Here is a 56,715-nt window from a genome sequence, read left to right as displayed (position 1 = left end):
GACGCAGCGGTCGCGGCCCGGCTCCGCGGTGCCGGCGCGCGGGTCGGCTCCCACCTGAGCGCTGGTTTCGACAGCGGGTCCGTGTGTGCCACCGCGGCGCGGCTTATGTCCGCCAACGGCAGGGTCGTGGCGTTCACGGCGGTTCCGCGTCCGGGGTTCACCGGCGCGGCCGGCCCCTTCCGGATCAATGACGAAGGCGATCTGGCTGCAGCCACCGCGGCGAAATATCCGAATATCGAGCATGTGCGGGTGCATTCGAGCGGTGCGTCAGCGCTCACCGACCTCGATCGCGACTATTTCCTGTTCGAACGCCCGTTGGCGAATGCCGATGTCCAGCAACGCTGGAACCAGATCAATGCGGAGGCGCGAGACCGCGGGATCCGCGTGATGCTCACGGCACAGTCAGGAAACGCCACGATAAGCTTCAGCGGTTTGTCCTATCTGCCGGAACTGGTTCGCCGGGGAAGGCTCCCCGAGTTGCTGCGCGTGGCCGGCGCGCTCGTGCGCAACCGCGACCTGCGCTGGAGAGGCGCGCTGCTGCAGGCCCTGGGTCCCTGGATTCCGCAGTCGCTATGGGTTCTGTTACACGAAATCAGGTCTGGCTACCGACCCGCTTTGTCGACTTACAGCATGCTGAAACCGGGCCGGCTCGAGGCCGCCCTGCAGGCCGATGAGAGCGGCGACCATAGCGACTTCGACCCCTCCTATCGCCCGCGAAGCGACGCCACGGATCTCCAGCGGTGGATGTTGAGTCGCGTCGACTTCGGCAACAACCAGAAGGGGGTGCTCGCCGGCTGGGGCGTGGATTTGCGCGACCCGACCGCCGACCGTCGTCTGGCGGAATATTGCATGTCGATCCCGCTCGCAGCCATTCTCGATCAAGGGCGACTGCGGGGACTGGCCAGGACCGCGTTCGCCGACCTGCTTCCCCCCAGCGTGCTCGATGAGCGGCGCAAAGGACATCAGGCCGCTGATTGGTTCGAGAGCTTCGCGTCGCAGCGCGACCATGTCTGCGGCGAGATCGACAGGCTGGCCCAAGTTGGTGCTGCCACGGCGGCGCTCGATATGGAGCGGATGCGTAGACTCGCCGAAGACTGGCCCGTGGGCGGTTGGACGACGCCCGGAATCGAGGCTCGATACCGACACGCGCTGCTCCGAGGAATGGTCAGCGGACATTTTCTGCGCAAGTCATCGCGCAGCAATGTATGAATAAGGCCCTTCGCCATTTATTAATAATGTCTTCCCTGCAACCAGGAAGGATGATAACGCGTGGAGGATACCTCCATGACGTAACAAGGGGATGTTATGAGCCAGGGACAGACCAAGACCGTCAAGCACGAGCAACGCGCCGCATGGATACGTCCGCAAGTGCGCCGTATTAAAGCAGGCAGTGCCGAAGCTGCCTCCGGCACCGGTGGCGATGCATTTTTCTCCTGAAGTTACCATATCCCAGTCGGTTGCCGGGTAAACCTGCGAAGTAGGTTGCGACTTTGCGGGACAGCTGGGAGCCATTTTTTCAAGTGGCCCTGGCTTGGCTCGACTCATCTCTGACGCCAGAACGGGCACTCTTCGATCGTCTTGCAGCAGTCGATCTGAGTGCCTGATCTGACACTCGCAGCTCTGCGAGCGACACACATCGCGACGTTCTGATCTAGGCGCGTTCCATCAAACCTTTCCGGGCGTGGCGCGCATGGCGGAGCCGGCAAGGCGAGCCCGCGAGCAGCCAATCCGATGCACGCCCTGACAAACACCCCTCTCGGTTCACGACAACGCACGCTTTGCGTCCTGCCGCCCGCGACGTGGACCGCATGGAACTGCAATTCCGCCGTGGCGGAGCGGTAGACGAACTGCGCGGCGGGGGCCGCGCAGTTCGTCTTTGATTCTTCAGGTTTTGGGAACCGGGGGAGAAGTGAATGCCCCCTCGGGAAGATTCCCGAAGATGATATTGTCGCCATAAGTGTCGATGGTGCCGCCGCCGGCGGCGAACAGTCCGCCTTGCGCCACGCCACCCGCACCATTTCCCGTAACGGTGGTGCCGCTTAGCCGGACATGCGCGGCGCCCCCGTTGGAAACGATGCCGTTGGTGGTGTTGTATGCGACGGTCGAATTCAACAGCGTGACGATTCCGAATGTGGTTGACGCCGGCGTGACGACCACCACGCCCAACACATTTCCGCTGATGTCGCTATTGGTGACCGCCACCTGATTGCCCGCGCCGCTATTGCCCGATGTGTCGACGCGAATGCCTTGATTGAGGTTGTTGATGATCCGGCTGCTGATGACTTCCACCCGCGCCGAGCCCGAACCAGTCGGCTGAACGAGTATTCCTCCGCCTGACGAGGCCGCGCCGTTGTTGGAGATCGTGGAGTTGCTCACCACCAGCTTCGCGTTGCCGCTCGGCGCGAACAAGATACCGAAGCCGTTCGGCGCGGCACCGGTCGACCCGCGGATGACCGTGTTCTCCACCGTCAAGGAGGCGCCGGCAAGGAAGCGAATGCCGTTCAGTCCCGGCGAAGTGGGCGGCGCGCCGTTGATATCGAGCCCGCGGATAAAGATATTGTCGGTCGCCGCCGCGTTGATGACGATGCCGTTGGTCGATGAATGGAGCACGCCAGCGGTAACGCCCACGCATTGCAACGCGATCGACTTGGTGATGGTCACCGCGCCGTACGCACCTTGGTCGATGCAGTTGATTTCGCCGCCAGCGGCGGTCTTCGAAATTGCGCCTGCAAAGGTTTTGCACGGCGCCGTACGGCTGCATGGATTGGCGTCGTCGCCAACGCCCGAAACCCAGGTCCTCGTCGCCTGCGCAGCCGCCGGCGCGGCGTAGGCTAGAGTACCCGCCGCGATCAGGCACGCCGCGACAAGAGGTCGTTTTAAGGATGAAGCCATAGTGATTTCCCCGGTAGATTAAGCGCTTCTGCGCATGCCTTGAGACGCGCACAAAAGCAGATGTGCTCACGACGAGCCAACAATACGCATTACTATCGAGCAAGATGGCGGCCGGTACGACCGTCTGGAGAACGTCAGCGGCGACCACCACGACTCGATCCGACGCCCGGTGACAAGTTCTGCTCCGCTATTCCTGTCTTGGCAAGCAGCCCCGCTGCATCCAGCATCAGGCCATTAATTCCAATTTAACTTGAGATAATGCCCGGACGTTATGACATGCTCTGCGCTCTTTTGAAGTTTGTCCGACATGGCGTTGATCGGGCTCATCTTCGCTTGCCGATCTGCGTTTTCCGGGGGCCGGCGCCAGCTTCCGCCACACCTCCCTCTCGACACTGGCTCCGCCGTCCGTGTAGTCCCGCGCCTGCATGGCTCGTTTCGCCACTTTCTGGCTCGCCGCCCCCAGTCGTTTCGCCGGCTTGCGCAAATCGCGCGCGCGCCTCGCGATCGGGGCGCTCGTTCTGCTGCTGCTCGCCTGCCTGACAGCGCTCACCGTGCCCGATCCCGCCGCGGTCTCCACCAGCCCGGCGACCAGCCAGTCCGACCAGACCGACCTGATGGTCTATGAGAAGATCGTCGCCGGGGTGCGAGGCGGCGGCGACTATTACACCGTCGCGACCGACGCGCTGCGCGCCGGCGGCTATCCGCTGCGCCCCTTCCTGACAGTGCGAATGCCTTCGCTCGCGGTGGTGCAGGCGGCGTTGCCCGATTGGGGCCCCGCGGCGCTGCTCTATCTGCTCGCCGGCTATGTCGGGATGGTCTGGGGCCTCCGCCTCGGCGACGCGCTGCCGCGCGCGCTGCCGCGCATCGCCGCTTTGGTGTTGCTGATCGGCTCGATGCTGGCCTTCCTCCAGGCCGATCTCGCCGCCTTCCACGAGATCTGGGCCGGACTGCTGATCGCTGTCTCGCTCGGGCTGCGCCGCCCCGGCCGCTGGCTTGAGCCGGTGGCGTTCGCGCTGGTCGCGATGCTGATCCGCGAGACTGCCGCCCTATACGTGCTCGTCATGCTCGCCATGGCGTGGCTGGAGGGCGAGCGGCGCGAGACGGCCGGCTGGCTCGCCGCCCTGCTGCTCTTCGCCGTCGCGCTCGCCGCGCATGCCCATGCCGTCGCGGGCGTCACCGGCCCGCACGATCCGGCCTCACCCGGCTGGAGCGGACTCCTCGGCTTCGGTTTCTTCGTCAAATCGCTCAGCCTCGCCACTGCCCTTCAGTTGCTGCCGCTGGCGGCGGCGGCTTTGGTCGTCGGGCTCTGCCTGTTTGGCTGGGCCGCCTGGAACGATCCGCTTGGCCTGCGGATGCTGGTCATCCTCACCGCCTATGCGGCGCTGATCGGCATTTTTGCGCGAGTCGACACCTTTTACTGGGCGCTTTTGGTGGCGCCGATATTCCTCGCCGGCCTCGTCTTCGTGCCCGACGGGCTGAGGGACCTGTTGCGTCCGACTATCGACAGGCGCCGCATCACCGTGACAAGGGTGGCGCGATGAAGCGTATCCTGTTGATCGTCGGCGGCGGCATCGCCGCGTACAAGGCCTGCGAGCTGATCCGGCTGTGCCGCAAGGCCGGGATCGCCGTGAAGGTCGTGCTCACCGAGGGCGGCAGCCATTTCGTCACCCCGATGACGCTCGCCGCCTTGTCCGAGAACCAAGTCTATACCAATCTCTGGGACCTCACGGACGAGACCGAGATGGGCCATATCCAGCTGAGCCGCGAGGCCGATCTCGTGGTGGTCGCCCCCGCCACCGCCGATCTGCTGGCCAAAATGGCCGCAGGCCTCGCCGACGATCTCGCCACCACCTTGCTGCTCGCCACCGACAAGCCCGTCCTCGCCGCGCCCGCGATGAACGTCCGCATGTGGCAACACGCCGCCACTCGCCGCAACGTGACCCAGCTGCGCGCCGACGGCGTGACGGTGCTCGAGCCCGACGAGGGTGCGATGGCCTGCGGTGAATACGGCCCCGGCCGCCTGCCCGAGCCCGAGGCGATCTTGGCGGCGATCGAGCAGGCGCTCTCCTCTTCTCCAATTGGCCCCGAGTTCGTCGAAGGGCATTCCTTCCTTGCAACGCCTGCGGACCGTTTGAACGGCAAGCACATCCTCGTCACCGCCGGCCCCACCCACGAGCCGATCGATCCGGTGCGCTATATCGCCAATCGTTCCTCGGGCCGCCAGGGCTTCGCCATCGCCGAGGCGCTCGCCAGGCTCGGTGCGCGCGTAACGCTGGTGAGCGGCCCGGTCGCCCTTCCAACCCCCACCGGAGTCACCCGCCTCGATGTCGAGACCGCACGGGAAATGGCCGAGGCGGTCGCCGCCGCGCTCCCCGCCGACGCCGCGGTGATGGTCGCCGCAGTCGGCGACTGGCACGCCGCGGCGGCTCCGCAGAAGCTCAAAAAGGGCGAGACCCCGCCCACGCTGGTGCTTTCCGAGAACCCGGATATCCTCGCGACGCTCGCCCGCAGCCCGCAGCGCCCCAAGCTGGTGGTCGGCTTCGCTGCCGAGACCGAGCGCGTCATCGAGCACGCCACCGCCAAGCGCCTCCGCAAGGGCGCCGACTGGATCGTGGCGAACGACGTCTCGGGCGACGTGATGGGCGGCGAGGCGAACACCGTCCACCTCGTCACCGCCGACGGCGTCGAAGACTGGGAACGCCTGCCCAAGGCCGAAGTCGCCCGCCGGCTCGCCGCGCGCATTGCGGACGCGCTCTAATTTTTCGAAAGGCCGATATGTCCGCTCCGATTTCCATCCAGATCCAGCGCCTGCCGCATGGCGAGGGCCTCCCGCTCCCCGTTTACGCCACGACGGGCGCGGCAGGGATGGACGTGGTCGCCGCGGAAGACCTGATCCTGCCACCCGGCGGGCGTCGAGCCGTTGCGACCGGCTTCGCCATGGCGATTCCCGAGGGCTATGAAGTCCAGGTCCGCCCGCGCTCGGGCCTCGCGCTCAAGCACGGCGTCACTTGCCTCAACACTCCCGGCACGATCGACAGCGACTATCGCGGCGAGGTCAAGGTGATCCTCGCCAATCTCGGCGACGCATCCTTCCCGATCGCTCGCGGCGACCGAATCGCGCAGCTCGTCCCCGCCCCCGTCCAGCGCGCGACGCTGGCGGAAGTCGCCTCGCTCGACGAGACGGCGCGCGGCGCCGGCGGCTTCGGCTCCACCGGGACACGATGAGCCTCAGCGACGAAGAGCTGGAGCGTTATGCGCGCCATATCGTGTTGCGCGAGCTGGGCGGCGAGGGCCAGCGACGGCTGAAGGACAGTCGAGTGCTCGTGATCGGCGCGGGCGGCATCGGCTCGCCGGCGATCCAGTATCTCGCGGCCGCCGGCCTCGGTCAGATTGCCATCGTCGATGACGACCGCGTCGACCTCTCCAACCTCCAGCGCCAGACCTTGTTCGGCACCAACGATATCGGCCGGTCAAAAGCCGTTGCCGCCGCCGCGCGAGTCGAGGCGCTCAACCCCAATGTCGAGGTGCTCGCCTGGCAAGATCGCGTGGATGGCAGCAATATCGACGCCTATGTGCGCGGCACCCACGCCGTCCTCGACGGCTCGGACAATTTCGCCACGCGGTTGACGGTCGCCGACGCGGCGCTGCGCCATCGCGTGCCGTTGATCTCCGCAGCGGTCGCCGAGTTCGAGGGTCAGCTCGGCACCTTCCGCGGCTGGGAGGCCGACAAGCCGTGCTATCGCTGCTTCGTCGGGGCCGACCCCGATCGGCCCGAAGCGACGTGCGCCGAGCAGGGCGTGCTCGGCGCACTCACCGGACTGATGGGCAGCCTCGCCGCGCTCGAGGCGATCCGCGCCTGTACGGGCTTCGGCGAGGACAGCGCCGGCAAGCTGCTGCTGGTCGACGCGCTGTCGCTGCGCTTCCGGTCGCTGATACTGCCCAAGGATCCGGGATGCCCCGCCTGTTCAGGGCTTCAGACCGGGTCCAGTTCCAGCGGAACCATGCCCCAGCCGTCGAACGCATAAGCCTTCGGCTCGACCTCGGCCGCTATGGCCGGCGGCGCGAGGACGTGTTCCTCCCCTGCGCCTTCCTCTTTCCTCTCCGGCTCTTGCACGGCCGTAACTCCCTCATTTGATGGGGCTAGTTAACCTATCCTTCGCCTTGATGGTAGTCTTGAGCGCATGGCGCGTCCTTGACACGCCTCTGCTGAGCCGCTGGTAACCTTTGCCGGTTAGCTGGCTTTATGGCACAAGCAGGCAGGAGCGATATGACGAGCGAAGGCAAACGGGTTCTGGTCACCGGCTCGGCAGGATTCATCGGTTTCCACACTTGCAGCAAGTTGCTCCAGCAAGGCGCAACCGTGCTCGGCGTCGATAATTTCTCTGCATATTACGATGTCGCGCTCAAGGAGGCGCGCACCGACATTCTCGGCAACCATGCCGGATTCTCGCTCGCCCGCGTGTCGATCGAAGACACCGACGCGTTCGGCGCGGCCTGGACCGCCTTCAAGCCCGACACGGTGATCCACCTCGCCGCGCAGGCGGGCGTGCGCTATTCGATCGACGAGCCGCGCAGCTATATCGGTGCCAACATCATCGGCACGCACAATGTGCTCGAACTCGCCCGGCACAACCCGGTCAAGCATCTGCTCGCCGCCTCGACCAGCTCGGTCTACGGCGCCAACACCCGGATGCCGTTCGAGGAGACCCAGCGCACCCAGACGCCGCTCAGCCTCTATGCCGCCACCAAGGGCGCGACCGAGCTGATGGGCCACAGCTACAGCCATTTGTTCGGCACGCCGATGACCTTCTTCCGCTTCTTCACGGTCTATGGCCCGTGGGGCCGGCCCGATATGGCGCTGTTCAAATTCGCCAAGGCGATGCTCGCCGGCGAGCCGATCGACGTTTACAACAACGGCAACATGGTGCGCGACTTCACCTATATCGACGACCTCGCCGAATCGATCGTGCGCCTCACCGACGCGATCCCCGGCCGCGAGCCGGTCGAGGGCGACAGCCTCTCCCCCGCCGCCCCCTTCCGCAGCGTCAATATCGGCAACGGCCAGCCGACCCCACTGATGGACTATATCGGTGCGCTCGAGACCGCGCTCGGCCGCACTGCGATCAAGAATTATCTGCCGATGCAGCAGGGCGACGTTCCCGCCACCGAAGCTTCGTCCGAATTGCTCCGTCGCCTCACCGGCTACGCGCCGTCGACGCCGCCGAGCGAGGGAGTGGCGCGCTTCGTCGACTGGTATCTGGAGCATTATCAAGTCTGAAACCTCCGCCAGGCGATAGCGGGCCGCAAAGGCACCATCGCTTACGGGGATCCAGATGAGTATCGAATGGCCGGCGCACGGATTGAAGCTCCAGGCGCGTATCGAAGGCGGCACCGCGAAGATCGGGGTGATCGGCATGGGCTATGTCGGCCTGCCGCTCGCGGTCGCCTTTTGCGAAGCGAACTGCCCGGTGCTCGCCGTCGACCTCGATGACGCCAAGATCGACGCGCTCAAGTCGGGCCAAAGCTACATCAAACACATCGATGGCGCGCGCATCGCCCCGCAGGTCGAAGCGAAGCGGCTCGATGCCACGTCGGATCTGGACCGGCTCGGCGAGGCCGACGTGCTGCTGATCTGCGTCCCCACCCCCCTCTCCCGCCATCTCGAGCCCGACCTCAAATATGTCGAGGCGACCACTGCGGCGATCGCGAAGACGCTGCGCCGGGGTCAGCTCGTCATCCTCGAATCGACCACATATCCTGGCACCACCCGCGAAGTGATGCAGCCGATCCTCGAGGCCGGCGGGCTGATCGCGGGCAAGGACTTCTTCCTCGCTTACTCGCCCGAGCGCGAGGACCCCGGCAACCCGACCTATTCGACGACACAGATCCCGAAAGTCGTCGGCGCCGACGACAAGGTCTCGGCCGATCTCGCGCTCGCGCTCTACAAGCACGTCGTCCCGCAGACGATCGCAGTCTCTTCCGCTGCCACCGCCGAGGCGGTCAAGATCACCGAGAACGTCTTCCGCGCAGTCAACATCGCGCTGGTGAACGAACTCAAGCTGATCTTCACGGCAATGGACATCGACGTGTGGGAAGTGATCGACGCGGCCAAGACCAAGCCGTTCGGCTTCATGCCCTTCTATCCGGGCCCAGGCCTTGGCGGGCACTGCATCCCGATCGATCCCTTCTATCTCACGTGGAAGGCGCGCGAGTTCAACCAGCACACCAAGTTCATCGAGCTCGCCGGCCAGATCAACGCCGACATGCCGCAGCATGTGATCCGGGTGATGTCCGACACGCTCGACGCGCGCTTCGGCCGGGGCCTGCGCGGTTCGCGCATCCTCGTGCTCGGCGTCGCCTACAAGAAGAATGTCGACGATATCCGCGAGAGCCCGTCGCTCCGGCTGATGGAGATGATCGAGGCGCGCGGCGCCACCGCCGATTTCCACGATCCGCACGTGGCGCAGATCAACGGTACCCGCGAGCATCCGACGCTCAACTATCGCCACGGCGTGGCATGGGACCCGGCCGAGATCGCCAAATACGACGCCGTTCTGATCGCCACCGATCACGACGCGGTCGACTATGCCGCTTTGGTCGAGGCCGCCCCGCTGGTGATCGACACCCGCAACGCGTGCGGGAAAGCGGGGATCGTGAGCGAGAAGGTGGTCCGCGCCTGAGCGGCATATCCGTACGGCCCCAGGCCCGGTTGCCGGCGCGTCCTTCTTCGTCACCCCGGCCTTGGGCCGGGGTCCACTATGCCGGAAGCGAACAGCCGGAGGGGCGGAACGCATCGCCTGCTTCCCCGTAGACCCCGGCCCAAGGCCGGGGTGACGGAATCGGGCGATGTGGCAGCTAACGCCCCAATATCAGCCATAGTGGGAGTGTTCCAGCGACGCTGGAACCGGACATTTCCGATCCGCCGTGCGGACGTTATGGCAAGACGTCGAGCGGGAGGGGGGAACGAGTCGTGCCGGCTTCTTTTTGGTTTCTTGAGGACCCTCGCGAGGTCGGCGGAGTGCTTCAATGGTTTCGCGCGCTGCCTCAACCGCCGGAGGAAACCCTTACCGCAACGGGGTATGTGCTCTACTTCCGTCAAGCCGGTCCGCTGGCTTTGAACAATGACGACTCAATCGATGGATCACGCTCACCGGTCGTTACCGTGATCGTACCATCCGTTCGTCGTGGCGTTATGTGGACCACTGGATCAGTCCACTTCTTGCCAACTCCTGTCAGCCGGTTTCCCGACATCGTGAAGGTAAAGAAACTGTTCACTCGCTGGATTGAAGGGCATCCACTCGCTTACGATCCGCACACCAGCGCTGAGAAGCCCTTTGCATATTATTTGGAAGGTTCTGCTGCAAACCGGGGCCCCTTATACGGCCTGCCGAGCGGCATGACCGCCCTTTCGCGTGGGCAGGTCTTCGTTGATGATCTCGACAACGACTTCGTGCTGGATCGAGTGTGCCGAACCCTGAGGCTGCGCGGCATCGAATGTGAGCGTTAGGCTACCTCCTCACAACTGGTGTTAGCGTCTGCCATCGTAGCGAACGGTGGCTTTCCACGTCGGGCTCACCAACAGCCGCCTGACGGCTTTCCACCCATTTGCAGACATGCTTGCAATGTAGGATTTCGCCTGACAGCCTCATCTAGCTCTTTGACATCGTGACGCCCCTCTCATCCTCCTCGTGCGAAAGCAGGAGTATAGCGCTGCTTGGTCCACACCATCCTGGATTGCCTGCGCAGGAACGCGGCCGGCCAGAACGATGCAGACAGTGTAAACCTGGTGTCAACTTTCGCGGCTAGCCACTCAATTGCCGCCGTTCGCGATCGGCAAAGTGGACGCCAAAAGCAGACCGGCCGCTAACGCCCCACTTCCGGCCATTCCTTACTCCCCTTCCTTATAAAGAGGGGAGGTCCGAATGGCAGCAAACCACCCACTAGCCGCCATCCGTTTCGACCAGCTCGACGATCTCGAACTCGTACCGCTCCCACCCGCGCTGCTTCGCCGCGTCGGCGGTAGCGGCCTTCTTGCCGGTCGCCTCGCGCAGCGATTTGGCGTGCCCCCAGAACACTTCCGTCTTGCCACCGCCCAGATGCGCGACGATGCGCCAGTAATGCGTGAACGGCGCAGCGGTCGGCCCGATCGTCTTGACGTAACCGTCCGGCAAGGTGGCTGTGAGGTAGCGTTTCTTCTTCGCCATGCCGGGCGGATAGCCGATCGCGCCGCTCCGGTGGAAGCCAGAGTACCGAATTCCCATATAGCCGGCGACAACGGAGTTTCGCATGACCCAGTATCGCAAGACCGACGAAGCCGTCGCCGCCCTCACCCCCGAGGAATTTCGCGTGACCCAGCAAAGCGGCACCGAACGCCCCGGCACCGGCAAATATCTGAACAACAAGGAACCGGGCATCTATGTCGACATAGTCTCGGGCGAGCCGCTGTTCGCGTCGGCGGACAAATATGAATCCGGCTGCGGCTGGCCGAGCTTCACCAAGCCGATCGAACCCGCCAACGTCGCCGAACTGCGCGACGCCAGCCTCGGCATGGTGCGCACCGAAGTCCGCTCGGCGAACGGCGACAGCCATCTCGGCCATGTCTTCGACGACGGGCCACCGGACCGCGGCGGCCTGCGCTATTGCATCAATTCGGCATCGCTGCGCTTCGTGCCCCGCGATCGGATGGAGGCCGAGGGCTATGGCGCGTATCTCGATCAGGTCGAGCAGCCGGCCTGACCGGCCGCTTGCAATGTAGAATTTGGTCTGCTCGCCTTGAGCGGCCGGCGTTGCCGGCCGCTCTTTGCATCGTCAACTTGCCTTCGGAAAGCTCGGGGAACACGCCTGTCGCGAAGGCGCCGCGCATCCGTCGCGCCAGTGGGCGTTGGTGTCGCGTCACAGGCGCGATCCTGTCGCGTCGGAGACGCGGCCTTGGCGCGTCGAAGGCGCGAACCGGTCGCGAAGCCTCGAAAACACGCATATCGAGTCAAGCCGTCAACCGGCAGGTGCGAGCAACGGATAGCCAGGCTCTCCCTGCGCTCTATCGCGCGTCGAGGAACGCCTTCACCGCCGGCCCGATATCGGCACGCTCCAGCGCCACTGCGATATTCGCCTGGATGAACCCGGCCTTGTCGCCGCAATCGTAGCGGGTGCCCTGGAAGGTCACGCCGTGGAACGGCTGGTCGCCGATCATCCGCGCCATCGCATCGGTCAGCTGGATCTCGCCGCCCGCGCCGGCCTCCTGCCCCTCGAGCACGCGCATCACTTCGGGCTGGAGGATGTAACGCCCGATCACCGACAGGTTCGAAGGGGCAGTGCCCGGCGCGGGCTTTTCGACCAACCCCGTCACTTCGGTCAGCGATCCGTCGCGCGCACCGGGTGTGATGATCCCATAGCGATGGGTCTGGTCGTCGGGGACCTCCTCGGCGCAGATCAGATTGCCGCCGGTCTTGTTGTACGCCTCGACCATCTGCTTGAGGCAGCCGGGCTGGCCGACCATGAAATCGTCGGCGAGCAAAACCGCAAACGGCTCGTCGCCGACGATGTCGCGGGCACACCACACTGCATGGCCGAGCCCCATCGGCTCCTGCTGGCGGACATAGGCGACCGCGCCGGGCTTGAGCCGCGTCGCGTCAAGCATTTCGAGCGATTTGCCGCGTCCTGTCATCGTCGCCTCGAGTTCGAACGCGATGTCGAAATGGTCTTCGATCGCGCTCTTGCCGCGGCCGGTGACGAAGATCATTTGCTCGATGCCGGCTTCGATCGCTTCGTCGACTGCATATTGGATCAGCGGACGATCGACGATCGGCAGCATCTCCTTGGGCATCGCCTTGGTGACGGGAAGGAAACGAGTGCCAAGCCCCCCCACGGGGAATACGGCCTTGCGCAACGGCTTGATCATGCAGCTCTCTCCTGGACAAAGTCCTGCCCTGATGCTTCGCGGCCTTGCCTGTTCCGAGGGGGCCGATCAAGTTCGCCGCCTTATCCGGCTCTTAAGCATCGCGCATTAGGAAGGCGCCATGTCCACACCCAAGGTCCTCGTCGTGTTCGGCACCCGCCCCGAAGCGATCAAGCTCTTCCCCGTCGTCCAGGCACTCCACGCCCAAGGCGGGATGCACGTCCGCACCTGCGTCACCGCGCAGCATCGCGGGCTGCTCGATCAAGTGCTCGCAATCGCCGGAATCGTACCCGATGTGGATCTCGACGTGATGATTCCGGGCCAATCGCTCGACGAACTCACGGCGCGGCTGCTCACCGGACTAGGCAGGGTGCTCGATGCCGAGAATCCGGACCGTGTCCTCGTCCAGGGCGATACCGCCACTGCGATGGTCGGCGCGCTCGTCGCTTATTATCGCAAGGTGCCGGTGGGCCATGTCGAGGCGGGGCTGCGCTCGGGCGACATCTACCAGCCCTGGCCCGAGGAAGTGAACCGCCGGATCGTCGCGCCGATCGCCGACCAGCATTTCGCCCCCACCGAAACCGCCGCCGAGGCGCTGCGCCGCGAGAACATCGACTCGGCTTCGATCCACGTGACCGGCAACACGGTGATCGACGCGCTCCACGCCACGCGCGACCGGATCGCCGCCGATCCGTCGCTCGCGGCCGGCCTCGACGCGATCGCCGAACGCTTCGCCGGCAAACGCCTGATCCTCGTCACGACGCATCGCCGTGAGAATTTCGGCGACGGCATGGCGGGAATCGCCGATGCGATCGCCCGGATCGCCGCGCGGCCGGACACCGCGGTGCTCTTCCCGATGCATCCCAATCCCAACGTGGTCTCGGTGATGGACCGCGTGCTCGGCGACCGGCCGAATATCTGCCGGATCGATCCACTCGACTATCCGCACTTCATCCGCGCACTCGGCATGGCGGAAATCGTGCTGAGCGATTCGGGCGGGGTGCAGGAGGAAGCACCCGCGCTGGGCAAGCCCGTGCTCGTCATGCGCGAGACCACCGAGCGTCCCGAAGGCGTCGCCGCAGGCACCGCGAAGCTCGTCGGCACCGATCCCGAGCGGATCGTTTCCGAAATCTCAACCCTCCTCGACGTACCCCAGGCCTATTCTGCCATGGCACGCGCCCACAATCCGTTCGGCGACGGCCATGCCGCAGAGAGAATTGCGGGGATCGTCGCACATGGTTTCGGACTCTGAGCTCAAGGTCGCTGTTCTCGGCCTGGGCTATATCGGCCTTCCCACCGCCGCGGTGATCGCGCGCACCGGCGCGCAGGTGCTGGGCGTCGACGTCCATCAATCGGTGGTCGACACGGTCAATTCGGGCAAGGTGCACATCGAGGAGATCGACCTCGACGGCCTCGTCTCCGGTGTGGTCGCGCGTGGCAAACTGCGCGCCTCGCTGCAGATCGAACCCTCCGACGTGTTCGTCATCGCCGTTCCCACACCCTTCGACGATGACCATGCGCCCGATATCGGCTATGTCCTCAAGGCAGCGACGAATATTGCGATCGTGCTCAAGCCCGGCGACGTCGTCATCCTCGAATCGACCTCCCCGGTGGGCACCACCGAAAAGGTCGCCGAGCTGCTCGCACAGCTTAGAACCGATCTAAAGATTCCCGGCCATTGCACTGGTAGTGCCGATGTTGCGATCGCTTATTGCCCCGAACGCGTGCTGCCGGGGCGGATCCTCGTCGAGCTGATCGACAATGATCGCGTCATCGGCGGCGTGACGCCGCGATGCGCGCGGAAAGCGCTGCAATTCTATCGGCGTTTCGTCCGCGGCGCCTGTGTCACCACCACCGCCAAAGCGGCCGAGATGACCAAGCTCGCCGAGAACGCGTTCCGCGACGTCAACATCGCCTTCGCAAACGAATTGTCGCTTGTCGCCGATCGGATGGGCGTCGACGTCTGGGAAGTCATCCGTCTCGCCAATCGTCACCCGCGAGTGAATATCCTCTCGCCGGGGCCAGGCGTCGGTGGCCATTGCATCGCTGTGGATCCCTGGTTCCTCGTCAGCGCCGCCCCCGAGCAGACTCCGCTGATCCGCACCGCGCGCGAAGTGAACGACGGCAAGATCGAGCATGTGATCGCCCGCGCCTCGGCGATGATCGAGGCAGATCCTTCGATCCGCGTCGCCTGTCTCGGCCTCGCCTTCAAGGCCAATATCGACGATTTCCGCGAGAGCCCGGCGTTGAAAGTCGCGCTCGTGCTGGCACAGCGCTTCGGCGATCGCGTCGCGATTGTCGAGCCATATGCGTCCGCGTTGCCTGCCGCCTTCGCCGACACCGCGGCCAGGCTGATCGACGTCGATACGGCGATCGAGACCTGCGGCAGCTTCGTCGTGCTCGTCGATCACGACGTGTTCCGCTCGATCCCGCTCGACGAGCGAGCCGACAAGCAGGTCTATGATACGCGCGGCATCTGGCCCGACCAGCCCGTCACCAACCGTGGCGAAGCTCTTCGGCTGGCCAGCTGATCCGCCACCTCAACGGTGCCGAACGATTAGTGCCTGCCATTCACCGGTGAGCGGCTGGTCACGTTCACCGAGCCAGACGGGAATGACCGGCCGCACCGATAGCTTCTCCATGCGGGCAATCTCGCCTTCGAGCGTCGCGACCCGATCGCGCCAGTGCGGGTGTGAGCGACTGCGGAAGATGCCCCCGGCCTTGCTCGGTCCGAAGCTGCGCCAGAATGCGATCGACGCGCCCGGCGGATATCCGGCGTTCGCCAGCAGATAGACCGACAGGAGATCGGCGCGGAGCTCGGTCTCGCGAAAATATTTCACATTGGCGCCGAACCCCGAAAGCAGGCCGAAATCCACCCCGCGGGCTTCCAACCGCTCCCGGTGATGCAGGATGTTGTGGGAGAATTCGTGGGCAACCGCGGCAGCAACCTGCTCTTCGCTATAGGTATCGAGAAAGCGCGCGCTGATCTGGACCATCGTCCCGTCGGCCGAGGCATTATAGTCCCGCGCGATCCGGAGCTCGAACCGGCTCCGGCACGCCGGCAACGGTTGGACGACGACCTTCACCATCTCGCCTGCCCGGAGCGCCTGAATCTCGATGGGCTGACCCTGCGGGAGCGCGGCTATTGCCAGTTGCGTAGCAACGAGCCGCTGGGTCGTCCCGCTCTTTCCCGCAATCGCTGCGATGTCGACGTTTCCGACATGCAGGAGCGAATCGTCCACATGAAGACCCGCGCGCTCGGCTGGACTCCCCGGAAATATGCCTTCGACAGCAACCGCTGACGCAAATCCAAAGTGCTTTCGCGCCGCATCGCGAGACGAATCATCGAACTGGTCGAGCGTGTGGAGCTGAAAACCTAGCCCGGGCTCGAGGCGGTCGCAGAGCGCGGCGTTGGCAGTGGCCAGCTTCCAGCCGATTCGCCCCAGATCCAGATCTGCCTTTCTGACGGCCTCGAAGACATCCGCCGCCTGCTTCGCCTCTGCCGCCGCGGCTACGGCGCCAAAACACGACGCCGCCGCCATTGCCCAGACGAGGAACCTGCAAACATATCGAGCCGTGTAGCGGAGGAGGCATGCCATACCCCCTTTAGTCACGCTCCGTCGGTTCCCGCAATCGACAGGTCCGCCGCGTGCCCCGCCCGCGCAACAGCCGCTTGGGGCATTCAGAACATTCGGGTCATCCTACGTTAACCCCCTTGGCACTAATGCTGCAGCGCGTTATGAAAGTGCGTGTGCTCGCGACACGGGTCGTGCATCGTGAGCAGAGAGTTCGGGCCAACCGAACCAGTGTTGCGTTCGAGCAACGGCATCGCTAAGTTTGTCGTGAGCTTGGATTTTGAGGTGTTGCTGTCAGCGGGCTCCTATGTCATAGGGTCGGCTGACGAGAGCACCGGAGCTCGAAGAGGGAGTAGAATAATGTTGTCAAAGCTTCTTACGGCGGCTGCGGTCGTTACAATGGCCGCCACCCCGGTTGTGGCGGCTCCGGCCTCCAAGCTGTCGCTTTCGCGCGCCTCGACGGCGAGCGAAAAGGATAGCGATCTGGCCCCGGCCGTGATCATCGGCGTGCTCGCCACTGCCGCAATCATCGGCGGCGCTATTGCGCTCGCCAACAACGACGACGATCCCGACAGCCCCTAGTCTGTTCGGATTTTCCGGAATTAGAAGTGACGGCCCCTTCGGGCCGTCACTTTTTTATTGCGTCCGGTATTCAGCCGATCGAGCCTGCGCCGACGTCGAGGTTCTGCAAACGGAATCGTGGTGGCTTCATGTCGATTGAGGCACCCTTCGGGGTGCCTTGTATCTCGACCGGTCGCTAGCTACAGCGTCTGCGACAGGCGCTCGATTTGCCAAGGATAAGTGACACGATGACTTTGAAGAGTGCCGCGCGCAATTTCGCAGAGAAATTCGGTCTTCACGTTATCAGGCAATCGCAAAACCCGCTTCATCACTATCTTGGGCTCGGCGATTTCCCTTTCACGACGATCTTCGATATCGGCGCAAACGAAGGTCAATTCGCGCGAGAAGCTCGTCGTCGCTTCCCTTCGAGCAAACTATATTGTTTCGAGCCGGTGGACGCCGCTTATGCGAAGCTCAAAAGCTGGTGCGATGCCGACGGCAACGCCGTTCCGGTTCATATTGCCTTAGGTGATTCTGCTGGGTCGGTCGAGATGGCGGTTCATCCACATCATACACCATCCTCTTCGTTGCTTAAGACAACGGATATTTCGCACGATCTGTATCCGGTAACCAAGGATCAGTCTTCACAGTCTGTGGAGATTCAGCGCCTCGATGACTTCGTTTCAGGATTGAAGGACGATATCGGCGATAACCTGCTGTTGAAGCTGGACGTTCAGGGTTTCGAAGCCGCTGTGCTGCGCGGCGCTCCTGGCACGATCGCCCGTGCGAACGGCATCATCACCGAAATATGCCTCGAATCCCTCTACGAGGGTCAGAGCACCTTCGAGGAGGTCCTGGATTTGGCGCGCGCCGGTGGCATGAGCTACTCCGGAAACCTCAACCAGGTTTATGGCGAGGGTGGAAAAGTCTTGTACATTGACGCAGTCTTTCTTCGCCAATGACCCCTCGACAAGCGTCGACAGCCAATTGCCCTAGCTGCGATTCGGATCGTCGAAAACTGCTCGGACCGATACCCGCTGCTGTCGAATTTGCCGGCACCCCCGTCGATCCTATCCCCGGAGGCCAGTTGTGGCAGTGCCTCGGCTGCAGCCTCTGGTATCGCGCACCCAGCCTGTCGAAGGCGCAACTTGATAAGTTATATGATACCGGCACCGCCGAGGCGTGGGAAACGCCGCTCGAGGAACGCGTTGATTGGAGTCTAGCCAAGTCGGCTTTGCCAGAATCTGGAAAGATTCTCGACCTTGGATGCTATGACGGCCGGTTTCTGGAGAGCATTGGAGAGCGTTGGGATCGTTACGGCATCGAAGTGAATCGGGCCGCTGCCACGCGCGCGGGCGAGAGTGGCGTGAAAATAGTCGGCCACGATTTCACGGCGCTCGCGGACAATCCCGCGTCATTCGATGCGATCACCGCCTTCGACATCTTCGAACATGTTTCCGACCCCCTCGCGTTGCTCCACGCATGCAGCGAATCGCTGCGACCCGGGGGCAAACTCATCGTCGCCACCGGCAACACCGATTCGTTTCCGTTCCGCTTGCTCAAGTCGCGCAATGCCTACTGCATCTGCGCGGAGCACCTCGTATTCTTGAATCCGAGCTGGTGTGATGCCGCCGCCGGGAAGACGGGTCTGATAGTCGAGAGCATTGTCCGGTATCGCCGCGCCACTGGTGGCCCGGCCCGGCGCGCCCTCGATTCGTTGAAGAACGTTCTCTTCATCGCCGCGCCTTGGCTAATATCCTCGCTGCGGCGCATCCGTGGAAAGGTTTCTCACGAAGAGAAGCTGGGATATCCGGTCCTCTGGCCCACCGCGATGGACCATTTCCTGGTACAGTTTACCCGAGAGACCGAATGAGCCTCGGCATACTCGGCCGAAACGCAGCCTTTTCGGTTGCTCAGGTCGGCATATCAGCGGTTCTGCTGTTTGCACTGTATCGCGTACTTATCCATTTCATCACGATCGCGGACGTCGGTTTGTGGTCGCTGGTAATGGCCAGCACCTCGGTCGCCCGTCTTTCGGAAATGGGGCTTGGCGGCGGTGTCGTGCGCTTCGTGGCCGCCGATCTGGGCCGCGGAGATGGCCGCAAGGCTGCCGTGACTATCGGTATGTCGCTCGCGCTCGTCACCGGAATGATCTTGCTCGCGTCGGCACTCCTCTATCCTATTTTTCAGATTGGGCTCGAGAAAGCCCTTCCTCAGGAGATGCTACCCAACGGCCTGGTTCTGCTGCGCTACGCCGTCGCCTCCCTCGTGCTGACGACGATTGCGAACGTGTTCCTCAGCGCACTGGACGGGATGCAGCGCATGGACCTGCGCGCAACGACGCAATTGGGCGGTTCGATCGTCCAACTCGTTGCAGCGCTCGTCCTGGTGCCGGCGCATGGAGTGTTGGGTCTTGGTCCGGTTCAGATCATCACCGCTTGTTTTACGCTTGTCGTCGCCGCCGTGATCGCAATCCGCCAGATACGTCAACCGCTTGCCGCCTGGTGGACATGGGATCGGAAGCGGGCGCGCGAACTGGTCAAATACGGTGGCGGCTTGCAGGTAGCGGCGGTGGGCCAGTTGCTGTTCGATCCCACCGTGAAAGTGCTGCTCACCTATTTCGGTGGACTGGCCTTTACCGGCTATTATGAAATGGCGAACCGGATGATGCTGCAGTTCCGGTCCATGATCGTCTCGGCGTACAACGCGCTGGTTCCGTTCGTCGCCGGACGTCTCGAAACCTCTTCCGACCGGCACGGGGACGTGCGCCGCGTATATATCCAGTCGTTCAGGTTCCTGTTCGTGACGGCATTCGCTTATTACGGCGTGATCGGTGCAGCCCTGCCGTTTGTACTCACGCTCTGGCTCGGGCATTTCGAGCCTGCCTTCCTGGCGATCGCTACGCTTTGCTGGCTCGGCTGGTGGGCAAATACGATGGTGGGGCCCTCTTACTTTCTCTATCTGGCAGTCGGCCGCCTACGCTGGGCGGTCACGGCCCAGTTGACGATAGGCGTGCTCAACCTGATCTTCGCTTGGGCTCTAGGCCTGGCATTCGGCGGAGCGGGTGTCCTGATCGGCTCGGCGCTTGGCCTTGCGCTTGGAGGAGGCGTGACACTGATTGCGTTTCACCTCGAACATCACATTTCGCTGCGAGATTGCATCCCGTTCGAAGCGCTCCCGCTTGCTTCGGCCATGCTTGTCGGCGCTACGGCTTGCATCGCGTTTGCCATCCATCTCACGGCTCCCACGCTCATTCAGTTCGCCGCGGGCCCCGCCCTTGTCGGCATCGTCGCCGCTGCCATGCTTTGGCATCAACCGGTATATCGCGCGTTGTGGACACGCATGCGGGCGATCCTTCCCAGATCGGCGAGCTAGGTTGGGGACTCATTTGACCCACTCGGTAACGGCGGCGACGAGAGCGATGGCGGCGAGGTAATTTGCGGCGTGTCGATCGTATCGGGTGGCGATGCGTCGCCAGTTCTTGAGGCGGCAGAACAGGCGCTCGATGACGTTTCTGCGTCGATAGATGCGTTTGTCGAGGGGGTATGGCTTTCGGCGGGATGCGGTGGAGGGGATACCGGCCTTGATGCGGTGTCGTCTGAGCCAGTTGCGCAGACTGCCGGCATCATAGGCCTTGTCGGCGAGCAGTCTGGGGGCGGGTCTGGCGGCCTCCAGCAGCGGGATCGCCATCGAGATGTCGGCAATGTTGCCGGGTGTCAGCGCGAGGGCGACCGGTCTGCCGCGATCATCGGCCAGGCAGTGGATCTTGCAGGTCCTGCCACCGCGCGAGTGGCCGATCGCTTCTTGCCACTCCCCCTTTTTGAGCCTGCTGCCGAGCGGTGTGCCTTGACGTGACTGCTGTCGATCGACAGTTCGTCGGCACCGGCCCAGCCGCTGCGATCTTCTCGAACAATCTTTGCCAGATGCCCTGCCCGGCCCAGCAACTGTAGCTCGTCGTCGGCAGGCCATAGGCAGCCGGTCTTGAGTACATGCAAGATACCCGAGATCACCCAGCGATCATCCACGCGCGGCTTTCAGGAAGATGCGGCTCTATCTCCGCCCAGGCCTTCCTGCGGAGCGGATGCCACCAGCCCAAAACCGACGAGCGAAGCTGCGCCCGCCAAAATGCTGAATCTATCTGAGGTCGAAAAGCTGGAGCCTGGCGAGCAGATCCTCGACGCCGATGCCGACGATATCCTCCGTGGTGCCACCGTAGTCGAACACCACATTGTTCAGGCGGTAGACGAAATATCCCACGGCGAGCAGTGCGAGCACCGTACCTACGAGCGCATCCCGCTCGAGGCGCAACTGCCGCAGCAGCATGAGGAGCATGAACGGCCGAAAGAACTCGATCGCCACATAGGTCCGCAGGAACAGCAGGCTTTGGGAGGAAACGATGATGACCGCGCCCGCCAACCCAAGCGCGAAGCCGATGAAGCGCTGGAGATACGGGTCCGTTCCACGTGCAGTCGCCCAAAGGAAGGTCAGCATGACCAGCATCGCGCCGTCCAACGCGATCAGCCAGATCGGAATCGAGCCATCGTCCTTGGCGAACGCTGCCAGCCACCGCTCTGCATCGGTCGCGCCGCCGACTATAAGAATTTGCGTGCGGCTGAGATAAAAATATCCCAACAATGTGACCGCGGCGAGACCGAGCAGCGTTAGCCGCGGCCAGCGTTCGATCGCGAGTGCGGCAAGCACGGGAAGCAAGATGATCGCGTTGGCATTGTGCACGGTCGCACTCAGCAGCACGACGATCACCGCCCACCGGTCGCGGCCCTGAAAAATGAAGACAATGCTCACGCAAGCGATGGACATCGCGAGATACTGCCGCATTAGCTGGGCGGCACCGAACACGTTGATCGAGATGAGAAACGTTACCAGCAGCAGCGGTACGGCATTGGCATTCAGGATCTTGGCAACCGCGACCAAGCTGCGTGTCGCAAGATAATAAACGACGCCGATCAGCACCACGATGAAAATCAGCTTTCCGTATTCAAGCTTCGACACCACGAACACGAATAATTTGAACAGCGGCTCGGTGTCACGCACTGAGAAAATAGAGTCTTGGGTCAGCCACCCGGCGCCATATCCGCGAACGCGATCAATATAGAGCAGATAGTAATATTCGTCGCCCTCGGGCCGCTTGAACAGCGTAAATGCAACGACTGTCAGCGTTCCCAGGAGCGCGAGCATCTCGGCACGCCGCGATGGGGCGGCCAGCGCCGTTGCAATCAAAGTGAGCATGAGCATTCCGCCCAGCACCGACGCCCACAGCAGCGAGATGCATATCAACGCGAAACCCGCAAGCCACAGCGGGCGCGTCCTCAGCAGGATATCCGAGGGATTTGCGAGGGCCGGTGAATTCACGTCAAACTTTTCCATCGTGACAAGGCGTAGCGAGCGGCTAGCTTCACATAGGCGCCAAGGAAAGGAATCGGCCAAGAGGCCCCCGCGTGGCGCCGGTTATACAGCATCCACTCGCGCGACGGCAGCCCCTTCGGCGAGAGAACGCGCCGGACAAAGGCGCGCCAGCCGACCGGCACCGCTGGTATCAATGTTCCCGTATTGAGAGCGCAGGCACCGACATGGCCAGGTGCGAGCCACACAGGAATGCCCGCCGAACGTGCGCGAAGTCCGAGATCGATGTCGGCCAGCGCATGGGTAAATATTGGATCGAGTCCGTCGAGGCGCTCAACCGCCGCCGCGTCGAGGAGCACGCAATTGGCATTGAAGGTGGCAATCGGCACGCTGCTGTGAGCGTCTGGCTCGACGCGCGCCAGCCGCACGCCCAAGCCGGTCTCGCGCATGAACCCGCCATAGCTTGTCGCGCCATCTTCCCCGCGAACCGAACCGACCATGATGCAAGGTCGGGCCGGCGTCGCATCGGTCGCGGCGATCATGCGGTCAAGCATGTCGCGATCGAACACGACATCGTCGTTTACCAGCAAGTAGAGGGCGTGCCCGTCTTGCCGGGCGGCATCGAGGGCGAGGCGCATCCCGCCCGCCCAGAACAAGCTTCCATCCCCGGGCAAGATCTTGGCATTTGGGGTCACTGCGAGGACCGCTTCCGCCGACCCGTCGTTAGAACCGTCGTCCGTAATATAGAAGTGCAGCGGAAACGCGGAGTTCGGCTGCTCGATGAGCGTCCGGAGCATTGCCTCCGTCTTGTCACGGCGATTGTGGACAGTCAGCACAACCGCAATGGTGGACCTCACTCTCGCGCTCCCCGCAGCTTGTACGCGAGAGCAAGGAACCGCGGAGCGGAGCGGAACGTCCGGGCACCGAGCCGCCGGGGCTGCTGCATGAGCCGATAGGCCCATTCCAACCCGAGATTGCGAACGATCGAGGGAGCGCGTTTGACGCGCCCCGAGGAGAAATCGAAGGCCGCCCCCACTGCGCCCGCAACCCCGAAACTGGGACCATCCAGCATCGCCATCAACTTTTCCTGTTTGGGCGATCCGACCCCGACCCACAAGACATCCGGCTTGCAACGGTCTATCTCGTCCTGCATCGCGTTGATGTCTTCCGGCTCGAAGCGCGATTTGAACGGGGGCGCGTAGGCTGTCGCGCGAAGCCCCGGGTTCTGCTCGACCAGTTGGGCGAGCAACCGTTCGTTCCATTCGCCGACGCCACCCAAAAGCAGCACGGATCCGCCGCGACGGCCCAGTTCGGTATTTACGGCTGTGAAAAGAGCCGGACCGGTAAGCCGCTTCAGTCGCTGGCGCAAGAAGAGACCTGCTGCGACGACAATGCCGACGCCGTCGCAAAGCCGGACATCCGCATTACGCAGCGCGGAATCGAACTCGGCGTCGTTCTGGGCAGTCTCTATCGAATGCGGATTGATGCAGACGACCCGTGTCCCGCGACGCTCTTGCGCCTGGTCCAGCAATGCCCGGGCAAGCTCGTCTGCATCGGCCTGCACGATATCAAAGCCGAAGACCAATTTACGGGCAATCATCGGGAAACATACTCTAGCGAAATAGGAGATGAGGCGCCGTAGGCGAATTTCTGCGCCTGCGCCAGAGTCGGCTGCGGCCTTGTATCACATCCAACGGTCGGTTACTCACCCGCGCCTTCCGGGGATTTTTTGCAAACCGTGACCGCCGATATCATTCTGTTCGCTTTCAAACGGGCGGACCACCTGCAACGCACGCTCGCGTCACTTGCAAGTAATGCGGAGGCATCGGCATCGTCTCTGACGATTTATTGCGATGGTGCGCGGGGTTCCGAGGATGAAGCGGGTGTAGCCGCAGTGCGTGAGGCGGCAGCAAAGGCAACCGGGTTCCGCGAAGTCCGCACGGTTTCGCGAGACGCCAATATGGGGCTCGCCGGTTCGGTCGTCGCCGGGGTGGGAGAAGCGCTCGAGCGCTCAGATCGAGTGATCGTGGTAGAGGATGATCTTCAGGTTGCCCCACATTTCCTGCGGTACATGAACGACGCCCTCGATGAATATGCCGAGGAGGAACGGGTCGCGAGCATCCACGGCTGGCGCTTTCCGACCCGCCGCGCGCTGCCTGACACCTTTTTCATCCGCGGTGCCGATTGCTGGGGCTGGGCAACCTGGCGCCGCGCATGGCCACTTTATGAACCCGATGGCTCGAAGCTTCTGGCGCAGCTGGAGGAGCGTCGCCTGACGCGCGCATTCGACCTCGACGGCAGCTACCCTTTCACCGCCATGCTCCGTGACCAGATCGCCGGGCGGAACAATTCCTGGGCCGTGCGGTGGCACGCAGCCTGCTTCCTCGCCGACCGCCTGACCCTGCACCCGGGCCGGAGCCTCGTTCACAATATAGGCAATGACGGGTCCGGCACGCATAGCCTCAAGCAAAACCGGTATGACACCGCGCTTTTCGAGGGGATACTGCCTGTCGGCGGCATCGCCATCGAGGAATCCGATGTCGGGCGGCACGCCATGGCAGAGAGCCTGCGCTCCAGCCCGCTGCGGCGCGCCGCACGCTGGTTGCGGCGCAAGGCGCGACGATGAACATCCGCGATCTCCTGCCTCCGCTGGCGAGCGAATTCCTTCGGGTCCTGCATCCGGGAACGAACACTTATGTCGGCCCCTTTTCGGACTGGAACGCCGCGCGCCGACATGCGGGTCAGTATGACGACCCCGTCCTGATCGACAACGTCGCGCGCGCCGCCAGGGCGTCGCGCGACGACCCCGCTTTGATCGATCAGGACGCAGTGCTGCTCAGAGATATGCCTCCGCCGTTTCCGCTTGTCGCGATTTTACTTGATGCATGGCGCAGGCGTGGCCACCTGCACGTTCTCGACTTTGGCGGGGCGTTGGGCACCAGCTTCCGTCGCTGCCGACCCTTCCTGCCGGCAGGAGCGATATGGACGATCGTCGAGCAGCCCGTGCTCGCGCGAATAGGCGCCGCGGAATTTGCCGACGAGACGCTCCGTTTCGAGGAGACGATAGAGGCGGCCACCACGCAGTTGCAGCCCGACGTGATCCTGCTTTCCAGCGTGCTGCAATATATCGATGATCCCGATGCCTTGCTCGACCGGCTGGCCAGCCTTTCATCGGCCTACCTTCTGCTGGAACGTACGCCCGTGACCAAAGCCCCGGACCACCGGGCCGCGGTGCAAGTCGTGCCCCGCCGCATCTATCCGGCGAGCTATCCGCTGTGGCTGCTGAGCAGGCAGCGTATCCTTTCGCGCCTTTCAGGCTGGACGTTGGTTTCCGACACCTCGTCGCCAGAAGGCCGCACCTGGACCCGGCGTCTCTTCCGCTTCGAATTTCGCGACATCCTGCTGGGGCTAGCAGGAGGCGATCGCGGCGACACGGCACCTCTTGCCATCCCCATCGGGAACGGCATTACCTGAAACCAATCGCGTGGAGCGCGCATGACCATTCTCGTCACCGGCGGTGCCGGCTTCATTGGCAGCAACTTCGTCCTCGACTGGCTGACCCAGAGCGACGAGCGTATCGTCAACCTCGACAAACTTACCTATGCTGGCTCGCGAGCGTCGCTCCTGCCGATCGACGGAGATGATCGCCATCAACTGATCGTCGCCGACATCTGCGACGAGCGTGCGGTGTCTGACCTTCTCGTCGAGCATCGGCCGCGCGCGGTGGTCCATTTTGCCGCGGAGAGCCATGTCGATCGCAGTCTCGACGATCCCGGCGTCTTCCTGCGGACGAACATCGACGGGACTTTCAACCTGCTCCGTTGCGCTCTCACTTTCTTCAGGCAGCTACCGTCGAACGAGGCAGCCAGTTTCCGCTTTCTGCACGTCAGCACCGACGAGGTATATGGAAGCCTGTCAGCGGACGAACCTGCGTTCAGCGAAAGCAATGCCTATCGCCCGAACAGTCCCTATTCGGCGAGCAAGGCCGCGTCGGACCATTTCGTCCGGGCCTGGCACCATAGCTTCGGCCTGCCTACCCTCACCACGCAATGCTCCAATAACTACGGACCTCGCCAGTTTCCAGAGAAGCTGATTCCTCTGGTGATCACCAACGCGCTGGCCGAAAAGCCGCTTCCGATATACGGCGATGGCCGGAACGTACGTGATTGGCTCCACGTCTCCGACCATTGCGACGCGCTTCGTTGCGTTCTTGCCAGCGGTACGCTTGGCGAGACGTACAATGTGGGCGGCAATAACGAACGCGCGAATATCGATCTGGTGCGCGCGATCTGCACCGCGCTTGACGAACTGCAGCCCCGTGCAGCCGGCTCATATGCCGAACTGATCACCTTCGTGAAGGATCGGCCCGGACACGACCGACGCTACGCGATCGACAACCGCAAGATTACCAGCCAACTCGGCTGGTCGCCCCGGCACACGGTGGAAAGCGGCATCCGCGCCACCATCGAGTGGTATCTGGCCAATTCGCAATGGCTAAACGCGGTGCGGTCGGAAGCGCATGAGGCCTGGCTGGACCAGCAATATAGAGAGGGCGAGAATCCCGCATGAAAACGCGCAAGGGCATCATTCTTGCCGGTGGCACCGGCAGCAGGCTCCATCCTCTTACGCTGACGGTGTCGAAGCAACTGCTTCCCGTCTACGACAAGCCCATGATCTTCTATCCGCTCAGCGTGCTGATGCTGTCTGGCCTGAGCGAGATCTTGATCATCTCCACCCCGGATCAGCTCCCCAGCTTTCGTGCCCTGCTTGGAAATGGCTCCGCGCTGGGGATACGGATCGAGTATGTCGCGCAACCGCGCCCCGATGGATTGGCGCAGGCCTTCATTCTGGGACGTGAGTTCCTCAATGGCGCTCCCGCGGCGCTGATCCTTGGCGACAACATCTTCTATGGCGACAACCTTCAGGAGATGGGCCAGCGATCAGATGGAAGGCGCGACGCGGCATCGATATTTGCCTATCATGTCGCTGAGCCCAGCCAATATGGCGTGGTCGAGTTCGATGCCGATAACAAGGTCATCAGCATCGAAGAGAAGCCCACGGTCCCGAAGAGCAATTTCGCAGCGACGGGTCTGTATTTCTTCCCCTCCGACGTGCCCGACGTCGCCGCCGCGGTGAAGCCCTCTCCGCGCGGCGAGCTGGAGATCACATCCGTGATCGCGCATTATCTCGCTCAGGGCCGACTGCATGTCGAGACGTTGGGGCGGGGCTATGCGTGGCTCGACACCGGGACGCCTGAGAGCTTGCTCGCAGCGGGCCAGTTCATCGCCATGCTCGAGGCACGACAGGGGCTGCAGGTCGGCTGCCTGGAGGAGATTTCCTATCGGGCAGGATGGATCGATGCGGAACAAGTCGCGGCTGCCGCTGCGCGATACCGCAACAGCGGCTATGGGACCTATTTGCGGTCGCTGATCGACGGGTGACCGCCTACGATCGCCGCCGCGATCCATCGTCGAGGTGAGTAACGAATGTCCGATATCTCAGACGAATTGCGGCGGTTAATGGTCTCGCGCCGTGCCGGATTACTCGCTCTCGCCGGCATTGGCGCGCCGCTGGCCGCTATCGGCGCGTCCAGACCTCCGGAGCCGGCGCCGCCGGTCCAGATCATCGAAGGCCTGATCCCGACGCTGTCGACCTTTCCTCTGGGCCAAGAGGTTGCATTAGCGGCAGGCGTACAGGCTGTGCGCACCGCCGGCTTCGCGCGGGCCGGGCTGGGATCCGCGATGTACATTGCCGACCCCGCGCTGGATGACGATGCCCTCGCGACCCGCCCGGCGTCGGTGTTTCGCGCGGGCAAACGACTTTTTCGACTTGCGGAGGCCTTCCCCACGCCCGAGATGTTCGGTGCCGTCGCCGACGGTCAGACGGACACTTGGCCGGCCTTCAAGGCCGCGATAGCGCATTGCACCCGCCATGGGGCGGTGCTGATGATTACGAGTGGAAGCTTTCTGCTTCGCCCCGCCGGGCGTGGAAGCCTGACCCTGGATTGCGATATGCGTGGCGCAGGTTTGCTATCGTCGACGCTCCTTTGCGACGTTGTCGGCCATCACGGTCCGGTTTTCACGCTCGGCAGTTATCGCCTGATCGCCGACCTGACGCTCATGGCCCGCGGCACCGCGCCCACCGCCGGGCTCGCGCTGCGCGCCGACAAGCGCGCGACCTTCAGTGGCCATATGCGCGTCGAGGGCGTTCGCATTCACGGCTTCGAGACCAATATCCTGATTTCAAATTGCTATCAATGGTCGCTCCGCGACAGCATCCTGTCGGCAGGCGGCGAAGGCCTCCTCTACGACGGCGCAGACTTCACCGCCGATAGCGACAGCGGCTATTTCAACGACGGTAGCATCGAGGGCTGCATGATCGCGGACAATCGGCGCAATCTCTGCATCGATCCCCCGAAGAAGTCGGCAAACCTGTTCATCGGCCGCGGAACCGCGATCCAGAACGCCCGCGGTACAACCGAACAGGCTCTCCTCAAGAAAATCCGACCTTTGCGCATAGAGATGCTCTATGGCGAGGGGGCGCCGCAGATCCCGTTGCTCCGCATGTCGCAATGCGACGCCACGATAGACGGTTGTTTCATGTCGGGCACCGGCGGGATCGACGTCGGAGCGGACTGGTCGAGTACGACGCTCCGTCAGGTCACCGGCGCGTCCCCAAGCGACGCCTTCGTCGCAACCGGGGGCGTCGGCCAGAGTGTGGTTGTGGAAGATAGCGACATCGCGTCCCCGCGAACGCGCATCACCAGCCGCAAACAGAGATTTAGCCGATCGACCTTGGGCGCTGAGACGCATGGCGAGCGGATCGCAGGCATGTCCTTGGCACTCTCCCCGCCGGGAAATAAGACCGCGGCGCTCCACGCCATCGACGGCGCGCAAACCCTGATCGCTCGAGACATCGCGATTCCTGCGCGCGCCGCAGCCTCTGTCGCGACCGTATCGCTGACTGCCCCGAATGGGCCCTGTGTTGCGATCGCCACGCCCGACCACGCACTGGAGGCGCTGATCTTCAGCGCGTCTGTGGGCCGCGACGGGCATGTCGTGGTGCAGGCACACAATCCGACGGACCAGATGCGTCGTATCCCGCGCGGTCTGTCTGTTACCATCGCGCTCTTCGGCTTCGAGCCTTCCCCTGCCAAATAAGCGCGCGACGAACAGCGCAGATTAGCGCTTTGCCCTTATTGCGAGATCAACTATCGACTCGCGACACGCACCTGTCGGAATTCACGGACCTATTCCGGTCGCGCGAAATCCCCATGCGAAAACTGCTAACCGTCGCCAAGCCATGATCGGCTGCGCGGCGGATTGCGACTGTCAGGTGGGAAGAGGAACCATGTCGAAATCCGCCGATACAAAATCCGGACTTGAATTCGGACCCATTGCCGGAGGGCTGCTCGCCGTAGCCCTCATCCTTGGTGGCGCTGCGCGCCTCGAGGTTCTGTCCACGCTTCTCGTCCGCCTCGTAGCGATCGGGGTTTTGGTCGTGCTGGTCGCGCGGCAGGACTCATTCAGATCCCTCGGGCGGCATTGGCCCGCTTTCATCCTCGTGGCTCTGGTGGCGCTCCAGCTCGTACCTTTGCCGTTCGGCGTCTGGAGTTCCTTGCCCGGCAGACAGCTCGAAGTCGACATCTTCAGCCAGCTTCCCAATCCACACCCATGGATGCCGCTGTCGATGCACCCGCCTGGCACATTCAACACGTTGCTGTCTCTGCTTCCCCCGCTGGCCTTGCTGATGTCCTTGCCGCTGGTCGGTTTGACCTGGCGCCGCCGGCTGATCTATCTACTGATTGCGATCGCCTTGATAAACGGCGTCTTCGGGATGCTGCAGCTAGCGATGGGCGAAGAGAGTCCGCTGCGCCTTTATGCTGTCACCAATCGCGATTCGGCGGTGGGCCTGTTTGCCAATCGAAATCACAGTGCCAGCCTGATGGCCTGCGCGATCCCTTTCCTATTATGGTGGGCCGCCACCCCGTCCGCCAAGTTGCCGGGATCGAGTCGAGGTCTTTTGGCCGCCGGCGCGGTTTGCATATTGTTCATCAGCATCGCGGCAACCGCCTCACGCTCGGGCATCGTGCTTGCACTGGGAGCGACGCTGGTTTCGATCCTTGCCTATCACGGTGGCCGGCTGCGACGTTTGAGCTGGCGCGTGCGTGTCGGGGTAATTGTCGGGGCCGTGCTGCTCACCGTCATTGCGCTCGGCCTCTTCCCGCTCGTGCTCTCGCGTTTCGCAGAAGCGTCGCCTGCGGAAGACCTGCGCTTTCTCGTGCTGAACGACCTCGCCGGCATGGCGCGCGCCGTTTTCCCCGCCGGTTCGGGTTTCGGCACTTTCGACGTCGTGTATCGCGGTTACGAGAACGTCGACATCCTTCGCCCCACCTATCTGAACCATGCGCACAACGACCTGATAGAGTTGATCATCGAGGGAGGACTTCCCGCATTCCTGCTCCTCCTCGCTGCCCTGATCTGGTATGCGCGCACGGCCGTTCGAGCGGCGGCGGCGCGCCGTCAGAAGCGCCCCGAGGCGGAGCTGGCCGTCGCCGCGCTTCTCGCCGTCGCAATCCTGTTCGCGCACTCGATCTTCGACTATCCGCTGCGGACGCCGGCACTCGCATGCGTGCTGGCACTCGCAACCGGATTGCTGCTTCCCCCGGTGGCTCGCAGAGCCCGCCGCGGGGCCCTATCGGATTGACTTGGGAGATAGAGGCGCTTACGCGAAAAAGGGGCCTGCGGCAGCTATGTCAGGCAATTGGAATATGAAATATCCATGGGCGTTAATATGATCTCTCGCCGCTGCGCGCTGTTCGTGACCCCTTTGTTTGCGTTGCTTTCGGGTTGCTATTCCGGCGCCAGCATTCCGGCGCAGAGCTCGCCCGCGAACTTCCCCGCGCCCGATTCCATCGCGAGCCAGCCGAGCCGCGCTTATGTGATCGGCCCATTCGACAAGCTCCAGGTCATCGTGCTGGGCGTCAAGGATCTCGGCCGCGAGAGCGAAGTGAATGCCAATGGCGACTTCTCGATGCCCTTGATCGGTTTCGTGCGCGCCGCGGGAAAGACGCCTGATCAAGTCGCCTCCGACATCACCCTTCAGCTTGGCACCCGATATCTGCGCAATCCGCAGGTTACCGTGAACGTGCTCGAAACCAAGAGCCAGCTCGTCACGGTGGACGGCGCGGTGCGCGAACCGGGGGTTTTCCCGGTCACCGGCCGAATGACCCTGATGGGCGCCGTGGCCTTGGCCAAGGGAACCAACGAGGACGCTCAGCTGGACGAGATCGCCGTCTTCCGGACGATCAACAGCCAGCGCCAGGCCGCCGTATTCAGTCTCAAGAAGATATATCGTGGTGCGCAGCCGGATCCCGAGATATTCGGTAGCGATATCATCATAGTTGGTTCGGCGAACAACCGCAGGTTGTTCCGCGACCTCATCACCACTCTGCCGCTCGTGGCGATTTTCCGTCCCTTCGGCTAACAGGATATCGCCGTGAACTTCAATTCGCGCGAACTCGTGCCGGTCGCGCCGGCCGCGAGCGGCCAAACTGGTGCACGTTTCGACACCGAGACCGTGCTCAATTATTGGCGCACCGTGCTCAAGTGGCGCTGGCTCGTAATGGGCACCATCGTCGCCTGCGTCGCGATCGCCGTGCTCGTAACGCTGCTGTCCACTCCGATCTATCGCAGCACCACCACGGTCGAGATTTCACGCAACAACACCAATCCCCTTGGCATCGCGGGTGTCGAGCAGAACAGCTTCGCGCTCGATCAGGAATTTTATCAGACCCAATATGGCCTGCTGGGAAGTCGCGGCCTCGCGGAGCGCGTGGTGCGCACGCTAGGCCTTGCCCGGAACGACAAATTTCTTGACGAGACTGCCGTGCCGGAAACCGCGCAACGGGATGCGCGATCGAGGCAGCGCGAGAATCAGGCGCGAGAGGATGCCGCCATCGGGCGGGTGCAGGCCAACCTGACGATCGAGCCAATTCGCGGTTCGAGCCTTGTTCGCATTCACTTCAACAACCCTGATCCAGATCTCGCCGCCCGGGTTGCCAACACCATCGGCGAAGCCTTCATCCAGTCCAATCTGGACCGCCGTTTCCAGGCATCGGCCTATGCTCGCGATTTTCTTGAATCGCGTCTCCAGCAAGTCCGCGCCAAGCTCGAAAAGTCCGAGCGCGACCTTGTCGCCTATGCAAGCCAGCAGGGCATCATCACCATTGACGACAAGGGTACCGGCAGCGCGAGTTCGGCCAGTGGCACCAGCGATCGCTCGATCGTTGCCGCGGACCTGACCGCATTGAACAGCGAGCTCGCTGTGGCGACCGGCAACCGGATCGCCGCGGAAAGCAAATTAACCTCGGTCCGCAGCGCACCCCTCACCCGGCCCGAGGTTCTGGCCAACACCGCGATCTCTGAACTGATGCGCAATCGGGCCAATCTCAGCGCCGAGTATTCGCGCGGCCTGGAGACGTTCAAGCCAGACTATCCGGAAATGATGTCGCTGCGCTCGCAGATCGGCGAGCTCGACAAGCAGCTTCGCGCGACTGCCGAGCAGCTCACCCGTTCGGTGTCCGTCGAATATCAATCTGCGCTCAAGCGCGAGAACCTGCTCAAGGCCCGAGTGGAGATGCTCAAAGCGTCGGTCCTCGACCTGCGTAGCCGAAGCATCCAATACGCGATCTACCAGCGCGAGATCGATACCAACCGCGCGCTCTACGATGGCCTTCTTCAGCGTTACAAGGAGATCGGCGTCGCCGGCGGCATTGGCACGAACAACGTATCGGTTGTCGACCAAGCCCAGATCACCAAGTCACCTTATCGTCCGCGGCCCATTTTCAATGTGCTCGTCGGACTGCTTGTCGGCACTGCGCTGGGCATCGGCCTCGCCTTCGGCCTCGACCAGCTCGACAGTTCGGTCATCGCCCCGCAAGAATATGAGCAGAAGATAGGGATTCCGCTGCTCGGCAGCGTCCCGCTCGCTTCGGGTAGCGTGCTCGATGAACTCGCGGACAAGAAGTCAGCGGTTTCCGAAGCCTATTACTCGCTGCTCACGAATCTTCAGTTCACGACGAATGGCGGGGCTCCGAAAACACTTCTGGTCACCAGTTCGCGCGCATCGGAAGGCAAGTCGACGACGGCGCTGTCGATCGCACGGAACCTTGCCCACCTCGGCGCAGCGACCATTCTCGTCGATGCCGATATGCGCAAACCGTCGGTGCACCGCTCGCTGCAGCTTCCGAACAATGCCGGGCTGAGCAACCTGCTCTCCAACGACAAGGAAGTCGCCGACGTCATTCAGGACAGCGGCGTGCCTGGTCTGATGGTAGTGACGTCGGGCCCGCTGCCCCCTAGCCCCGCAGAATTGCTCTACGGCGACCATATGAAACAGGTGCTGCAGAAGCTCCTCGAGCGTGCGACCTATGTCGTGATCGACGGTCCGCCGGTACTGGGCCTGGCCGATGCGCCGCTGATCGCCAACTCGACCGAAGGCACGGTATTCGTGATCGAGGCCGGTTCTACCCGTGTGGCGATGGCCCGCCAGGCCCTTCGCCGCCTGCAGGATGCCAACGGCCACGTCGTTGGCGGCGCTCTCACCAAGTTCAACGTCAAGAAGGCTGGCTATGGCTATGGCTACAGCTATGAGCAGGCCTACACCTATGGCGGTGATACTGACCGCGCAGAGAAAGCATGACTGGCCGATCCCTCGGCGACTTCGCACGCTATGTCGCCGCGGGCGCCGCGGGCCTAGGCTTGGCCGGGCTCGCGATCGTGACGAGCATGGGCTTCGCACGGGCTGACCAGCAACGCGACGAACTGCCCGGCTGGGGCCCGGCAAGGCCCCTCGGCGAGGCCGTGTACGCGGAGCAGACGCTGTTGGTCCGCGGCATCGGTGTGGCCGGCTCCACCAATGTCGACCCTGCGATCCTCAATGAAGCGAAGCGGACGGCGATACGCTCGCTTCAGGGCGCCCCGCTACTCGTGCGTGCGCTGCGTACGCTGGCAATGGCCACGGCCCTCTCAGGGGATTATAGTCGTAGCGAGGATTTGATCGTGCTCGCCGGCCGGGCATCGCGGCGTGACCGTGGCACCGAAGCATGGTTGATCGAGCGCGCCTACCGTCTCAATCGACCGCAAGAAGCCGCGCTGCATTTCGACTCTCTCCTTCGCGTGACGCGCGGTGCGCGGGACGCTGCGTTCAAGACGACGGTGCCGATGATGAGCCGGCCTCCCTTGTTCGAAGCAGTGTCGCGGCGAATGGTGCTTCGCCCGGAGTGGCGGACACCTTTCCTGTATGAGGTCGGCACAACGGCGGATCCGAACGTCGCCATAGCCGCATTGCGGCGTCAGGCGGCGCTCGGCGCCTCCCCCACCGATGAGGAACTGCGCCCCTTCTTCGTCCGCTCCGCCAACTTGCCCGACGTGCCGAGATGGCGAGCGGCCTGGCTGGACTTCCTTCCCGCCTCTGCGCCCAAGAGAACTTTGGTTTATGATGGCGGCTTTGGCGGCGCGCCCGGTGTGGTGCCATTCAACTGGGAGCTGACCGAAGAACCCAACGTCAACGTGGTGCGTATCCCGCGCGACGACAGCAAGGGAAATGCCGTTCGCGCCGAACTCTATACCACTGGCGCCGCCTTGGCCGCGCGACAGCTGCTTGCATTGAAGCCGGGCCGCTATCGCTTCCGCGCTGCTTCGTCGATGGAAGTCGGAAACTCGCAAGGTGTTGCCTGGCTGGTTCGCTGCAATGGACAAGCTGGAACCGAGCTAATGCGCTCCGGAATCCAGGCCGGGAAGGCCTTCCAGTGGCAAGCGCAACGCTCGACATTCGAAGTGCCAGCAACGAACTGCGAGAGCCAGTGGTTGTTGCTGGCCATCGACGCCAACGGCGAGTCCAGCCAGCGAGCATTTTGGGTAGACGACGTGCAGATCGCCGCCGAGAGGTAAACGCGTCATCCGCGATTGAAAGCCCGAGACGGCGTGCTACACGACAGCGCCGTGTTCAAGGGGAATAGTGGCCCGCCGCCGTTCTCATCTGCATCCCATTGCGAAATCGTCGAAGGAAGCGAGATTGGTTCAGGAACGCATTGCACTCATTACTGGCGTCACCGGACAGGATGGTGCCTATCTGGCGAAGCTCCTTCTCGAGAAGGGGTATCGGGTACATGGCGTAAAGCGCCGGTCTTCCTCCTTCAACACCGGCCGTATTGAAGGGATCTACGAGGATCCGCACATCGAAAATCCGCAGTTCACGCTGCATTACGGCGACATGACCGACAGCACGAATATCATCCGGATCGTGCAAGAAACCCGGCCCACCGAGATTTACAATCTCGCCGCGCAAAGCCATGTACAAGTCAGCTTCGAAACACCAGAATATACAGCCAATGCTGACGCGATCGGCACGCTGCGGTTGTTGGAGGCGATGCGCATCCTCGGCATGGAGAAGACCTGCCGCTTCTACCAGGCATCCACCTCCGAACTCTATGGGCTCGTCCAGGAGGTTCCGCAGCGCGAGACCACTCCGTTCTATCCGCGATCGCCCTATGCAGCAGCGAAACTCTACGCATATTGGATCGTGGTCAATTACCGCGAGGCCTATGGCATCCACGCGTCGAACGGCATCCTTTTCAACCATGAGAGCCCGCTGCGCGGTGAAACCTTCGTGACCCGCAAGATCACGCGCGCTGCCGCAGCGATCAGCCTGGGACGTCAGGAAAAGCTATATCTGGGCAATCTCGGCGCCAAGCGGGATTGGGGACACGCGCGTGAATATGTCCGCGGCATGTGGCTGATGATGCAGCAGGACACGCCGGACGATTACGTCCTCGCCACCGGCAAGACGACCGAGGTCAGAACCTTTGTCGAATGGGCCTTCGCTGACGCGGGCATCGAGCTCGAATGGCGAGGAAGCGGAGAGGAAGAGAAGGGCTATTGCCGGCAGACCGGGAAATGTCTCGTCGAGGTCGACCCACGTTACTTCCGCCCCACCGAGGTCGAACTCCTGATCGGTGATGCTTCGAAAGCCGCAGAGAAACTCGGCTGGACGCATGAAACCAGCGCGCGCGAACTCGCCAGCGAAATGGTTCGCGAGGATTTGAAGATCATGCGCGACGCGCCGATCGCCAAGGGGAACTGATGTACGCGCTGGAAGGGCGCCGCGTCTTCGTCGCCGGCCATCGCGGGATGGTCGGCGGCGGGCTCGTACGCAGGCTGCAGAACGAGGGCTGTGAGGTCATCACGGCCTCGCGTGCGGAGATGGATCTGCGCGATCAGGCAGCTGTCCGCGAGTGGATGGCGCAATGCCGCCCGGATACCGTGCTGGTCGCCGCCGCCAAGGTTGGCGGCATCCTCGCGAACGACAGCCTGCCCGCCGATTTCCTCTACGACAATCTAATGATCGAGGCGAACCTAATCGAGGCCTCGCATCGGATCGGCGTGAACAAGCTGCTATTCCTCGGCTCGAGCTGTATCTATCCCAAGTTCGCGCCGCAGCCGATCACCGAGGATGCCCTGCTGACGGGCCCGCTGGAGCCCACCAACGAATGGTACGCGATCGCCAAGATCGCGGGTATCAAACTTGCGCAAGCGTACAGGCGTCAACACGGCAGCGACTTCATCGCAGCCATGCCGACGAACCTCTACGGTCCTGGCGACAATTTCGATCTCCAGTCCAGCCACGTTCTGCCCGCGCTGATGCGCAAGGCGCACGAGGCCAAACTGGCTGGCGAGACGAGCATGACGATCTGGGGGTCTGGAACGCCCTATCGGGAATTCCTGCACGTTGACGATTGCGCCGACGCGTGCGTCCACCTCCTCAAAACCTATTCCGGCGCCGAGCAGGTCAATGTCGGCTTTGGATCCGACGTCACCATTCTCGAGCTCGCCCGCTTGATTGCCGAAGTCGTCGGCTTCGAAGGCGATATCATCTGCGATGCCAGCAAGCCCGACGGAACCCCGCGCAAGCTGATGGACTCCTCCAAATTGCGTGCAACCTGCTGGGCGCCACGGATCGAACTCCGCGAGGGTGTGCAGTCAACCTATGGATGGTTCCTCGAACATCACGCCTAGCAGGCGCCGAATGTGCCACATCTGACGACGTCCGGGCCCCGCGGCGCAAAGCGCGAGCGTCGCCAGACGACGACTTCGCTGCAATCCTGTTTCGGCACCCGTGCAACTGCGCGGCGCGCCGGAGCGGGTCGAAGCCAGCAACGGGCCCGCCGTCCGCCCGTCCGTTACTTCGAGCCGAACCCCGACAAGATGGTCTGAACGGTCCGCAGCACGATGAGGATATCCAGACCCGCCGATAGGTTCTTGATATAGTAGAAGTCGTACTTGAGCTTGTCGTTGACATCTTCCAGCGATGTCACGTGGCCCAGATTCACCTGGGCCCAGCCCGTGATGCCAGGACGCACGATGTGCCGATATAGATAGAATGGCAGTTCCCCGTCATACCATTGCGAAAGGGAAACAGCCTCGGGCCGTGGGCCAATCCAGCTCATCTCACCCCGCAATACGTTCCACACTTGCGGCAGCTCGTCGAGACGGCTCCTGCGCAAGAAGCGACCGACCTGGGTGACGCGATCGTCATCGGTCCGCGTCATCGCGTCGGCCCGGGCATCCTCTTCATCCTCGATTGGAGGGCGCGGCCGCATTGTCCGAAACTTGAACATGCGGAATGGTTGGCCGCGATACCCCATCCGCTCCTGCAAGAAGAGCACCGGCCCGGCGGAGTCGAGACGGATTATCAGCGCGATCCCGAGCAGCACGGGTATCAATATCGGGATCGCGACGATGCAGCCGACGACATCCGCCACGCGCTTGACCTTGCGATATGCGAGGTTCGGCACGAGCGACCCGAAGCTGTTTTCCGACAAATGATCGATGGACGACTTGCCCGTAAGCGATTCGCCGAGCAACTTGGTATGATAGACCGGATGCCCACGCACCGCAGCTTCGGCCAAGGTCCTTTCCCATTCGCCGTCATGGTCGTGGTGCAGGTCGGCGACAATTGGTGCAAATCGCTCGGCCGGCACCTCGGGGGTGCGCATTATCACCCAGTCAACGCCCTCATTGGCGAGGAGCGTCTCGACGTTGCCCGCGGGAACGACATAAAAGCGCCGGACGCCGTAGCGGTCGAGCCAATAGCCGATGATGAACGAGGTCACGATGGCCATTCCGAAACTGCTCGCCATATAGATGCGAGCATATTCGAACCGTGAGGCGAACAGGAACGCCAATACCAAGCCGTAGGATGTCGCATAAGACGGCAAAATCAGGTCGTAGGCACGCGTCCCTGGAAATTCGGTCACTCTACGAAGCAGAAAGAGGCCGAATACAACGCCCACCACTGCGGCGATGATGCTGTTGCGCGAGGCGGCGTTGCCCAGCCCGTCCTGCACCAGATCCTGGTACCGCACGACCGCCGGCAACACCACGGCCAGCACAAGACTCACCAACGCTTGCACGCGCAGCGAGACCAGCAGAGAGCCGCCCGCTCGAACCGAACGCCCTGCAACCATCAACACCCTCGGCTCCCTGTTACACCGCGAATGCAGTCGCACCGATCTTACTGTGCGGCAATCACTCAATCACGTTTTGCTACGCTGCGGCGCCCCCGTCTTCACAGGAAGCAAGAACACTTTCGATGGCGATCGATTTTCCGGCAGGGCCTGAGGTTCCCGGGGTCGAGGCGCGTCGAGCCTTTGCGCACGACGACAGATATTCCATCGGCGCGAATCGCAACGGCACTGGACGGAACTGACAAAGCGCGGCACGTGGGCCGGATGTCGGCAACCACCGACATGACCGCTCAATCTGTCGCACGGTATTTGAATGATCGCTCAGAACGCCCGGACATGGATTCGAAGCCAGCAGTTCGACCCCGGTCCGCTGGGCGCGCTGGTGAATCCCTTCTTCCTCGCCAGGCGCGCGCTGCGCCGCGAGATTGCGACACTGGCTGCGCAATGCTCGGGTCGCCTGCTCGACGTCGGCTGCGGCAGCAAGCCGTATCGCAGCCTGTTCTCGACACCAGACTATATCGGCCTGGAAATCGACTCCCCGATGACGCGCACACGGGGCTTTGCCGACGCCTTTTATGATGGCCATCGCTTCCCGTTCGACGACGCCAGCTTCGAAACCGTGCTCTGCAATCAGGTGCTGGAACATGTGTTCAATCCAGAAGAATTCGTCCGGGAGATCGCACGCGTGCTCAAGCCCGGCGGAAAGTTGCTGCTCACGGTACCTTTCGTGTGGGACGAGCATGAACAGCCCTATGATTTCGCGCGCTATTCCTCGTTCGGCCTGCGCGATCTGCTGAGCAGGCAAGGGTTGGATGTCGCGACCCACCGCAAGACTCTTCCCAATCTAGGGCTACTCGGTCAGCTGGCGGGCGCCTATTTCTACAAGATCGCATGGAAGCACGGCACTGTGGCGAGAGCCCTGGCAATGGGAGCACTGATCGCACCCTCCTCGTTGGTCGGGTGGCTCTTGGGTGCCATTCTCCCGAACAACCTCGATCTTTACCTCGACAATGTCGTGTTGGCGAACCGCGCATGACTGACTTTCAAGGCAAGCCGGTGCTCGTCACCGGCGGCTTGGGGTTGCTCGGCTCAGCGATCGCGCGGCATCTGGTGCATGCGGGAGCGCGGGTCACGATCGTGGACAGCCTCGAGCCGCTGTTCGGCGGTAATCGCAACAACATCGCCTCAATCGAGAACCAAGTCGAGGTTCATATCGGCGACATCGGCGACACCGACCTGATGGCGCGTCTGGTGCGCGGCAAGACTCATATTTTCGAACTCGCCGCCCAGATCAGCCATATGGATTCGATGCATAACCCGCAGCGCGACCTGGCGATCAACTGCGCGGGAACGCTCGGCCTGCTGGAACTCTGCCGGAGGCTCGCTCCCGAGATTAGGGTCGTTTTCGCCAGCACGCGCCAAATCTATGGGACGCCGCAATATCTCCCGGTCGACGAACAGCACCGGCTCCGACCCCCGGATATCAATGGTATCCACAAGGTGGCGGCCGAAGACTATCATCGCCTTTACAACGAAGTTTATGGCCTGCGCTCCACCACATTGCGCCTGACCAACATCTACGGCCCCGGTATGCGTGTGCGCGATGCCCGGCAGACCTTTGTCGGTCTGTGGTTCAAGCTGCTGATTGAAGGCCGGCCGATCTCGATTTTCGGCGATGGCCAGCAGCGCCGCGATTTCACCTATGTCGACGATTGCGCCGAAGCCTTTCTCGCCGCCGCCGGGGACGCCCATGTCGGAGCCACCTACAATCTGGGTGGCGACGGGCCGGTGTCGCTGACCGAGCTCGCACGTCGCATGATGGCAGCCAATGGCGGCGGCGAAGTCGCGCACATACCATTTCCCGCGGACCGCAAGGCGATCGACATCGGCGACTATTGGGCCGACGATAGCGCCTTCCGTGGCGCCTCTGACTGGCTTCCACGCACCTCGCTTGATAAAGGCCTGCAGTCCACGCTGGCTTTTTACCGTCAGCACCTTCCTGCTTATCTCTGAACGCCAGAAGAAGACGATGTCCCAGATCTTAATGAATGACTTTCGAGCAGAGCCCGAGAGGCTCAAGCGGGCCATGCGCGCGGCGTTCGACGAGGTGCTGGAATCGGGCTGGTACATCTTGGGAAAGCGCCTCGAAAGGTTCGAGGAGAAATGGGCGCAGGAATGCGGTGTCGCGCGCTGTGTCGGCGTTGCGAACGGCCTTGATGCGATCGAAATCGCCCTGCGCGTATGCGGCATCGGTCCGGGCGACGAAGTCATCACGACGCCGATGACGGCGTTCGCCACCGCGCTCGCGGTCCTTCGGGTAGGCGCGACACCGCGCTTCGCCGACATCGATCCCGACACTGCCCTGCTCTCGGTCGCCTCCGCACGCGCGTTGATCGGCCCCAAAACACGCGCGATCATCCCGGTCTATCTATACGGGCAGTTACGCGAACCCGAGGCGTGGGTGGAGCTCTGCGACCAGCACGGACTGGAGCTAATCGAAGACTGCGCACAGGCGCACCTCGCTTCGGTGGGAGGCCGCATCGCCGGAAGCTTCGGCAAGGCGGGTGCGTATAGTTTCTATCCTACCAAGAACCTCGGAGCTCTTGGCGACGCCGGCGCGCTGGTCACGGACGATCTCGAGCTTGCGGACAAAGCCGCGCGTTTCCGCAACTATGGGCAAAGCCTTCGCTACCATCATCCAGACCTCGGTCAGAACAGTCGACTGGACGAGGTTCAGGCGGCGATCCTCGATGTCCGGCTCGGCTGGCTGCACACCCAGACCGACCGCAGGCGCGAGATCGCGGCCCGGTATTCCGCCGAAATTTCGAACCCCGCGATTCGCTTGCTGGCCCCGCCCACCGAGCGCGATGCTCATGTCTACCACCTCTACGTGATCGCATGCGAAACGCGCGATGCACTTCAGGCGCATCTGGAGCAGGCTGGCATCCAGACTCATATCCACTACCCGATAATCGTACCGGATCAGCCGCCTTGCGCCGCGCAGGATAGCGATGCTGTTCCGCATGCGCGTCAGCACGCCGCAACCTGTCTCTCGTTGCCCATTCATCCCGGCCTCGATGAAGAGGCGGTTTCGCGCGTCGTGGCCGCGGTCAACATGTTCGGGCAATGAGCGATGGAGCATTTCGTATCGATCTGCGATCGCAACTTCCTCCCGCAGGTGCTCGCGCTGTTTCGCTCGATGGAGCGGCATTGCGAGCCCTTCGTTTTGTGGGTGCTGACCGTCGATGATGCCGCTGCGGACATGCTCGAGTCGCTCGCGCTGGGCGACCGCATGAAGGTTATCCGCAGTACGCGCGTTGAGACGCCCGCGCTCGCGGCTGCGCGGGCCGAGCGCCATACGGGCGAGTTTTGCTGGACGCTGACGCCGTTTTCGCCGCGCATCGTGTTCGATGCGGATCCGTCGGTGCAGCGCGTGACCTATCTCGACGCCGATCTATGGTTCCGCGGCTCTCCCCGCCCACTCTTCGCCGAGCTCGAGCAGAGCGGCAAAACAGTCCTGATCACTGATCACAACTATGCCCCGGATCACGACCAGTCGGACCGCACCGGCCGCTTCTGCGTCCAGTTCATGACCTTCGCGCGCTCAGGCGCCGAGGCGGTGATCGACTGGTGGTCCGCGCGCTGCCTCGAATGGTGCTACGCGCGCTTCGAGGACGGCAAGTTCGGTGATCAGAAGTATCTCGACGACTGGGAGGAGCGCTTCCCGAACGAGGTTCACGTGTTACGGGATCCAGAGCTGATCCTCGGACCTTGGGGCGCAACCCGGTTTCCGTTTGCGCGGTCTCGAGTCTATCATTTCCACGGACTGAGGCTGCTCGCGGGCGGACGCGTCCTGCTGTCGCGCGGCTACACGATCCCGGCATCCTACGCGCGCGGCCTCTACCAGCCCTATCTGCGCGATCTATCCTGGGCGGCAGGCAAACTCACCGATGCCGGGTTCGCGCTTCCGGTACAGGCGAAGCAGCCGGGTCCAATCACGGCTCTGGGCATCTTCGCACGCCGCTTTCAGCGGTGGATTGCCCGTCAGGCGCCGTTCCAGACCGGGAGGATCGCACCCGATCGGCAGGGATAGCGCAGCGCCGGTCTGCCTGCATCTTGTGCGCGCCAGCTTCGTTGGATAACGAGACGCCATCGCAGCGCGGCGGCAAAATGCGACGATGTCGCGAGCCGTTCCCGTAAAGCATTCGATCTTGGCGATGAATGAAAGCCTGATCATCCATGTTCTCGAAATTGTTCCGTGCTCGTACGAAATCCGATTCGGCATCTTCCGCGACGGTGCCAGCCGGCCAGCGTATCTATGCCATCGGCGACATCCACGGCCGGCTCGACCTGCTGAATCTGATGCTCGACCGCATCGCGCAGGACGACCGGGCGCGCGGTGCGGCCGAAAGCCACCTCATCCTGCTGGGAGACCTGATCGATCGCGGCCCGCAATCGGCAGACGTCGTGCAGCGCGCCATCGAGCTCGAGCGCACGCGCGCACGCACCCATTTCCTGCTGGGCAATCACGAGGAAGTGTTCCTCAAGGCGATCGGCGGGGATCTGAAGGCGTTGGCATTCTTCACGCGGATTGGCGGCAAAGAGACGATCCTCAGCTATGGCATCGCCGACGCCGATTATCGTAACGCCGGGTTCCCGGAACTGCTGGAGCTCTGGCGTGCCAACGTACCCCCTGCGCATATCGAGTTTCTCAACCGCTGCGAGGACCTGCTCGTCTTCGGCGATTACGCGTTTGTTCACGCCGGCGTCCGGCCAGACAGACCGCTGGACAGCCAAAAGGCGAGCGACCTACGCTGGATTCGTGACGAGTTCCTCGGCCACAGCGGCGACTTCGAGAAGATCATCGTCCACGGTCACACTATCACCGAAGACGTCGAATCGCTCGCGCACCGCGTCGGCCTCGACACGGGTGCGTATTTGAGCGGGAAGCTCTCGGCGATGGGCTTCGAGGGCACCGAACGCTGGATCCTCCAGACGGAGGCCCCCGCGGCCGCGTAACGCGGCGTAGCGTTACTGCTGCTGCTGCGGGCCACCCGGGGCCGGGCCGGCGGGACCGCCCGGAGCACCGCCCTGTTGTTGCTGTTGCATCATCTGCTGCATCATCATCTGCTGGACGACAGCGGCAGGAAGGATGCGCTCGGGGCTGACAGTGAAGACCAGCATCGCATCGGGCGGAACGCGCTCGGGATCCGGGCTCTGCACGCCTGGCGCACCGTAAGCGAGATTGGCCGGGATCCACAGGCGGTACTTGCCGCCCTTCTGCATCAGCTTGAGGCCTTCGAGGAAGCCCGGTATCGCGCTACCCTGCTGGACCGGGAAGGGCACCGCGCGCTCACTCTTGTCGAACACGCTGCCGTCGCGGAAGCGGCCTTCGTAGTTGGCGACGACATAGTCGCCCTCGCCCGCCTTGGCGCCCTCACCGGCCTCCAGCACCTGATACTGAAGGCCTGACGCGGTCGTCTTCACGCCCGAACGGCTCTTGTTCCAGGCCAGATACTGCGCGTCGGTGCCCTTCGCGGCGACTTGCTCGCGCGTGCCCAGCCAAGCGAGTCCGGCCGCCAGCGAAATCGCCAGCAGCCCACCGATCCACAGCCAGACCTTATAAGCCCGCTTGACGGGCTGAAGCGGAACGGCGGTCACGGACATCGAGTCATCCCCAGATCGGCGTTCCGCCGCTTAACTTCGCGATCTTCACGCATATAGTGAAAGAAAGCCGCGCTGAAGCGCAGGATTCTTACCGTGCGCTGTCACGCTCCACGCGCTTGCGCTCGAGCTTGCGCGCACGGCGAACCGCAGCGGCACGCTCGCGGGCGCGCTTCTCGCTGGGCTTCTCATAGTGACGGCGAAGCTTCATCTCGCGATAGACGCCCTCACGCTGCAGCTTCTTCTTGAGCGCCCGCAGCGCCTGGTCGACGTTATTGTCGCGAACGATGATTTGCATAAGGCCGTACAGCTCCGATCTCGATACAATAGATTATGGTTCGCCGGAGCGCAGGCTGCGGCGTTATCGGGGCCACCTATCAGGGCGATTCCTATTTTTCAAGGGAAGAAAGCCTCGCCGTATCCCGACGGCGGCGCTCTTTTGCATGCCCCGGCTTGCGCGAAAGAAGCGAGAAGCTCATAGAAAAGTGAGCAAAAAAGGATACAGGCGTTATTGCCAGCGTGATCGCGGCGAGACGATTAGAGGGAAATATTGCGATGTCCGTGAAGCCGAAGCCTCGCAACCCCTACGCACGCGGCGCCTGCGCACTGGCGTTCGGCATGCTCGCGCTGGCAGGCTGCGACAACGGCACCACGCCGACTCCCATCCCGACACCGACGCCAACCCCGACACCGACCCCGACACCGACGCCAACCCCCACGCCGACACCCACACCGACCCCGACCTGTGCTGCCGCGGCGTTTCCGCGCACCGGCCCGAACAACTGGCCTGCGGACGGCACGACCAACGAGGCCGGCCTCAATCCCAACATCCTGACACAGCCCGGAATTGTGCGAAGCGATATCCGGGCGAGCTTCCTCAACGGTTCGACCGCAACTCCGGTGACGGAAGCGCCCGTTCCGATCGACTTCACGATCACGCTGGTAAACTACAACGCGAATTGCGCACCGCTCGTGGGCTACGCCATCTACATCTGGCATGTGAACCAGAAGGGTGCCTATTCCTATTACCCGACGCGGGTGGATGCCAACGAGAGCTACAATCGCGGCATGCAGGTCACCGATGCCAACGGCCAAGTACATTTCAAGATCTACTACCCGCTGAGCGCCGAGGGGTTGTATCCGTTCGTCGGATTCGAAGTATTCCCCAGCCTTGCGGCAGCCACGCATGGCTCGAATGCGATATTCAATTCCCAAATGTCTTTCGACTACAACCTGCTTACCAATATTTTCGATGAGAATAGCTATACCGTGCGATTCTCCACCTGGACCAATCAATTCCGACCGCACACCCCCGCTGAGCGTGAGCAGGAAACCATCAAACTGACCCGCGTCGGCTCTCCCCGCGCGACCGGATTGACGGGTGGCATCACCGTCCCAATCACACTGCCTTGAGTCCTGGACCTTAGCAGCGCGGTTGAAATCCGCTGAATTTACTTCGATTGCGGAGCATGTGGCCGCGATGCAACGGTGCGATCACATTACACCGCGTTGCAGCGCTGCAACGCGGCCGATAGGTTCGCCTGCCATTCGACACGCATGCAGTTAGCCCACGCCCTGGACCTCGAGACCCGCATCCTCATCGTCGACGACGATCCCGGAATCCGCGAACTGACCGCGGGGTTCCTGTCGCAGCACGGCTATGTCGTCGATACCGCCGCCGGCGGCGCAGAGATGCGCGAAGCGATGGCGGCACAGGAATATGCCCTCGTGGTGCTCGATCTGATGATGCCGGGCGAGGACGGGCTCACCATCCTGCGCGCGATGGACCGCGAGACCGGTCCGGCGGTGATCCTGCATTCGGTGATCGGCGAGGACGTCGATCGTATCGTCGGGCTCGAGATGGGCGCGGACGATTATGTCGCCAAGCCGGCCAATCCGCGCGAGCTGCTCGCGCGGATCCGCTCGGTGCTGCGGCGCAGCGGCAGCGGCGAGCGCGCGGCGGCGAAGATACCCGATCGCCGGTTCCTCCGCTTCGCCGGGTGGCGGCTCGATCCGGTGGCGCGGCAGCTCTACGATCCCGAAAACGTGATCATCAATCTTTCCGACGGTGAGTTTCGGCTGCTGCTCGCTCTCGCCGAGCGCCCGAGACGGGTGATGACCCGCGACATGCTGCTCGATCTGTCACGCGGGCCCACCGCCGAGCATTTCGACCGCGCGATCGACGTGCAGATGAGCCGCCTGAGAAAGAAGCTCACCCGGCCCGGGCGCGAGGAGCTGATCCGGACGATCCGCAACGAAGGCTATATGTTCGTCGCCGAAGTTTCGGCGAAGTGAGGCGCCCGCGCTCGATCACTCTTCCGATCGTGTTGCTGGTGATCGCGGCGGCACTGATCGCGACGACGGTGCAGTTCACATCGATGTTCAGCGGCCCGCCGCCGTGGTTTCGGCCGACGCCGATCGCGCGCGTGGCGGAGGCGCTGCGCACCGGCCGAGTGCCCGACAACGCCCGCGGGATCGAGGTCACCCGCATCAGCGAGGACCGGTTCGGCCGCAGCGAGGAACGGTCCTCGCCCGCGCGCGACGCCGCGATCGCCGCACTGATCCCCGCCCCCGCGAACCGGATGCAGGGCTTTTACGAGTTCCCGCCGCGCGACCCCGACAGCGACATCTTTGGCAGCTTCACCGTGGGTCTGCGCGACGGCGACGGCTGGATCCTCGTCTCGACCGCGCCGCCGCCGACGTTCACCAGCTGGCATTTCCGGCGACTGGCGGGGATGCTGATCACGCTGGCAGTGTTGTCGGTGCTCGCCTGGTATGTCGCGCGGCGGATCTCGCGGCCGATCCGCGAGCTCGCCCATGCCGCCACGCGGGCGCGGCTCGGCGCGCGGCCGACGATCCCGCATGGCGGCCCGAGGGAAGTGCGCGAACTCGCCGAGGCGGTCGAGGCGATGCAGGACCGCATCCTCCAGCAGGCCGAGGGCCGCACGGCGATGCTCGCGGCGATCGCGCACGATCTCGGCACGCCGCTCTCGCGCATCGCTTTCTGGGTCGAGCAGCTCCCCGAGGCAGCGCGCGACCGCGCATCCGCCGATATCGACGAGATGCGGGCGATGCTGGGCGCGGTGCTGCGCTTCACCCGCGACGACCGCAGCCGCGAGCAGCATGCGCGGCTCGATCTGGGCAGCCTGATCGAGAGCCTTGGCGACGATCTCGCCGCGGCGGGAGTGCTAGTCGACGTCGATCTCGGCCCGCGGGTGATCATCGAGGGCGATCCGGTGGCGCTGCGCCGGCTGTTCACCAATCTGGTCGAGAATGCCGTGCGCTATGGCGATCGCGCGCGACTGTGCTGGTCGGTATCCGCCGGCTGGGCCGAGGTGCTGGTCGAGGACGAAGGGCCGGGCTTTCCCGCCGGCCGCGCCGAGGCCCTGTTCGCGCCGTTCGTGCGCGGCGAGGCTTCGCGCAACCGGGCGACCGGCGGCACCGGGCTGGGGCTGGCGATCGTGCGGTCGATCGCCGAGGCGCATGGCGGGGAGGTATTGCTGACGAACCGCGATGCGGGCGGCGGGCGGGTCCGGGTGCGGCTGCCGGCGGAGTGATTTTCAGTCCTCTCTCGCGGCGCGGAGGTGGCGCGCGCAGCGCGACCGGCATTATGTAGAAATGTGCCAAGGCGGCGGCGAACGCCATCAGGTGCGATACATATGCCGCCCAATGAAGGGCAAAGAGCGTGTCTTTAATTTATCTCGCGATCGAAGTTGTGCCTTTTCCCGCCCCAGCGGCGGTAGGTATTTCCAAAAGCGACTTTAGCTTGAAATGCGAAGCCGAGGCATCGCTCTATCCCGAGAGGGTCTTCATAAAATACTTGGCAGATGATAGGAGGGGGTTTCATCCGAAACGCCACCACGCCTTCGAATCCAACAAGCTTGAAGACGCCGGGCTGCCCAAACTCTTCGGGAGATACCGACTCGCCTTTAGCAAGGACGGCGTAAACCTCTCGCTCTTCGAGACTGACCCTGCCGCCGCCGTAGACGCGCATAACAATGTTGGTCACGGTGGCGGGCATCTCTCCCACGTTCGTAAGGCTAATCTCCGGCGTAAGTGGAATGTGGCGGCTTGGTTCGTCAGGCCTCAGGGAAGCGATATGCTCGGGAGCCGTGAAGGCGCCGCCAACTTTGGGGATAAGCCAAGGTTTGAACCCGGCTTGGTAAGCCTGTCGCGCGAGATCAAGATTCGCCTCACCCTGCCGGATCGTTTTGAGCAGCGCGAACAGCCCACCGATGCCTATCGGAACCGACACGAACGCAACACCCGCGGCTATCATTCCCGCCATCGCGGCGCGCTGTTGGGCGGTCAAATCCTGTTCGGCGCGTGCTGTTTCCTCGCTGGCCTCTATAGCATCATACACGCATTCGAAAACGTCGACAGGATCGGATTTAGCGCAGCGTTCCTGCGCGCCAATCTTGGCTATCTTGGCATGCTGGTGGGGACTGGCGTGGCGGCGCTCGGACTGTTCACCATTTAGGGCGCCCAATACATAGAGGAGAACAGCGCAGCCCAATATAAGCGTCAGGCAAAACCCCGCGGCCGCTACAGGCGTAAGTCGCTTGTTCCAATCGCTTCCAGACATTGCAGTAGAAACACCGCCGTGAATTTGCCCCGGCTGACCTTGTTCCTGATATTGGGTTCGGAGTCTATGACGCCGATGTCGGCCAGCTTTCCGACCAGCTGCGCCTAGATGATACCCTTCCGGGCAGCTCTGCTTGCAGGAGGCGCTTCACGCGGTCCTCCCATTCCTTCTCCTGCGTCGGCATGTGAACCGATTGCCGTCGAAAACGATGCGTAGGTGCCTCTCCACGAGAGGATCGCCCGCGGCCAAGCTCCCTCCATCAGCTTCGCCGGTCCCCTCCCCCGCTGCGCGAGGGAGGATTGAGACGCGTTGAAACATTCCGCCATCCCGCGAAATCGCGCGGTGCGACCGGCGCCCCATTCCTGCCATCGACCAGCGGGAGCATCGCATTGCATCAAGACATTCACGAACACGATTTCGGCCTCGCGCATGATCTTCAGGCGATCAACGCCCTCGCCAGCCGCCGCCGGGCGCTGCGCTGGTTCGCGGGGGCCGGCGCGGGGGCTTTGCTGACGGCGTGCGACGGCAGCGATAGCGCCGGCGCCGTGGTGACGCCCACGCCTTCGCCCGGCGCCAGCGCCACTCCGACACCAGGTCCGACTTCGACGCCGACTCCGACTGCGGGCTGCGTCGCCGACCCGAGCGAGACCAACGGCCCCTACCCTGCCGACGGCACCAATACGTCCAGCGGGCTCACTTCGAATGCGCTGACTGCCGCCAATGTGGTTCGCAGCGACATCCGGCCGAGCTTCATCGGCAGCTCAGCCGCGGTGGCCGCGGGGGTGCAGGTGACGCTCACCCTGACCGTGGTGAACGTCAATTCGGCATGCGCGCCGCTGGCAGGCTATGCCGTCTATCTGTGGCACTGCGACCGCGACGGGAAATATTCGCTCTACGATCTTCCCAACGAGAGCTATTTGCGCGGCGTGGGGGTGACCGATGCCAACGGACAGGTAAGCTTCACGACGATCTTCCCAGGCTGCTATGCCGGGCGCTGGCCGCACATTCATTTCGAAGTCTTTTCGAGCCTGAGCAATGCGACCAGCGGGCGCTATGCGGCGCTCGTCTCGCAGCTGGCGATGCCGGCGGCGGCGTGCAGCGAGGTCTATAACAATGCCGGCGGCTATGGCACCAGCCTGCGCAACCTGGGGGGCGTATCGCTGTCGGGGGACAATGTCTTCGGCGACAATGCGAGCGCGCAGATCGCGCAGCAGACGCCGGCGATGAGCGGCAGCGCGGCAGTTGGCTATACCGCGACGGCGGTGATCGGGCTGGCCCTATAACCCCTGCCCCGTGCTCCTGCGAAAGCAGGAGCCCAGTGTCACGAAGGACAGCATCTGTGGCCCTGGGCTCCTGCTTTCGCAGGAGCACGGCAGAAATCTACGATCTCCACGAGGTGGCGCGGCCGGCACCCTGCGCCAGTCGAAGCGTCCCGGCTGACGTGGTTTCCCTCTGCACCACTTCCCGGCAGGCGGGGCGCCGTTATAGTGTGCGGCGATGGCATCCCTGGCACCTGCTCGCACGTCCCGCCTGCGATCGATCCTCGGCGGGTCGGCGGGCAATCTCGTCGAATGGTATGACTGGTACGCCTATTCGGCGTTCACGCTCTATTTCGCGCCGCATTTCTTTCCGAAGGGCGACCAGACCGCGCAGTTGCTGAACGCTGCCGCGGTGTTCGCGGTAGGCTTTCTGATGCGGCCGATCGGCGGCTGGCTGATGGGGGTCTATGGCGACCGCCACGGACGCAAGGCGGGGCTGACCTTGTCGGTGACCCTGATGTGCGCGGGCTCGCTGATCATCGCACTGACGCCGGGATATGAGACGATCGGCGCGGCCGCGCCGACGCTGCTGGTGATCGCGCGGCTGATGCAGGGGCTGTCGGTCGGCGGCGAATATGGCGCGAGCGCGACCTATCTCTCCGAGATGGCGGGCAAGAAGCACCGCGGCTTCTTCTCGAGCTTCCAATATGTGACATTGATCTCGGGGCAGCTGGTCGCCTTGCTGGTGCTGCTGGTGCTGCAGGCGAGCCTGAGCGCGGCCGCTCTCGATGCGTGGGGCTGGCGGATCCCGTTCGCGATCGGCGGGGCGCTGGCGGTGGTGGTGTTCTGGCTGCGGCGGCGGCTGGCCGAGACCGAAAGCTTCGAAAATGCGCGCGGTGAGGGCCGGCGATCGGGGCTGTTCGCCTTGTTCCGCGAGCACCCGCGCGAGGCGGCGGTGGTGATGCTGCTCACCGCGGGCGGCACGCTCGCTTTCTATGCCTATTCGATCTACCTGCAGAAATTCCTCGTCAACACCGCGGGCTTCGATCGCACGACCGCTTCGCAGATCAACGCGGCGGCGCTGTTCTGCTTCATGGCGATCCAGCCACTGGCGGGGGCGCTCTCGGACCGGATCGGACGCAAGCCGCTGATGGTGGCGTTCGGAGTGCTGGGTGTGCTGCTGACCTGGCCGATCTTCACGACGCTGGAGAGCGTGCGCAACCCGTTCGCGGCGTTCGGGATCATGCTCGGTGCGCTGGTGATCGTCACCGGCTATACGTCGATCAACGCAGTGGTGAAGGCGGAACTGTTCCCCGCGCACATCCGCACACTTGGTGTGGCACTGCCTTATGCGCTGGCCAATGCGCTGTTCGGCGGGACGGCGGAATATGTCGCCTTGTGGTTCAAGGGCGCGGGCTGGGAGCGCGGCTTCTATTGGTACGTCACCGCGATGATCGGGATTTCGCTGATAACCTATCTCAAAATGCGCGACACTGCGAAGCATTCGCGGATATTGGAGGATTGATCAGGCGAGGATGCCGCCGCTGCGGCTGGCCAGCACCCGGCCGATCGAATCGAACAGCGCGTCCATCGCCACCGGCTTGAACAACACGTCGTCGGCGCCGAGTGCGAGGCAGCGTTCGCGCAAGTCGATCGCGGTGTCCGCAGTGACGACGATGATCGGCAACTCGGCCTTGACGTCGCCGCGCGCGCGGATGCGGCGGATCGTCTCGAAGCCGTCGGTCCCGGGCATTCGCAGATCGACGAGAATGACGTCGAAATTCTCGGCGTCGATCCTTTCGAGACCTTCCTCCGCCCAGCTCGCCTCGGCCATGGTCGCGCCGGCCACGTCGAGCATGTCCTTCACGACCCGACGGTTCATCGGGTCATCCTCGATGAACAGGATGTTCATGGGGTACCGCCGCGTAGGACGGAGTGGAGCTTTGCGACCGTTTTTATCATATAAACTGTGCTATCGCGCTAAGCCGCCTGGGACACAAGACGGTCGCCGCGGCCCGCCTTCAAATTTTCTTCCGGATCCGGAACGAGTGCGGCGATCAATGCCGCGCCCGAGATCGGCTTTTCAACGATGGCACCGACGCCCGCGGCGAGAAGCTGTGCCCGGATCGAGGCGTCGGGCTTCCCCCACAGGACGGCGCTGTTGCCCGGCGCGATGGCGGCGGTGAGTTTCCCGAGTATTTCCATCGGGTCATCCTCGCCTGCCTTGAGCGTTGCCTCGTCGACGAGCAGGTGGGTAGTGGTGGCCTCGGCGATCAGTGCGTGCGCTTCGTCCGCCGTCACGGCGAAGCGCAGCGAGGTCAGCCGCGGCTCCAGCAGGGTGCGGAGCGTGCTGCGCGCGATCGGATTGCGATCGAGGATGACCATCGCGGCGCCGCTGCGGACGATGCCCGATCCGTCTTCGGCCGGAGCCTCGGCGAGCGTGAGCGGCAGATCCGTGGTGAAGACAGTGCCCTGCCCCTCGATGCTGTCCACCGAGATATCGCCCCCCAATGCGCGGGCGAGATTACGACAGATGGTGAGACCGAGCCCGGTGCCGCCGAACTTCCGCGTGGTGCCGGCATCGACCTGACGGAAGGATTCGAAGACTTCCTCGAACTTCTCGGGCGGAATGCCGATGCCGGTATCGCTGACGACGAGCCGAAGGCGGCGTGCCTCGCCCTCGCCTTCGGCCAGCGCGCGCAGCGTGACGCCGCCGCGTTCGGTGAACTTGATCGCGTTGGACAGCAGATTGAACACGATCTGGCGCAGGCGCCCCGCGTCGCTGACGATCCAGCCGGGGGCGTGGCTGAGCTCGAGGCGGAAGCTCAGCCCCTTGCTGCGTGCCTGCTCGTCCCACAGTCGCGTCACTTCGCGCAGGGTCGCGCACAGGTCCATCGGCGCGGCATCGACGGTGAGGTTGCCGGTCTCCATCTTGGCGACGTCGAGAATGTCGTCGACGAGGCTGCGCATCGTCACCCCGGCGCCGTGAACGATGCCGATACGGTCGCGCAGTTCGGGCCCGAGCTTCGGATCGGCGAGCATCACCTGGGTCATGCCGAGAATGCCGTTCAAGGGCGTGCGGATCTCGTGGCTGGTGGTGGCGAGGAACTCGGTCTTGGCCTTCAGCGCCTTTTCGAGCGCAACATTGGTGTCGGCGAGAACGATGTTGGTCGCGCGGATCTGGTTGCGGCTGCGGCGCAGCGTGATCAGGCCGAAGCTGAGCAATGCAATGATGACGAGCGTGGCGCCGCCGATGCCGAAGAACAAGGTGCGCTGGAATGCCGCGGTGCGCCGGGCCTCCTCGGCCTTGAGCGTCTGGATGCGCGCCTGTTGCTCGGCATAGTTGAAGCGCGCGGCCATGAGCGCCGCGCCGGTGGACGTGGCGACCTTGGTGGCTTCGTCGTCGAGCCGCTTCATCGCCTCGAGATGCGCCAGCGCCAGCCGGGTCGACCCTGCATCGCGCAGGATCCCGTAGGCAAAGGCGTGGGCGATGCGATAATCGCCCGTCGTCGTGGTCAGATCTACGCCGGCGAAGCATTCGGCGATCAGGCGCACCGCTTTGGCCTTGTCGCCCCGCTCGGCAGCCAGTCCGGCGGCGGTCGCGAGCAGGTGACGGCGCAAGAGATCGGAATCTGCATCCCCGACGAGCTTGAAGCCGCGCGCGAGAGTGCGATCCGCGGCGTCGAAATGCCTGAGCTTCACCTGGTTGCGGGCGAGATTCACCAGAACGCGCGCTTCGAGCAGGGGGCCGTCGAGCTGGCGGGCGATCGCCAGCGCCGCCTCATATTCCTTGCCGGCCTCATCGAACCGGCCGAGCGTCGCGAGAATGTTGCCGCGCCGGTTTCGAAGCGACAGCAACAGCGCCGGATCGCCATCGTATATTTCTGCCGCTTGCCGATAATATTGTTCGGCGCGGCGATCGTCGGTCGCCATGCTGTAGAGCGCGCCGATATTCTGAAGCGCTATGGCCTGGCTGCGCGGCTCGTTGACGGCGGCGAAGACGCGAAACGCCTCTTGGTAATTGGACAGCGCCGCGACCGGCGCGTTGCGCTGCATGTGCAGCACGCCCTGCGACATCAGCAGGTCCCCGCGCAGCTTGGTGGGAGTGGAGATGTTGCCGATGAGCCGGAGCGCATCGTCCAGCATTGGCGCAGCACGGTCCGCGCCGTTGCTGCGCAGATGCGCCTCGGCGCCCAGCCAGCGCGCGGTGGCGAGCGCGAGGATCCGCTGGCGCCGGTCCGGGATCCGGCGCGCCATCGCATCTACCAACGCGACATGGCGCAGCGTTTGCGCCTGATCGGCCATCATGCTTTCCTTGGCCGCCTGAATCTGTGCTGCGAGCGGTTTGGGGAAATCCGGGTCGCGCGCCGATGCGGCCTGGCTCGCGATCAAGGCGAAGGCCAGAACGAGCGCGCGAAGCAGGATGCGCGTCACGCGCGCTTCCAGAAACTTTCGGGCCGGATAAACGACTGCACGTTGGCCGAGCTGGCGAGATGTGCCTCGTCGGCGAGGTATTTCCGAAACGCATCGAAGCCGAGCGGACGCGAAAGCAGGAAGCCCTGCACCATGTCGCACCCCATGACGCTGAGCAGCGCCAGCGCCGACGGCGTCTCGACGCCTTCGGCGGTGACTTCCATCTCCAGCGCGTGCGCTAGATCGATCGTAGAGCGGACGATGAGTGGATCGCGATTGCTGGAGGTCAGCTGCATGATGAACATCTTGTCGATCTTGAGCTCGTTCGCCGGCAGCCGCTTGAGATAAGCGAGCGACGAGAGTCCGGCGCCATAATCGTCGATCGCGAGCTGGACTCCGATATCAGCGAAGGTCTGCAGATGCTGGATCGCGCTGTCGGGATCGCGGATCACTGCGGTCTCGGTGATCTCGAAGCCCAGTTTGGCACCGCTGATCGAGACGATCGCGCAGGCCTCCTTCACGAATTCGGCGTCAGCGAGAAGCATGCCGGAGATGTTGAGGAACAGCGTGAGGTCGTGCCCTTCGGCAGCGAGCCGCTTCTGATCGGCGATCACCTGACGCAACGTCCACATCGTCAGCGCACCGATCTCGCCAGCTTCCTCGGCAACCGAGATGAAGTCGCCGGGCAGGATGAGCCCGCGCTGCGGGTGCTGCCAGCGAACCAATGCCTCGGCACTGGCGATCTCCTGGCGGCGCACATGAACCTTGGGCTGATATTGCAGGAACATCTCGCCTTGGGCGATCGCGCGGGGAAGCTCACGCATCAGTGTCAAGCGATCGAAGGCAAGGTCCTCACGCGACAGATCGACCATGACGACCCGCTTTTCGCTGCGCGCCTGTTCGAGCGCGGACTCCGCCGCTTCGGCAAGGCGAACGTCATCGCAATCCTCGCTCGGTGCCACGGCGACGCCGAATTGCACCTGGAGATGATATGATTCGCCGTCGAGGTTGAAAGGACAGGCGAGCGCCTTGCGCAGCCGCTCGATGTCCGCGGCACCTGCTTCAGGGGCCTCGCGTTCGAAGCCGATCTCGATCAGCGCGCGGCCCGCTGTCAGAATTCGTACATCCGGAAGCAGTTCGGCGATTCGCGCCGCCACGTCCATAACCAGGGCATCGGCGCGTGGGCGACCGAGATGACGGCGCAGCGTTGCGAAGTTCACGATCTCACATTGGGACAGAATCCGCCAATAACCCCAACGCGGCTGCGGAATCATTTCGTGTTCGGACGAGGTCGGGATCTGGTCGCCGGGACTCGCGCGCACCGCCTCGGCCGGGTGGCGCACGCACGCGTCAGCCCCCGGCTGCGAAGACATTTTCGCATCGATTCCATTGGCTTCCAAGGCTCGGACCGCCGCACATGGCGTAGCGTCCCCCTTGGGCACCGAAGGTTGAGGCCCACCCGACATCTGCCTCTTCCTAGGGGCTGACCGTTGAAGGAACGGTTAAGCCGCGGGGCCGACAGAAGGTTCCCACCTCCCACTGGCTCCGCAGAATCCCTGATTGCCTAGTCGTTAATCTCGCCTTAACCACGCGAGTTGCGCGTCACTGCGCACGATGGGAGATCAATGATGTTCGCGTTTGGCCTTCTTTTCCGCGAAAAGACGACTGGCGAAGATATTCGTCCGTTCTGACTTTTCGTCACTTCCGGGCCGGCGGTGAAGCGACTTCAGCGGTGAAGGCGCGCTGACCGGCCCGGACGACTACCGACAAGCGGCCCGGACCTGGCCGCTTTTTTTGTGCCTGCAGAACGGCCCTTGGGGCTCTAGTGTCGCTGCACTTGCCCTCCGGCGCCCTTTGGTTAAGGGCGCTATGATCTTCATTACAAAGAGAGTCAGACCTTGCGCATCGCGATGATCGGCACGGGCTATGTAGGCCTTGTCTCCGGGGCCTGTTTCTCGGACTTCGGGCACGAAGTCGTCTGC

At 63.4% G+C, this 56,715-nt stretch carries 54 protein-coding genes and 2 pseudogenes (2 of these 56 only partly in view); 39 read left to right on the top strand and 17 right to left on the bottom strand.

Translation table 11 applies throughout. From position 1 onward, the window contains the following. Window positions 1-1,209: the 3' portion of an asparagine synthetase B family protein gene (locus tag CVN68_RS22050; RefSeq protein ID WP_158299033.1), read on the top strand. The gene continues 732 nt to the left of window position 1, outside the view; only the last 1,209 of its 1,941 coding nucleotides appear in the window; its start codon lies beyond the left edge, outside the window; its stop codon occupies window positions 1,207-1,209. 96 nt (window positions 1,210-1,305) lie between these two features. Then, window positions 1,306-1,437 (top strand): hypothetical protein, encoded by a 132-nt coding sequence (locus tag CVN68_RS24240; protein WP_267893726.1) that lies wholly within the window; start codon window positions 1,306-1,308, stop codon window positions 1,435-1,437. A 447-nt stretch (window positions 1,438-1,884) separates the two neighbouring features. Here the strand turns inward: CVN68_RS24240 and CVN68_RS22045 are convergent, their stop codons facing one another. After that, complete coding sequence (locus tag CVN68_RS22045) at window positions 1,885-2,892, bottom strand: right-handed parallel beta-helix repeat-containing protein (protein ID WP_100284098.1); 1,008 nt, start codon at window positions 2,890-2,892, stop codon at window positions 1,885-1,887. Window positions 2,893-3,317: 425 nt separating this feature from the next. Between CVN68_RS22045 and CVN68_RS22040 the strand changes: the two genes are divergently transcribed. From CVN68_RS22040 to CVN68_RS23525, 7 genes are all read left to right on the top strand, one after another. Next, complete coding sequence (locus CVN68_RS22040; RefSeq protein ID WP_100284097.1) at window positions 3,318-4,433, top strand: hypothetical protein; 1,116 nt, start codon at window positions 3,318-3,320, stop codon at window positions 4,431-4,433. Next, entirely contained in the window at window positions 4,430-5,650 is a 1,221-nt protein-coding gene (gene coaBC, locus CVN68_RS22035) for a bifunctional phosphopantothenoylcysteine decarboxylase/phosphopantothenate--cysteine ligase CoaBC (RefSeq protein ID WP_100284096.1), read from the top strand. Before CVN68_RS22040 ends, coaBC begins: the two co-directional genes overlap by 4 nt. Before the next feature lie 17 nt (window positions 5,651-5,667). Beyond that, on the top strand, window positions 5,668-6,117 hold the full coding sequence (gene dut / locus CVN68_RS22030; RefSeq protein WP_100284095.1) for a dUTP diphosphatase: 450 nt from the start codon (window positions 5,668-5,670) through the stop codon (window positions 6,115-6,117). Beyond that, complete coding sequence (locus tag CVN68_RS22025; RefSeq protein ID WP_100284094.1) at window positions 6,114-6,917, top strand: HesA/MoeB/ThiF family protein; 804 nt, start codon at window positions 6,114-6,116, stop codon at window positions 6,915-6,917. The genes dut and CVN68_RS22025 overlap by 4 nt, the downstream gene beginning before the upstream one ends. A gap of 242 nt (window positions 6,918-7,159) precedes the next feature. After that, window positions 7,160-8,170: an NAD-dependent epimerase/dehydratase family protein gene (locus tag CVN68_RS22020; RefSeq protein ID WP_100284093.1), complete on the top strand. Its 1,011-nt coding sequence runs from the start codon at window positions 7,160-7,162 to the stop codon at window positions 8,168-8,170. A gap of 55 nt (window positions 8,171-8,225) precedes the next feature. Then, window positions 8,226-9,572 (top strand): nucleotide sugar dehydrogenase, encoded by a 1,347-nt coding sequence (locus tag CVN68_RS22015; protein ID WP_100284092.1) that lies wholly within the window; start codon window positions 8,226-8,228, stop codon window positions 9,570-9,572. 290 nt (window positions 9,573-9,862) lie between these two features. Then, window positions 9,863-10,399, top strand: coding sequence for a hypothetical protein (locus CVN68_RS23525; protein WP_158299032.1), 537 nt, complete (start codon window positions 9,863-9,865; stop codon window positions 10,397-10,399). Window positions 10,400-10,832: 433 nt separating this feature from the next. Here CVN68_RS23525 and CVN68_RS22010 read toward each other — a convergent pair whose 3' ends face one another. Further along, complete coding sequence (locus CVN68_RS22010) at window positions 10,833-11,096, bottom strand: hypothetical protein (RefSeq protein WP_100284601.1); 264 nt, start codon at window positions 11,094-11,096, stop codon at window positions 10,833-10,835. Window positions 11,097-11,178: 82 nt separating this feature from the next. Between CVN68_RS22010 and msrB the strand changes: the two genes are divergently transcribed. Continuing rightward, window positions 11,179-11,628 carry a peptide-methionine (R)-S-oxide reductase MsrB gene (gene msrB, locus CVN68_RS22005; protein WP_100284091.1) on the top strand — a complete coding sequence of 150 codons (450 nt, stop codon included), beginning with the start codon at window positions 11,179-11,181 and terminating at the stop codon, window positions 11,626-11,628. Between the two features lie 301 nt (window positions 11,629-11,929). Here msrB and galU read toward each other — a convergent pair whose 3' ends face one another. After that, window positions 11,930-12,790, bottom strand: a complete 861-nt coding sequence (gene galU / locus CVN68_RS22000) for a UTP--glucose-1-phosphate uridylyltransferase GalU (RefSeq protein ID WP_100284090.1) — start codon at window positions 12,788-12,790, stop codon at window positions 11,930-11,932. Window positions 12,791-12,908: 118 nt separating this feature from the next. Between galU and wecB the strand changes: the two genes are divergently transcribed. Together wecB and wecC are read left to right on the top strand one after the other, a co-directional pair. Further along, window positions 12,909-14,039: a non-hydrolyzing UDP-N-acetylglucosamine 2-epimerase gene (gene wecB / locus CVN68_RS21995; protein ID WP_100284089.1), complete on the top strand. Its 1,131-nt coding sequence runs from the start codon at window positions 12,909-12,911 to the stop codon at window positions 14,037-14,039. Further along, the gene (wecC, locus tag CVN68_RS21990; RefSeq protein WP_100284088.1) at window positions 14,023-15,318 is read left to right on the top strand and encodes a UDP-N-acetyl-D-mannosamine dehydrogenase; all 1,296 of its coding nucleotides are present in this window, start codon (window positions 14,023-14,025) and stop codon (window positions 15,316-15,318) included. Before wecB ends, wecC begins: the two co-directional genes overlap by 17 nt. Before the next feature lie 9 nt (window positions 15,319-15,327). Here the strand turns inward: wecC and CVN68_RS21985 are convergent, their stop codons facing one another. Both CVN68_RS21985 and CVN68_RS24510 read right to left on the bottom strand, forming a co-directional pair. After that, window positions 15,328-16,029 carry a M48 family metallopeptidase gene (locus CVN68_RS21985; RefSeq protein ID WP_158299031.1) on the bottom strand — a complete coding sequence of 234 codons (702 nt, stop codon included), beginning with the start codon at window positions 16,027-16,029 and terminating at the stop codon, window positions 15,328-15,330. A gap of 12 nt (window positions 16,030-16,041) precedes the next feature. Next, a pseudogene (locus tag CVN68_RS24510) lies at window positions 16,042-16,329 on the bottom strand (peptidase M48 family protein); the annotation flags it as partial. 432 nt (window positions 16,330-16,761) lie between these two features. Between CVN68_RS24510 and CVN68_RS21980 the strand changes: the two are divergent. The 4 genes from CVN68_RS21980 to CVN68_RS21965 all read left to right on the top strand — a co-directional run bounded on the left by CVN68_RS21980 (window position 16,762) and on the right by CVN68_RS21965 (window position 20,298). Then, on the top strand, window positions 16,762-16,944 hold the full coding sequence (locus tag CVN68_RS21980) for a hypothetical protein (RefSeq protein WP_100284086.1): 183 nt from the start codon (window positions 16,762-16,764) through the stop codon (window positions 16,942-16,944). A 227-nt stretch (window positions 16,945-17,171) separates the two neighbouring features. Beyond that, complete coding sequence (locus tag CVN68_RS21975; RefSeq protein WP_100284085.1) at window positions 17,172-17,885, top strand: FkbM family methyltransferase; 714 nt, start codon at window positions 17,172-17,174, stop codon at window positions 17,883-17,885. Window positions 17,886-18,010: 125 nt separating this feature from the next. Next, complete coding sequence (locus CVN68_RS21970) at window positions 18,011-18,796, top strand: class I SAM-dependent methyltransferase (RefSeq protein WP_158299030.1); 786 nt, start codon at window positions 18,011-18,013, stop codon at window positions 18,794-18,796. Continuing rightward, a complete protein-coding gene (locus CVN68_RS21965; protein WP_100284083.1) occupies window positions 18,793-20,298 on the top strand; it encodes a lipopolysaccharide biosynthesis protein in 1,506 nt (501 codons plus the stop codon). Before CVN68_RS21970 ends, CVN68_RS21965 begins: the two co-directional genes overlap by 4 nt. Before the next feature lie 9 nt (window positions 20,299-20,307). Here CVN68_RS21965 and CVN68_RS21960 read toward each other — a convergent pair. From CVN68_RS21960 to CVN68_RS21945, 4 genes and pseudogenes are all read right to left on the bottom strand, one after another. Next, a pseudogene (locus tag CVN68_RS21960) lies at window positions 20,308-21,019 on the bottom strand (IS5 family transposase). 38 nt (window positions 21,020-21,057) lie between these two features. After that, complete coding sequence (locus CVN68_RS21955; protein WP_100284082.1) at window positions 21,058-22,308, bottom strand: EpsG family protein; 1,251 nt, start codon at window positions 22,306-22,308, stop codon at window positions 21,058-21,060. Then, a complete protein-coding gene (locus CVN68_RS21950; protein ID WP_158299029.1) occupies window positions 22,290-23,141 on the bottom strand; it encodes a glycosyltransferase family 2 protein in 852 nt (283 codons plus the stop codon). Before CVN68_RS21950 ends, CVN68_RS21955 begins: the two co-directional genes overlap by 19 nt. Next, entirely contained in the window at window positions 23,138-23,884 is a 747-nt protein-coding gene (locus tag CVN68_RS21945) for a WecB/TagA/CpsF family glycosyltransferase (protein WP_100284080.1), read from the bottom strand. Before CVN68_RS21945 ends, CVN68_RS21950 begins: the two co-directional genes overlap by 4 nt. A 138-nt stretch (window positions 23,885-24,022) precedes the next feature. Between CVN68_RS21945 and CVN68_RS21940 the strand changes: the two genes are divergently transcribed. The 11 genes from CVN68_RS21940 (at window position 24,023) to fcl (ending at window position 37,361) form a co-directional block, all read left to right on the top strand. After that, window positions 24,023-24,910: a glycosyltransferase gene (locus CVN68_RS21940; RefSeq protein ID WP_158299028.1), complete on the top strand. Its 888-nt coding sequence runs from the start codon at window positions 24,023-24,025 to the stop codon at window positions 24,908-24,910. Further along, the gene (locus CVN68_RS21935; RefSeq protein WP_100284078.1) at window positions 24,907-25,758 is read left to right on the top strand and encodes a methyltransferase, TIGR04325 family; all 852 of its coding nucleotides are present in this window, start codon (window positions 24,907-24,909) and stop codon (window positions 25,756-25,758) included. The genes CVN68_RS21940 and CVN68_RS21935 overlap by 4 nt, the downstream gene beginning before the upstream one ends. Before the next feature lie 21 nt (window positions 25,759-25,779). After that, window positions 25,780-26,853 carry a dTDP-glucose 4,6-dehydratase gene (rfbB, locus tag CVN68_RS21930; RefSeq protein ID WP_100284077.1) on the top strand — a complete coding sequence of 358 codons (1,074 nt, stop codon included), beginning with the start codon at window positions 25,780-25,782 and terminating at the stop codon, window positions 26,851-26,853. Next, entirely contained in the window at window positions 26,850-27,725 is an 876-nt protein-coding gene (rfbA, locus tag CVN68_RS21925) for a glucose-1-phosphate thymidylyltransferase RfbA (RefSeq protein ID WP_100284076.1), read from the top strand. Before rfbB ends, rfbA begins: the two co-directional genes overlap by 4 nt. A gap of 45 nt (window positions 27,726-27,770) precedes the next feature. After that, entirely contained in the window at window positions 27,771-29,444 is a 1,674-nt protein-coding gene (locus tag CVN68_RS21920; protein ID WP_158299027.1) for a pectate lyase family protein, read from the top strand. 190 nt (window positions 29,445-29,634) lie between these two features. Beyond that, entirely contained in the window at window positions 29,635-30,990 is a 1,356-nt protein-coding gene (locus CVN68_RS21915) for an O-antigen ligase family protein (protein ID WP_158299026.1), read from the top strand. 114 nt (window positions 30,991-31,104) lie between these two features. After that, entirely contained in the window at window positions 31,105-31,770 is a 666-nt protein-coding gene (locus CVN68_RS21910) for a polysaccharide biosynthesis/export family protein (RefSeq protein ID WP_233503485.1), read from the top strand. 36 nt (window positions 31,771-31,806) lie between these two features. After that, window positions 31,807-33,987 carry a GumC family protein gene (locus CVN68_RS21905; RefSeq protein ID WP_158299024.1) on the top strand — a complete coding sequence of 727 codons (2,181 nt, stop codon included), beginning with the start codon at window positions 31,807-31,809 and terminating at the stop codon, window positions 33,985-33,987. Continuing rightward, window positions 33,984-35,237 carry a hypothetical protein gene (locus CVN68_RS21900; RefSeq protein WP_100284071.1) on the top strand — a complete coding sequence of 418 codons (1,254 nt, stop codon included), beginning with the start codon at window positions 33,984-33,986 and terminating at the stop codon, window positions 35,235-35,237. The genes CVN68_RS21905 and CVN68_RS21900 overlap by 4 nt, the downstream gene beginning before the upstream one ends. Before the next feature lie 124 nt (window positions 35,238-35,361). Continuing rightward, window positions 35,362-36,429, top strand: coding sequence for a GDP-mannose 4,6-dehydratase (gmd, locus tag CVN68_RS21895; RefSeq protein WP_100284070.1), 1,068 nt, complete (start codon window positions 35,362-35,364; stop codon window positions 36,427-36,429). Beyond that, window positions 36,429-37,361, top strand: coding sequence for a GDP-L-fucose synthase (fcl, locus tag CVN68_RS21890; RefSeq protein ID WP_100284069.1), 933 nt, complete (start codon window positions 36,429-36,431; stop codon window positions 37,359-37,361). The genes gmd and fcl overlap by 1 nt, the downstream gene beginning before the upstream one ends. Window positions 37,362-37,525: 164 nt before the next feature. Here fcl and CVN68_RS21885 read toward each other — a convergent pair whose 3' ends face one another. After that, window positions 37,526-38,812: a sugar transferase gene (locus tag CVN68_RS21885; RefSeq protein WP_100284068.1), complete on the bottom strand. Its 1,287-nt coding sequence runs from the start codon at window positions 38,810-38,812 to the stop codon at window positions 37,526-37,528. A gap of 382 nt (window positions 38,813-39,194) precedes the next feature. Between CVN68_RS21885 and CVN68_RS21880 the strand changes: the two genes are divergently transcribed. The 5 genes from CVN68_RS21880 (at window position 39,195) to CVN68_RS21860 (ending at window position 43,831) form a co-directional block, all read left to right on the top strand. Continuing rightward, window positions 39,195-39,848, top strand: coding sequence for a class I SAM-dependent methyltransferase (locus tag CVN68_RS21880; protein ID WP_199560162.1), 654 nt, complete (start codon window positions 39,195-39,197; stop codon window positions 39,846-39,848). Window positions 39,849-39,868: 20 nt separating this feature from the next. Beyond that, window positions 39,869-40,825 (top strand): NAD-dependent epimerase/dehydratase family protein, encoded by a 957-nt coding sequence (locus CVN68_RS21875; protein ID WP_199560161.1) that lies wholly within the window; start codon window positions 39,869-39,871, stop codon window positions 40,823-40,825. 16 nt (window positions 40,826-40,841) lie between these two features. Beyond that, window positions 40,842-41,942 carry a DegT/DnrJ/EryC1/StrS family aminotransferase gene (locus tag CVN68_RS21870; RefSeq protein ID WP_199560160.1) on the top strand — a complete coding sequence of 367 codons (1,101 nt, stop codon included), beginning with the start codon at window positions 40,842-40,844 and terminating at the stop codon, window positions 41,940-41,942. Window positions 41,943-41,945: 3 nt separating this feature from the next. Then, entirely contained in the window at window positions 41,946-42,905 is a 960-nt protein-coding gene (locus CVN68_RS21865) for a glycosyltransferase family protein (protein WP_100284064.1), read from the top strand. Between the two features lie 203 nt (window positions 42,906-43,108). Next, window positions 43,109-43,831: a metallophosphoesterase family protein gene (locus CVN68_RS21860; protein ID WP_324870717.1), complete on the top strand. Its 723-nt coding sequence runs from the start codon at window positions 43,109-43,111 to the stop codon at window positions 43,829-43,831. Between the two features lie 12 nt (window positions 43,832-43,843). Here the strand turns inward: CVN68_RS21860 and CVN68_RS21855 are convergent, their stop codons facing one another. Both CVN68_RS21855 and rpsU read right to left on the bottom strand, forming a co-directional pair. Continuing rightward, on the bottom strand, window positions 43,844-44,479 hold the full coding sequence (locus tag CVN68_RS21855) for an FKBP-type peptidyl-prolyl cis-trans isomerase (RefSeq protein WP_100284062.1): 636 nt from the start codon (window positions 44,477-44,479) through the stop codon (window positions 43,844-43,846). A gap of 88 nt (window positions 44,480-44,567) precedes the next feature. Continuing rightward, window positions 44,568-44,774: a 30S ribosomal protein S21 gene (gene rpsU / locus CVN68_RS21850; RefSeq protein WP_019368605.1), complete on the bottom strand. Its 207-nt coding sequence runs from the start codon at window positions 44,772-44,774 to the stop codon at window positions 44,568-44,570. A 257-nt stretch (window positions 44,775-45,031) separates the two neighbouring features. Between rpsU and CVN68_RS21840 the strand changes: the two genes are divergently transcribed. The 3 genes from CVN68_RS21840 to CVN68_RS21830 all read left to right on the top strand — a co-directional run bounded on the left by CVN68_RS21840 (window position 45,032) and on the right by CVN68_RS21830 (window position 48,033). Beyond that, window positions 45,032-45,889 carry a dioxygenase family protein gene (locus CVN68_RS21840; RefSeq protein WP_199560159.1) on the top strand — a complete coding sequence of 286 codons (858 nt, stop codon included), beginning with the start codon at window positions 45,032-45,034 and terminating at the stop codon, window positions 45,887-45,889. Window positions 45,890-46,033: 144 nt separating this feature from the next. Continuing rightward, window positions 46,034-46,771, top strand: a complete 738-nt coding sequence (locus tag CVN68_RS21835; RefSeq protein ID WP_100284059.1) for a response regulator — start codon at window positions 46,034-46,036, stop codon at window positions 46,769-46,771. Next, the gene (locus tag CVN68_RS21830; RefSeq protein WP_233503484.1) at window positions 46,768-48,033 is read left to right on the top strand and encodes an ATP-binding protein; all 1,266 of its coding nucleotides are present in this window, start codon (window positions 46,768-46,770) and stop codon (window positions 48,031-48,033) included. The genes CVN68_RS21835 and CVN68_RS21830 overlap by 4 nt, the downstream gene beginning before the upstream one ends. Window positions 48,034-48,167: 134 nt before the next feature. On the opposite strand, the gene CVN68_RS21825 is transcribed toward CVN68_RS21830, so the two are convergent. Next, window positions 48,168-48,497: a hypothetical protein gene (locus CVN68_RS21825; protein ID WP_158299023.1), complete on the bottom strand. Its 330-nt coding sequence runs from the start codon at window positions 48,495-48,497 to the stop codon at window positions 48,168-48,170. A gap of 78 nt (window positions 48,498-48,575) precedes the next feature. Here CVN68_RS21825 and CVN68_RS21820 point away from each other — a divergent pair, with 78 nt between their 5' ends. Next, the gene (locus CVN68_RS21820; RefSeq protein WP_158299022.1) at window positions 48,576-48,956 is read left to right on the top strand and encodes a hypothetical protein; all 381 of its coding nucleotides are present in this window, start codon (window positions 48,576-48,578) and stop codon (window positions 48,954-48,956) included. A 65-nt stretch (window positions 48,957-49,021) separates the two neighbouring features. On the opposite strand, the gene CVN68_RS24505 is transcribed toward CVN68_RS21820, so the two are convergent. Further along, on the bottom strand, window positions 49,022-49,111 hold the full coding sequence (locus tag CVN68_RS24505; RefSeq protein WP_407695553.1) for a DUF6471 domain-containing protein: 90 nt from the start codon (window positions 49,109-49,111) through the stop codon (window positions 49,022-49,024). A 339-nt stretch (window positions 49,112-49,450) separates the two neighbouring features. Here CVN68_RS24505 and CVN68_RS21810 point away from each other — a divergent pair, with 339 nt between their 5' ends. Beyond that, on the top strand, window positions 49,451-50,344 hold the full coding sequence (locus CVN68_RS21810; RefSeq protein WP_199560158.1) for a dioxygenase family protein: 894 nt from the start codon (window positions 49,451-49,453) through the stop codon (window positions 50,342-50,344). A 214-nt stretch (window positions 50,345-50,558) separates the two neighbouring features. After that, window positions 50,559-51,845, top strand: a complete 1,287-nt coding sequence (locus CVN68_RS21805) for an MFS transporter (protein ID WP_100284056.1) — start codon at window positions 50,559-50,561, stop codon at window positions 51,843-51,845. On the opposite strand, the gene CVN68_RS21800 is transcribed toward CVN68_RS21805, so the two are convergent. The 3 genes from CVN68_RS21800 to CVN68_RS21790 form a co-directional block, all read right to left on the bottom strand. Continuing rightward, a complete protein-coding gene (locus CVN68_RS21800; RefSeq protein ID WP_100284055.1) occupies window positions 51,846-52,232 on the bottom strand; it encodes a response regulator in 387 nt (128 codons plus the stop codon). It abuts the gene before it with no gap. A gap of 68 nt (window positions 52,233-52,300) precedes the next feature. Beyond that, on the bottom strand, window positions 52,301-54,754 hold the full coding sequence (locus CVN68_RS21795; RefSeq protein ID WP_100284054.1) for an ATP-binding protein: 2,454 nt from the start codon (window positions 54,752-54,754) through the stop codon (window positions 52,301-52,303). Beyond that, complete coding sequence (locus CVN68_RS21790; RefSeq protein ID WP_233503483.1) at window positions 54,751-55,953, bottom strand: putative bifunctional diguanylate cyclase/phosphodiesterase; 1,203 nt, start codon at window positions 55,951-55,953, stop codon at window positions 54,751-54,753. Before CVN68_RS21790 ends, CVN68_RS21795 begins: the two co-directional genes overlap by 4 nt. A gap of 678 nt (window positions 55,954-56,631) precedes the next feature. On the opposite strand from CVN68_RS21790, the gene CVN68_RS21785 reads away from it, so the two are divergent. Beyond that, window positions 56,632-56,715 carry the 5' end (the start) of a UDP-glucose dehydrogenase family protein gene (locus tag CVN68_RS21785; RefSeq protein ID WP_100284053.1) on the top strand. The gene runs 1,233 nt beyond the window's last position, so only the first 84 of its 1,317 coding nucleotides appear in the window; its start codon is at window positions 56,632-56,634; its stop codon lies beyond the right edge, outside the window.

Source organism: Sphingomonas psychrotolerans (genome assembly GCF_002796605.1).
GTDB lineage: Bacteria > Pseudomonadota > Alphaproteobacteria > Sphingomonadales > Sphingomonadaceae > Sphingomonas > Sphingomonas psychrotolerans.
The sequence above is the reverse complement of the archived record's forward strand: the minus strand, read 5'-3'. Positions and strand labels throughout refer to the sequence as shown.

Excerpts from the sequence above, each read along its gene's own strand:
- CVN68_RS24240 (WP_267893726.1), top strand. The coding sequence starts at position 1,306 with ATGAGCCAGGGACAGACCAAGACCGTCAAGCACGAGCAACGCGCCGCA.
- CVN68_RS22045 (WP_100284098.1), bottom strand. The coding sequence starts at position 2,892 with ATGGCTTCATCCTTAAAACGACCTCTTGTCGCGGCGTGCCTGATCGCG.
- CVN68_RS22040 (WP_100284097.1), top strand. The coding sequence starts at position 3,318 with ATGGCTCGTTTCGCCACTTTCTGGCTCGCCGCCCCCAGTCGTTTCGCC.
- coaBC (WP_100284096.1), top strand. The coding sequence starts at position 4,430 with ATGAAGCGTATCCTGTTGATCGTCGGCGGCGGCATCGCCGCGTACAAG.
- dut (WP_100284095.1), top strand. The coding sequence starts at position 5,668 with ATGTCCGCTCCGATTTCCATCCAGATCCAGCGCCTGCCGCATGGCGAG.
- CVN68_RS22025 (WP_100284094.1), top strand. The coding sequence starts at position 6,114 with ATGAGCCTCAGCGACGAAGAGCTGGAGCGTTATGCGCGCCATATCGTG.
- CVN68_RS22020 (WP_100284093.1), top strand. The coding sequence starts at position 7,160 with ATGACGAGCGAAGGCAAACGGGTTCTGGTCACCGGCTCGGCAGGATTC.
- CVN68_RS22015 (WP_100284092.1), top strand. The coding sequence starts at position 8,226 with ATGAGTATCGAATGGCCGGCGCACGGATTGAAGCTCCAGGCGCGTATC.
- CVN68_RS22010 (WP_100284601.1), bottom strand. The coding sequence starts at position 11,096 with ATGGCGAAGAAGAAACGCTACCTCACAGCCACCTTGCCGGACGGTTAC.
- msrB (WP_100284091.1), top strand. The coding sequence starts at position 11,179 with ATGACCCAGTATCGCAAGACCGACGAAGCCGTCGCCGCCCTCACCCCC.
- galU (WP_100284090.1), bottom strand. The coding sequence starts at position 12,790 with ATGATCAAGCCGTTGCGCAAGGCCGTATTCCCCGTGGGGGGGCTTGGC.
- wecB (WP_100284089.1), top strand. The coding sequence starts at position 12,909 with ATGTCCACACCCAAGGTCCTCGTCGTGTTCGGCACCCGCCCCGAAGCG.
- wecC (WP_100284088.1), top strand. The coding sequence starts at position 14,023 with ATGGTTTCGGACTCTGAGCTCAAGGTCGCTGTTCTCGGCCTGGGCTAT.
- CVN68_RS21980 (WP_100284086.1), top strand. The coding sequence starts at position 16,762 with ATGGCCGCCACCCCGGTTGTGGCGGCTCCGGCCTCCAAGCTGTCGCTT.
- CVN68_RS21975 (WP_100284085.1), top strand. The coding sequence starts at position 17,172 with ATGACTTTGAAGAGTGCCGCGCGCAATTTCGCAGAGAAATTCGGTCTT.
- CVN68_RS21965 (WP_100284083.1), top strand. The coding sequence starts at position 18,793 with ATGAGCCTCGGCATACTCGGCCGAAACGCAGCCTTTTCGGTTGCTCAG.
- CVN68_RS21955 (WP_100284082.1), bottom strand. The coding sequence starts at position 22,308 with ATGGAAAAGTTTGACGTGAATTCACCGGCCCTCGCAAATCCCTCGGAT.
- CVN68_RS21945 (WP_100284080.1), bottom strand. The coding sequence starts at position 23,884 with ATGATTGCCCGTAAATTGGTCTTCGGCTTTGATATCGTGCAGGCCGAT.
- CVN68_RS21935 (WP_100284078.1), top strand. The coding sequence starts at position 24,907 with ATGAACATCCGCGATCTCCTGCCTCCGCTGGCGAGCGAATTCCTTCGG.
- rfbB (WP_100284077.1), top strand. The coding sequence starts at position 25,780 with ATGACCATTCTCGTCACCGGCGGTGCCGGCTTCATTGGCAGCAACTTC.
- rfbA (WP_100284076.1), top strand. The coding sequence starts at position 26,850 with ATGAAAACGCGCAAGGGCATCATTCTTGCCGGTGGCACCGGCAGCAGG.
- CVN68_RS21920 (WP_158299027.1), top strand. The coding sequence starts at position 27,771 with ATGTCCGATATCTCAGACGAATTGCGGCGGTTAATGGTCTCGCGCCGT.
- CVN68_RS21915 (WP_158299026.1), top strand. The coding sequence starts at position 29,635 with ATGTCGAAATCCGCCGATACAAAATCCGGACTTGAATTCGGACCCATT.
- CVN68_RS21900 (WP_100284071.1), top strand. The coding sequence starts at position 33,984 with ATGACTGGCCGATCCCTCGGCGACTTCGCACGCTATGTCGCCGCGGGC.
- fcl (WP_100284069.1), top strand. The coding sequence starts at position 36,429 with ATGTACGCGCTGGAAGGGCGCCGCGTCTTCGTCGCCGGCCATCGCGGG.
- CVN68_RS21885 (WP_100284068.1), bottom strand. The coding sequence starts at position 38,812 with ATGGTTGCAGGGCGTTCGGTTCGAGCGGGCGGCTCTCTGCTGGTCTCG.
- CVN68_RS21870 (WP_199560160.1), top strand. The coding sequence starts at position 40,842 with ATGTCCCAGATCTTAATGAATGACTTTCGAGCAGAGCCCGAGAGGCTC.
- CVN68_RS21865 (WP_100284064.1), top strand. The coding sequence starts at position 41,946 with ATGGAGCATTTCGTATCGATCTGCGATCGCAACTTCCTCCCGCAGGTG.
- CVN68_RS21855 (WP_100284062.1), bottom strand. The coding sequence starts at position 44,479 with ATGTCCGTGACCGCCGTTCCGCTTCAGCCCGTCAAGCGGGCTTATAAG.
- rpsU (WP_019368605.1), bottom strand. The coding sequence starts at position 44,774 with ATGCAAATCATCGTTCGCGACAATAACGTCGACCAGGCGCTGCGGGCG.
- CVN68_RS21840 (WP_199560159.1), top strand. The coding sequence starts at position 45,032 with ATGTCCGTGAAGCCGAAGCCTCGCAACCCCTACGCACGCGGCGCCTGC.
- CVN68_RS21835 (WP_100284059.1), top strand. The coding sequence starts at position 46,034 with ATGCAGTTAGCCCACGCCCTGGACCTCGAGACCCGCATCCTCATCGTC.
- CVN68_RS21825 (WP_158299023.1), bottom strand. The coding sequence starts at position 48,497 with ATGCCCGCCACCGTGACCAACATTGTTATGCGCGTCTACGGCGGCGGC.
- CVN68_RS21820 (WP_158299022.1), top strand. The coding sequence starts at position 48,576 with ATGCTCGGGAGCCGTGAAGGCGCCGCCAACTTTGGGGATAAGCCAAGG.
- CVN68_RS21805 (WP_100284056.1), top strand. The coding sequence starts at position 50,559 with ATGGCATCCCTGGCACCTGCTCGCACGTCCCGCCTGCGATCGATCCTC.
- CVN68_RS21800 (WP_100284055.1), bottom strand. The coding sequence starts at position 52,232 with ATGAACATCCTGTTCATCGAGGATGACCCGATGAACCGTCGGGTCGTG.